At 63.8% G+C, this 42,117-nt stretch carries 39 protein-coding genes; 20 read left to right on the top strand and 19 right to left on the bottom strand.

The features are described from left to right. Positions 1-323 precede the first annotated feature (323 nt). The gene (gene tyrS / locus ISS97_RS01010; RefSeq protein ID WP_379987231.1) at positions 324-1,535 is read right to left on the bottom strand and encodes a tyrosine--tRNA ligase; all 1,212 of its coding nucleotides are present in this window, start codon (positions 1,533-1,535) and stop codon (positions 324-326) included. Between the two features lie 182 nt (positions 1,536-1,717). Between tyrS and ISS97_RS01005 the strand changes: the two genes are divergently transcribed. Together ISS97_RS01005 and ISS97_RS01000 are read left to right on the top strand one after the other, a co-directional pair. After that, positions 1,718-3,151: an OapA family protein gene (locus ISS97_RS01005; RefSeq protein WP_379987232.1), complete on the top strand. Its 1,434-nt coding sequence runs from the start codon at positions 1,718-1,720 to the stop codon at positions 3,149-3,151. A 13-nt stretch (positions 3,152-3,164) separates the two neighbouring features. Further along, complete coding sequence (locus ISS97_RS01000) at positions 3,165-4,283, top strand: anhydro-N-acetylmuramic acid kinase (RefSeq protein WP_379987233.1); 1,119 nt, start codon at positions 3,165-3,167, stop codon at positions 4,281-4,283. On the opposite strand, the gene ISS97_RS00995 is transcribed toward ISS97_RS01000, so the two are convergent. The 3 genes from ISS97_RS00995 to ISS97_RS00985 form a co-directional block, all read right to left on the bottom strand. Continuing rightward, positions 4,275-4,580 carry a hypothetical protein gene (locus ISS97_RS00995; RefSeq protein WP_379987234.1) on the bottom strand — a complete coding sequence of 102 codons (306 nt, stop codon included), beginning with the start codon at positions 4,578-4,580 and terminating at the stop codon, positions 4,275-4,277. The two genes, ISS97_RS01000 and ISS97_RS00995, sit on opposite strands and share 9 nt — an antisense overlap. 138 nt (positions 4,581-4,718) lie before the next feature. After that, positions 4,719-6,035: an AmpG family muropeptide MFS transporter gene (locus ISS97_RS00990; RefSeq protein ID WP_379987235.1), complete on the bottom strand. Its 1,317-nt coding sequence runs from the start codon at positions 6,033-6,035 to the stop codon at positions 4,719-4,721. Position 6,036: 1 nt separating this feature from the next. Continuing rightward, positions 6,037-6,807: an exodeoxyribonuclease III gene (locus ISS97_RS00985; protein ID WP_379987236.1), complete on the bottom strand. Its 771-nt coding sequence runs from the start codon at positions 6,805-6,807 to the stop codon at positions 6,037-6,039. 35 nt (positions 6,808-6,842) lie between these two features. On the opposite strand from ISS97_RS00985, the gene ISS97_RS00980 reads away from it, so the two are divergent. The 3 genes from ISS97_RS00980 to ISS97_RS00970 all read left to right on the top strand — a co-directional run bounded on the left by ISS97_RS00980 (position 6,843) and on the right by ISS97_RS00970 (position 8,756). Further along, the gene (locus ISS97_RS00980) at positions 6,843-7,337 is read left to right on the top strand and encodes a GNAT family N-acetyltransferase (RefSeq protein WP_379987237.1); all 495 of its coding nucleotides are present in this window, start codon (positions 6,843-6,845) and stop codon (positions 7,335-7,337) included. A gap of 24 nt (positions 7,338-7,361) precedes the next feature. After that, entirely contained in the window at positions 7,362-8,009 is a 648-nt protein-coding gene (gene pyrE, locus ISS97_RS00975; protein WP_379987238.1) for an orotate phosphoribosyltransferase, read from the top strand. A 105-nt stretch (positions 8,010-8,114) separates the two neighbouring features. Then, a complete protein-coding gene (locus ISS97_RS00970; RefSeq protein ID WP_379987239.1) occupies positions 8,115-8,756 on the top strand; it encodes a DUF4124 domain-containing protein in 642 nt (213 codons plus the stop codon). 57 nt (positions 8,757-8,813) lie between these two features. On the opposite strand, the gene ISS97_RS00965 is transcribed toward ISS97_RS00970, so the two are convergent. The 3 genes from ISS97_RS00965 to coaBC are packed head-to-tail and all read right to left on the bottom strand — an operon-like array spanning position 8,814 to position 12,835. Next, positions 8,814-11,135, bottom strand: a complete 2,322-nt coding sequence (locus tag ISS97_RS00965) for a phosphomannomutase/phosphoglucomutase (protein ID WP_379987240.1) — start codon at positions 11,133-11,135, stop codon at positions 8,814-8,816. A 24-nt stretch (positions 11,136-11,159) separates the two neighbouring features. Beyond that, positions 11,160-11,615, bottom strand: coding sequence for a dUTP diphosphatase (dut, locus tag ISS97_RS00960; RefSeq protein WP_379987416.1), 456 nt, complete (start codon positions 11,613-11,615; stop codon positions 11,160-11,162). A 14-nt stretch (positions 11,616-11,629) separates the two neighbouring features. Then, complete coding sequence (gene coaBC / locus ISS97_RS00955; protein WP_379987241.1) at positions 11,630-12,835, bottom strand: bifunctional phosphopantothenoylcysteine decarboxylase/phosphopantothenate--cysteine ligase CoaBC; 1,206 nt, start codon at positions 12,833-12,835, stop codon at positions 11,630-11,632. A gap of 96 nt (positions 12,836-12,931) precedes the next feature. Between coaBC and radC the strand changes: the two genes are divergently transcribed. From radC to ISS97_RS00940, 3 genes are all read left to right on the top strand, one after another. Then, complete coding sequence (gene radC, locus ISS97_RS00950; protein WP_379987242.1) at positions 12,932-13,603, top strand: RadC family protein; 672 nt, start codon at positions 12,932-12,934, stop codon at positions 13,601-13,603. A gap of 538 nt (positions 13,604-14,141) precedes the next feature. Beyond that, entirely contained in the window at positions 14,142-15,830 is a 1,689-nt protein-coding gene (gene argS, locus ISS97_RS00945) for an arginine--tRNA ligase (RefSeq protein ID WP_379987243.1), read from the top strand. After that, positions 15,831-16,559 (top strand): SPOR domain-containing protein, encoded by a 729-nt coding sequence (locus ISS97_RS00940; protein WP_379987244.1) that lies wholly within the window; start codon positions 15,831-15,833, stop codon positions 16,557-16,559. It abuts the gene before it with no gap. A 75-nt stretch (positions 16,560-16,634) separates the two neighbouring features. On the opposite strand, the gene ISS97_RS00935 is transcribed toward ISS97_RS00940, so the two are convergent. From ISS97_RS00935 to speA, 6 genes are all read right to left on the bottom strand, one after another. Next, positions 16,635-16,949, bottom strand: coding sequence for a hypothetical protein (locus ISS97_RS00935; protein WP_379987245.1), 315 nt, complete (start codon positions 16,947-16,949; stop codon positions 16,635-16,637). A 139-nt stretch (positions 16,950-17,088) separates the two neighbouring features. Then, positions 17,089-17,949 (bottom strand): NAD(P)-dependent oxidoreductase, encoded by an 861-nt coding sequence (locus tag ISS97_RS00930; protein WP_379987246.1) that lies wholly within the window; start codon positions 17,947-17,949, stop codon positions 17,089-17,091. A 149-nt stretch (positions 17,950-18,098) separates the two neighbouring features. Further along, on the bottom strand, positions 18,099-19,271 hold the full coding sequence (locus ISS97_RS00925) for a DUF3734 domain-containing protein (protein WP_379987247.1): 1,173 nt from the start codon (positions 19,269-19,271) through the stop codon (positions 18,099-18,101). 4 nt (positions 19,272-19,275) lie between these two features. Beyond that, positions 19,276-20,019, bottom strand: a complete 744-nt coding sequence (locus tag ISS97_RS00920; RefSeq protein ID WP_379987248.1) for an acetoacetate decarboxylase — start codon at positions 20,017-20,019, stop codon at positions 19,276-19,278. Between the two features lie 103 nt (positions 20,020-20,122). Next, positions 20,123-20,908, bottom strand: coding sequence for a 3-hydroxybutyrate dehydrogenase (locus tag ISS97_RS00915; RefSeq protein WP_379987249.1), 786 nt, complete (start codon positions 20,906-20,908; stop codon positions 20,123-20,125). A gap of 109 nt (positions 20,909-21,017) precedes the next feature. Continuing rightward, positions 21,018-22,907: a biosynthetic arginine decarboxylase gene (gene speA / locus ISS97_RS00910; protein WP_379987250.1), complete on the bottom strand. Its 1,890-nt coding sequence runs from the start codon at positions 22,905-22,907 to the stop codon at positions 21,018-21,020. 283 nt (positions 22,908-23,190) lie between these two features. Here speA and speE point away from each other — a divergent pair, with 283 nt between their 5' ends. After that, positions 23,191-24,042 (top strand): polyamine aminopropyltransferase, encoded by an 852-nt coding sequence (gene speE, locus ISS97_RS00905; protein WP_379987251.1) that lies wholly within the window; start codon positions 23,191-23,193, stop codon positions 24,040-24,042. A 75-nt stretch (positions 24,043-24,117) separates the two neighbouring features. Here speE and ISS97_RS00900 read toward each other — a convergent pair whose 3' ends face one another. Then, positions 24,118-24,315 carry an antitermination protein NusB gene (locus tag ISS97_RS00900; RefSeq protein WP_379987252.1) on the bottom strand — a complete coding sequence of 66 codons (198 nt, stop codon included), beginning with the start codon at positions 24,313-24,315 and terminating at the stop codon, positions 24,118-24,120. Between the two features lie 171 nt (positions 24,316-24,486). Here ISS97_RS00900 and ISS97_RS00895 point away from each other — a divergent pair, with 171 nt between their 5' ends. The 5 genes from ISS97_RS00895 to ISS97_RS00875 all read left to right on the top strand — a co-directional run bounded on the left by ISS97_RS00895 (position 24,487) and on the right by ISS97_RS00875 (position 29,270). Further along, positions 24,487-25,524: a hypothetical protein gene (locus ISS97_RS00895; RefSeq protein WP_379987253.1), complete on the top strand. Its 1,038-nt coding sequence runs from the start codon at positions 24,487-24,489 to the stop codon at positions 25,522-25,524. 72 nt (positions 25,525-25,596) lie between these two features. Next, a complete protein-coding gene (locus tag ISS97_RS00890; protein WP_379987254.1) occupies positions 25,597-26,229 on the top strand; it encodes a nucleotide-binding protein in 633 nt (210 codons plus the stop codon). 37 nt (positions 26,230-26,266) lie between these two features. Next, positions 26,267-26,749: a SixA phosphatase family protein gene (locus ISS97_RS00885; RefSeq protein WP_379987255.1), complete on the top strand. Its 483-nt coding sequence runs from the start codon at positions 26,267-26,269 to the stop codon at positions 26,747-26,749. Continuing rightward, positions 26,746-27,315, top strand: a complete 570-nt coding sequence (locus ISS97_RS00880) for a YceI family protein (RefSeq protein WP_379987256.1) — start codon at positions 26,746-26,748, stop codon at positions 27,313-27,315. Before ISS97_RS00885 ends, ISS97_RS00880 begins: the two co-directional genes overlap by 4 nt. A 77-nt stretch (positions 27,316-27,392) precedes the next feature. Further along, the gene (locus tag ISS97_RS00875; protein ID WP_379987257.1) at positions 27,393-29,270 is read left to right on the top strand and encodes a phospholipase D-like domain-containing protein; all 1,878 of its coding nucleotides are present in this window, start codon (positions 27,393-27,395) and stop codon (positions 29,268-29,270) included. A 10-nt stretch (positions 29,271-29,280) separates the two neighbouring features. On the opposite strand, the gene ISS97_RS00870 is transcribed toward ISS97_RS00875, so the two are convergent. Both ISS97_RS00870 and ISS97_RS00865 read right to left on the bottom strand, forming a co-directional pair. After that, complete coding sequence (locus tag ISS97_RS00870) at positions 29,281-29,820, bottom strand: energy transducer TonB family protein (protein WP_379987258.1); 540 nt, start codon at positions 29,818-29,820, stop codon at positions 29,281-29,283. Between the two features lie 31 nt (positions 29,821-29,851). After that, a complete protein-coding gene (locus tag ISS97_RS00865; RefSeq protein ID WP_379987259.1) occupies positions 29,852-31,138 on the bottom strand; it encodes an acetyl-CoA C-acetyltransferase in 1,287 nt (428 codons plus the stop codon). Positions 31,139-31,254: 116 nt separating this feature from the next. Here ISS97_RS00865 and ISS97_RS00860 point away from each other — a divergent pair, with 116 nt between their 5' ends. Then, positions 31,255-32,397, top strand: coding sequence for a hypothetical protein (locus ISS97_RS00860; RefSeq protein WP_379987260.1), 1,143 nt, complete (start codon positions 31,255-31,257; stop codon positions 32,395-32,397). A gap of 130 nt (positions 32,398-32,527) precedes the next feature. After that, a complete protein-coding gene (locus tag ISS97_RS00855) occupies positions 32,528-34,990 on the top strand; it encodes a sensor domain-containing protein (RefSeq protein ID WP_379987261.1) in 2,463 nt (820 codons plus the stop codon). Positions 34,991-35,090: 100 nt separating this feature from the next. On the opposite strand, the gene ISS97_RS00850 is transcribed toward ISS97_RS00855, so the two are convergent. Genes ISS97_RS00850 through ISS97_RS00840 form a run of 3 tightly spaced genes read right to left on the bottom strand, consistent with a single transcriptional unit; the run spans position 35,091 to position 37,949 of the window. Further along, positions 35,091-35,540: a GNAT family N-acetyltransferase gene (locus ISS97_RS00850; protein ID WP_379987262.1), complete on the bottom strand. Its 450-nt coding sequence runs from the start codon at positions 35,538-35,540 to the stop codon at positions 35,091-35,093. A 14-nt stretch (positions 35,541-35,554) separates the two neighbouring features. Then, positions 35,555-36,943, bottom strand: coding sequence for a nitrogen regulation protein NR(I) (gene ntrC / locus ISS97_RS00845; RefSeq protein ID WP_379987263.1), 1,389 nt, complete (start codon positions 36,941-36,943; stop codon positions 35,555-35,557). Next, positions 36,933-37,949, bottom strand: a complete 1,017-nt coding sequence (locus tag ISS97_RS00840) for a two-component system sensor histidine kinase NtrB (RefSeq protein ID WP_379987264.1) — start codon at positions 37,947-37,949, stop codon at positions 36,933-36,935. The genes ntrC and ISS97_RS00840 overlap by 11 nt, the downstream gene beginning before the upstream one ends. Positions 37,950-38,060: 111 nt before the next feature. Between ISS97_RS00840 and ISS97_RS00835 the strand changes: the two genes are divergently transcribed. The 4 genes from ISS97_RS00835 (at position 38,061) to ISS97_RS00820 (ending at position 42,079) form a co-directional block, all read left to right on the top strand. Beyond that, complete coding sequence (locus ISS97_RS00835) at positions 38,061-38,897, top strand: SAM-dependent methyltransferase (protein ID WP_379987265.1); 837 nt, start codon at positions 38,061-38,063, stop codon at positions 38,895-38,897. A 191-nt stretch (positions 38,898-39,088) separates the two neighbouring features. Next, on the top strand, positions 39,089-39,385 hold the full coding sequence (locus ISS97_RS00830) for a hypothetical protein (RefSeq protein WP_379987266.1): 297 nt from the start codon (positions 39,089-39,091) through the stop codon (positions 39,383-39,385). Positions 39,386-39,396: 11 nt separating this feature from the next. Next, positions 39,397-41,172 (top strand): tetratricopeptide repeat-containing diguanylate cyclase, encoded by a 1,776-nt coding sequence (locus ISS97_RS00825; RefSeq protein WP_379987267.1) that lies wholly within the window; start codon positions 39,397-39,399, stop codon positions 41,170-41,172. 187 nt (positions 41,173-41,359) lie between these two features. Beyond that, positions 41,360-42,079, top strand: coding sequence for a 2OG-Fe(II) oxygenase (locus tag ISS97_RS00820; protein WP_379987268.1), 720 nt, complete (start codon positions 41,360-41,362; stop codon positions 42,077-42,079). Positions 42,080-42,117 lie beyond the last annotated feature (38 nt).

The raw sequence follows: 42,117 nt of genomic DNA, 5'->3' as shown, positions 1-42,117 counted from the left end.
CCCACACAAGTCACCTGCGCACACTGTCAAAGATCAATCACTTGCGACCGTTTCTTCCGATCGCCCCGAGACGTTTCGTCCCGGGTGAGCCGCCCATTCTACATCGTCTTTCTAGTCCGTCAACACCTGCCGAAAAGTTTTTTCAGTGGTGGTTGCCGTGCGAAGAAGATGCGTCGCGGCGGGGTGGCGAATACTAGGGAGGAGGCCCCGTTTTGACAAGCGCTTTTGTGAAATTATTTTGAAATTTTTCGTAACCGCTTGTTCTTACATGAAGCACGCGCATGCAGAGAGTCGAGTTGCCGGAAACAACCCGCCACCCACACTCAAGCAAGCTTCAAAGCAACACGGGCAAAGTTGCGCTTACCCACCTGCAGCACAGCCTCAAAGCCCGCCTCGAACACACGCTGCGCGTCCTCCACGACTTCGGTGTCGATGCGCACCGCACGCTCTTTAAGTTTGCGGTTCGCCTCCGAGTTGCTCGACGTAAGCCCCGCCGCCGTAAGTAATGCGGGGAGTCGAAGACCCTCTGCGGGCACAACAATTTCGGTTAGCGGCAGCAAGTTGGTATCACCCTCGCCACGCACCACGGCATGCCAGCCGGCGATAGCCTGCTCGGCGGCGGTCACGCCGTGGAAGCGCGCAGCCAGTTCGTGCGCGAGACGCAGCTTGGCATCACGCGGATTCAGCGCACCGCTCTGGATATCGCCTTTCATCTGTTCCATCTCACTCAGCGACACTTCGAAGCTGAGCAGCTCGAACCAGCGCCACATCAGCTCATCGCCGATCTTCATGGTCTTGGTGACGATATCGATCGCCGGTTCGTTGATGCCGATGTAGTTGCCCAGCGACTTGGACATCTTGTTGACGCCATCCAGGCCTTCCAGCAGAGGCATGGTCAGCACGATTTGTGGCGGTTGGCCGTGGTGCTCCTGCAGCGCGCGCCCCATCAGCAGGTTGAATTTCTGATCGGTGCCGCCGAGCTCGACGTCGCATTTGAGCGCAACCGAGTCGTAGCCCTGCACCAGCGGATACAGGAACTCATGGATCGCGATCGGCTGTTGTGCGGCATAGCGCTTGGCGAAGTCATCGCGTTCAAGCATGCGTGCCACGGTATGTTGGGCCGCGAGCTTGATCATGTCGGCCGCGGTCATCTGGCCGAACCATTCGGAGTTGAAGCGCAGCTCGGTTTTGTCGCGATCGAGCACTTTGTAGACCTGCTCGGCGTAGGTCTCGGCATTGGCCAGCACGTCTTCGCGCGTCAATGGCTTGCGTGTGACGTTCTTGCCAGTGGGGTCACCGATCATGCCGGTGAAGTCGCCAATAAGAAAAATCACCTGGTGCCCCAGATCCTGGAACTGGCGCATCTTGTTCAACAGCACGGTATGGCCTAGATGCAGATCCGGCGCGGTCGGATCGAAACCCGCCTTGATGCGCAGCGGACGCCCGCTCTTGAGCCGCTCGACCAATTCCTCCTGCTTGATGATCTCGTCGGCGCCTCGCGCAATGGTGGCCAGGGCCTGCTCAAGCTCGTTCATGTCGTCCTCAAATCTTGATTGTCTAGACAGCCAAACCATCGACGGCCGTCACGTCGCTGCGTTAATTGTGCGTTAATCGGAAAGATCGCGCAAACCATTGATGGAAAAGGCGTTGACGCCATTTACACATGACCGTTATGGTACGCGGCATTACATAATTTGTACCGCGGGGCACGCAGGGCATGGGAGAGGAAACACTGATCGCGCGCGCGGCGCGCAAGCAGGCTATCCGCCGTAAGGCGCAGCGCCGACACTCCCATTTCTACGAGCGTTTCTCCCATTGGTCGTTCTGTAATCACACCGACGCCGAGCCGATCCGCTGGCATCGCGAACGATGGATGCTCGCGGGCACCGCGATGCTCATCACCGTACTTTCCGGCTTCATTATTCCCGCCTGGGCCAGCGCCATGCGCCCCGACCCGGCACCCGCCGCCCACACCATGCTGCCGCTGGCCCTGCCCAAGGCGCTGCCGACCACCGTCCATGCCCCGACGGTGGAAGACTGGCACATCGTGCAGGTGCAGCCCGGCCAGACGCTATCCGACATCTTCCAGGGCCAGGGTCTAAGTCTTACCGATTTACAGCGCGTGATGGATGAAGCGCGCGATGCCAAGGCGCTGCATAACATCCACCCGGGCCAGGAGTTCGACTTCCTGCTCGGCAGCGATGGCAGCCTGCGCGGCATCCGCTTCGACAAAGACGAATCCAATCGCGCCATCGTCCGCTTCGATGGCGACAAGCCCACGGTAACCGCGCAGACGCGCGAAGTGGAGCATCGCGAGCACGTAGTACACGGCAGCATCGACAGCTCGCTGTTCGCCGCCGGCTCGAAGGCGGGCATGAGCAACGCGATGGTGCTCAAGCTGGCCGAACTCTTCAAATACGATATCGACTTTGTGCAGGACCTGCGCGAAGGCGACAGCTTCACCGTGATCTACGATGACGTGTATCGCGATGGTGCGTACCTGCACGAGGGCGAGATCGTTGCCGCCGAGTTCGTGAATCAGGGTGACCGCTACACGGCCTACCGCTTCAAGAAGGATGACGGCAGCTACGGCTGGTTCAGTGAGGACGGCCGCACGATCCAGAAGTCATTCCTGCGTATTCCGGTGGACTTCACCCGCATCTCCTCGCAGTTCAGCGCGGCCCGCATGCATCCGATCCTGGGCCGCATGCGCGCACACCAGGGTGTGGACTATGCCGCTCCCACCGGCACGCCGATCCATGCAGCCGGCGACGGCGTGGTGAAGTTCAAGGGTTGGATGAATGGCTACGGCAACTTTGTGGTCATCCAACACAACAGCTCGATCAGTACGGCCTACGGACATATGTCCAAGTTCGCCAACGTGAAACTCGGCCAGCACGTGAGCCAGGGCTCCGTGATTGGCTACGTTGGCATGACGGGTCTCGCCACCGGCCCGCATCTGCACTACGAATTCCGCGTCAACAACGTCCAGCGCGATCCGCAGAAAGTGACCTTGCCCAAGCCCGAGCCCCTGCCCGGCGCCCAGCTGGCCAAGTTCAAGTCGCAAGTTGTGCAGCCGCAACTGGCCCGCCTCAAGACACTGGACGCCAACGTCAAGCTGGCCCGCGCCAGCGGTCGCAACGACGACTGAGCCTGAGTCGCACGTGGATGACGCCACCGCGCTTTATATCGGTCTGATCTCTGGCACCAGCGCCGACGGTATTGATGCCGCGCTGGTGCGCTTCGAGCAGAACCAGCCACAACTAGTGGCCGCGCTTACCCACCCGTGGCCGGCAGCGTTGCGCACTCGCATTCTCGCTGTGGCGCAGGATGAAACCCGTCTGGATCTCGATGCTTATGGTCGGCTTGATGTCGCCATCGGCCAGTGCTTTGCAGAAGCCACGCAACGGCTGTTGGAACACAGCGGCACACCGGCATCCGCCGTACGCGCAGTGGGGTCGCACGGACAAACCCTGCGACACCGCCCGCATGGCGAGCATCCCTTTACGTTGCAGGTCGGCGACCCCTCGGTGATCGCCGAGCGCTGCGGCATCGACGTGGTTGCGGATTTTCGCCGCGCCGACGTCGCCGCGGGTGGTCAAGGCGCGCCCTTACTGCCGGCAGTACACGCGATGCTGCTTTCCGCTGCGGGGAAGACCCGTGTGGTACTCAACCTTGGCGGCATTGCGAACATCACCGTGCTGGGTGCCGATGGCCGTGTCTTCGGCTTCGACACCGGTCCCGCCAACGGGCTGATGGACGCCTGGTGTCTGCGCCATCGTGGCGAAGCTTTCGATCGGGATGGCGAATTCGCGCGCAGCGGCACAGTGGATCAATCCCTGCTTGCTGCATTGCTGGCCGATCCCTACTTCGCCCTGCCCCCGCCCAAGAGTACCGGCCGCGAACACTTTCACCTGACGTGGCTGGACGCGCATCCACGTGTCGCCACGCTTGCTCCAGCCGACGTACAGGCAACGCTGCTGGAGTTTTCCGCTCGTAGCGTGGCCGAAGCTATCGAGCGCGTCGCGCCGGATGCGGTCGACGTCCTGGCCTGTGGCGGCGGCGTGCACAACGGCATGTTGATGCGGCGGCTTGCGGATTTGCTGGCCCCACGGACAGTGGAGAGCACGGCGAGCTTTGGTGTGGATCCGGACTACCTGGAAGCCACCGCCTTCGCTTGGCTGGCGCGGCAGCGCCTGTTGGGACTACCCGGCAACTTGCCGACGGTTACCGGCGCACGCGGACCACGTGTTCTGGGCGCCATCTACCCGACTTCAGCTTAAGGGTTCGTCCAAGGCCAGGTTCGCTGGCGAGAGCTGCGTCGGCTGTGCCAATGACAACGCCTGGATAGCCTCCTGGAACGCCGCCTTCTCCTTGGCATCCCACTGGCCGCTCAGCACCGTCAGCTCACCGGGATCGAGCATGGTCTCGGCAAAGATGTTGCCGCTGGCCGCCATACCCAAGCCGTGCCGCAAGGCATGCAGCACGACATCATTGATCGACCATTGCCTGTCTTTGGCCAACGACTTGATGCGCTCGGCCATCAGATTGTCGATATGGCGAATGACGATGTCTGGCACAGGCGCTACTCCGCAATCCACGCATGGCCCCCTGATGCGGGCATGGTGATCACGGCGCCGCCAACTGGCAAGTCGGCCGTTTGGCTGAATCCGCGGCGTGGTTGGCAATCCTGGCGAGTCGCCCGGACTGCATGGGGTCTAACCGGCTTCGCTCGCCTCCCGTGCCCGCTCGGCGCCCCGGTGATAAGGCCACAAATACAGGAACAACAGCGTCGCCGGCAGGATCGCCACCACGGTGATGACGAAGTACGCGCCGTAGCCCGTAGACATGGCTATACCGCCGGCAAAGAAACCCAGCAGCTTGCCCGGCAGGTTCACCATCGAACTGAGCAGTGCGTACTGCGTCGCTGTGTGCTGGCGATTCACCAACGAGGAAAGAAACGCCACCGTCGGCGGCCCCAGGATGCCCAGGGTCAGGTTCTCGCAGGAAATGACCAGGGTCAGTACCAGCAGATTCCCGGGATGCGCGATCACCAGCAGATACAGCAGATTGGTGGCACCGCAGAGCACGATGGTCACCCCCAGGGTGCGCCATGCGCCCCAGCGCGCCACCGCCGCACCGCCAATGAACACGCCGACGATGCCGATCCAGATGCCATAGATCTTGGTGATGGTGCCGATCTCGGTCTTGGAGAAACCCATGTCGCGGTAGAACGGACTCATCACGCCGCCGATGGTCGCCTGCTCGGGAATCTTGAACAGCAGGATGAACAACAGCGTCACGCCGGCAATATGCCAGCCATAGCGACGGAAGAAATCGGTGAAGGGATCCACCACCGCCTCGCGCATGGCCTCACCCCAGCCGCGCGGCCTGGCGCGAACCACATCCGGCTCGCGCGACATCAGCGTGGTGGCGATCGGCAGGCTCATGCCGATTGCCATGGCCACGTAGACCCAACTCCACGGCACATGGTCAGCCAGGATCAAGGCAAATGCGCCAGCCACGATCAGCGCGATGCGATAACCCAGCGAATAGGTCGCGACCAATGCACCCTGGGCTTCTACCGGCGCGATCTCAATGCGGTAAGCGTCCACCGCAATGTCCTGGGTAGCGCCGAAGAATGCCACCACCAGCGTCGCGCCAACGAAAGGCGCTAGCTGTGCGGGCGTCAGTACCGCCATAGCGAGTAGCCCGGCGGTCACACCCAGCTGTGCAAACAACAGCCAGCCGCGGCGCTGTCCGAGGCGTCGAAATCCAGGAAGCTTCCAATGGTCGAGCAACGGCGCCCAGACGAACTTGAACGCGTAAGTCATCCCCGCGCTCGCGATCATCGTGATGTCTTTCAGCTCGATGCCCTTTTCCTTGAGCCAGTACGCCAGCGTGCCGGCGACCAGCAGAAAAGGTAGCCCGGACGAAAAGCCGAGCAGGAACATGGTCCAGGCCGCAGGCTGCGAAAATGCTCTCCACACTGACAGCCGCGCGGGTTTGGTCGCGGCGGTCGGCTTTGCCGCCATCTCAGTCGGCATAGTCGACGATAAACGGCGCGTGGTCGGAGAAACGTTCGTCTCGATAAACCGAGCAGGCTTTCAGGCGATCGCGCAGCGAGGGTGTCACCACCTGATAGTCGATGCGCCACCCCACATTGTTCTCGCGGGCGCGGCCGCGATTGGACCACCAGGTGTATTCGACCGCATCGGGCTTCAAAGCGCGGAAGCTGTCCACCCAGCCGCGCTCCTTGAACAACAGATCCAGCCACGCGCGCTCTTCGGGAAGACAGCCGGAATTCTTCTGGTTGGAGGTCCAGTTCTTGATGTCGTTCTTGGTGTGGACAATGTTCCAGTCGCCACAGATCACATAGTCGCGCCCGCTCTCCAGCCACTGCTGGAAGATCGGCGTGATCCATTCCATCACCTTGAACTTGAACTGTTGCCGCTCGTCGCCGGACGAACCGGACGGCACGTACAGCGACACCACGCTGAGATTGCCGAAGCGCGCTTCGATGTAGCGCCCTTCATTGTCGAATTCGTCCCAGCCCAGCTCAGTCAGCACCTTGTCCGGCTCGCGCCTGGCGTAGATCGCCACGCCGCTGTAGCCCTTCTTGCTGCTGGCGTCGCGATAGAAGCAATGATGCCCATCGGGACGGAACATCGGATCGCTGAGTTGATCCTCCTGCGCCTTGGTTTCCTGCAGACAGACGACGTCGGCCTTTTGCTTGCGGAGCCATTCGAACACGCCCTTGGTCGCGGCGGAGCGGATGCCATTGGCGTTCAGGCTGATGATGCGCATGCGAGGTCCTCAGGTGATGCGCCATCATAGCAACCATGTCCGCCCCTCCTGCCATTCGCGTCGCTCCCGTCGATGCCACGCTTCGTTCCGCCGTACTCGGATTGCAGGTACAGCCCGAGCAGTACGCTTACGTCAGCCCCATCGACGTATCGCTGGCCGATGCCGAGCAATGTCCCGCCAGCACGCCCATGGCGATCCTGCTCGAAAACATGCCGGTGGGTTACTACCGTATCGAGCACAGCGCCCGCACGGTGGCGGACCGCGATTTCGACGTGCCGGCGCTAGGGCTGCGCTCGTTCTTTATCGACACCCGCTGGCAAGGCCGAGGCTTCGGTGCGGCCGCCCTCGAAGCGCTGCGCATCGACCTGGCTACGCGACACCCGGATGCACGCTTGCTGGTGCTCACCGTGAACTGCCGCAACCTCGCGGCGCTGGCGCTTTACCAGCGGACCGGCTTCGTGGATAGCGGGGCGCTGTACCATGGCGGCCGTTCCGGGCCGCAGCATCTGATGTGGCGTCCGCTTCCCTGATCACCAACGCTTGCGAGACCTGCCGTGCACGATTATCAGCGCGATTTCATTGAACTTACCCTGCAGCGCGAAGTGCTGCGTTTCGGCGAGTTCACACTCAAATCCGGCCGCCAGAGTCCGTATTTTTTCAACATGGGCCGCATCGATTCCGGCGCCGCGCTCGCACGCCTGGGGCGCGCCTATGCCGCCGCCGTGGTGAATGCAGGGCTCAAGGTCGACATGCTGTTCGGTCCCGCCTACAAGGGCATTGCGCTGGCAGCCGCCACGGCGATCGCGCTGGCCGACCACCATAACCATGACCTGCCATGGGCGTACAACCGCAAGGAAGCCAAGGACCACGGCGAAGGTGGCGTACTGGTAGGCGCTCCCCTGAAGGGTCGCGTGCTGATCGTGGACGATGTGATGACCGCCGGCACCGCCGTGCGCGAATCGCTGGCGCTGATTCACGCCCAGGGCGCCACGCCGGCCGGCGTATTGATCGCCCTGGACCGCCAGGAACGCGGGCAGGGTTCGTTGTCCGCGGCACAGGAAGTCACGGCCGAATTCGGCATTCCTGTGATCGCCATCACCAGCCTCGCCGACGTCATGACTTACGCGGGCGAGCGCCCGGAGCTGGCGAGCGAGCATGCGCGCCTGCAGACATACCGGGAACGCTACGGCGTCACGGCATGAATCCCTCGACGGGCTGCCGGGGAGAACCGCGTCACAGCGGTAACCTTGACGTCGCCGGAACCTCTACTGGTGAAGGCTATACTCCCGCGCTCAAGGGGGAAGTCCATGCGTAAAGCCGGTTTCATGGTTGCCGCCGCTATCCTGGCGGCCAGTTCGTTCACCGCAGTCGCGCAGAACAGCAATGGCATGCGCTACAAATGGCGCGATGGCCAGGGTCTGCCGCACTACAGCGACAGCCTCACCACCGATGCCATCAAATATGGCTACGACGTGGTCAATGACCGCGGCCTGGTGATCCAGCACGTCGAACGCCAGCTCAATCCCGAGGAGCGCGCCGCCGCGCGCAAGCAGGCCGACGAGCAAGCGGCACAGCAACGTGCCACCCAGGAACGTGCCCGCAACGACTCGCAGATGCTGTCGGCCTACCCCAACGAGGCCGCCTACAAAGCCTCGTTGCAGCAAGAGCTGGACAACATCGACCAGCAGATCAACACCACCCGCCTTAACCTGCACAGCCAGGAAAAGGCGCTGACGGATCTACTGACCCGTGCTGGCGACCTCGAGCGCGCCAAGCAGCCGGTGCCGAAATTCCTCAACGACAGCATCGCCAAGCAGCGCGGCATCGTCTCTGGGCAGCGTGGCGCGCTGGATCGTCAGCAAGCCACACGCGACGCTGCTGCTCAGAAGATGGAACAGCAGTTGCAGCACTATCGCGAACTGAAGGCCATCCAGGCCAAAGGCCAGTAAAAAAAGAAACGCCACGCATAGCGTGGCGTTTCTTTTTGGAACGCAGTGAGTGCCGCGTTAGAACGGCAGCTTGAGCGCCGGATCGACCGCATGCAGCTGCTCGCGGAACACCTTCTGGATGCGCTTGAGTGCGGCCTCGTTATCCGCATCGAAACGCAGCACCAGAATCGGCGTAGTGTTCGAGGGACGCACCAGCCCCCAGCCGTCCGGCCAATCTGCACGCACACCATCGATCGTGGTGAGCGCCGCGTCGCCGAAGCTCGCGGTCTGGCGGAACTTCTCCATGAACTTATAGTGCTCGCCTTCCGCCATCTCGATCTTCAGCTCAGGCGTGGAGACGCCCTTCGGGCAGGTGGCGAAAATCTCTTCGGGCGTGCGCTCTTCCGGATCGCCGGCAAGAATCTCCAGCAGGCGGGCACCGGCGTAGATGCCGTCGTCGAAGCCGTACCAGCGCTCCTTGAAGAAGAAGTGGCCGCTCATCTCGCCGGCCAGCTCGGCCCCGGTCTCGCGCATCTTGCTCTTGATCAGCGAGTGGCCAGTGCGCCACATCAGCGGGCTGCCGCCGGCATCCAGAATCTGGCCCTTGAGATGGCCGGTGCACTTCACGTCATAGATGATAGTGGCGCCCGGCTGGCGCGACAGCACATCGCGCGCGAACAGCATCAGGGTGCGATCCGGGTAGATGATTTCACCGGACTTGGTGATTACGCCGAGGCGGTCGCCGTCACCATCGAAGGCCACGCCCAGGTCCGCGCCGGTGCTCTTCACGGCGAGGATCAGGTCTTCCAGGTTGTGCGGATCCGACGGGTCCGGATGGTGGTTCGGGAAGGTGCCGTCCACATCGCAATACAGCGGAATCACCTCGCAGCCGATGCCTTCCAGCACTTGCGGCGCCACGGCACCCGGGATGCCGTTGCCGCAGTCGACCACGATCTTCATGCGGCGCTCGGCCTGCACGTCGGACGTGATGCGCTCGATGTAGTCCGGCACCACATCGATATGGCGCAGACTGCCCTTGCCACCGCGCTCCAGCGCGTTGGAGGCGATGCGCTGGTACAGATCCTGGATGGCGCCCTCAGACAGGGTTTCGCCACCGACCACGATCTTGAAGCCGTTGTAGTCGGGCGGGTTGTGGCTGCCGGTAACCGCCACGCCGCTGCCGGTGTTGAAACGGTAAGCCGCGTAATAGACCACCGGGGTGGGTACAGCACCGATGTCGATCACGTCGATGCCCGCTTCGCGCAGGCCATCAGACAAAGCGCCGGCCAGCTCCGGGCCCGACAGGCGGCCGTCGCGGCCCACCACGATCTCGTGCAGCCCCTTCTCGCGCATCACCGTGCCGATCGCCTGGCCGAGCAGCTGGGCCACCTCCCGAGTCAGACTCTTGCCGACCACGCCACGCACGTCATAGGCGCGGAAGATGGTCGGATCCACACTGACTGGTGCGGCAGGGGTCATCGCAGGCTTGGCGGGACGGACGGCCACTGGCTTGGCCGGTTCGGGGGTGTTGTCAATCACATCGGACAAAATCGGTTCCTCAAGTTCGGTCTTGCGCTGGCCAGGCAAACGATCGCGCAGCCATAAGAGGTAAGCGCCACCGCCCAATCCCAGCAGCGCCAACAAGGCTGTCAGCGGCCAGAAACGCGGCAACACGATATAGGCGCCCGGCAAAGCCGCCACTACGTTGAGTGTGCTGCCGGCCACCGGTTTGCCTTGCGCCTCGTTGGTAGCGGATGCCGCACCATTGGCTAGCAGGCGCATATCGCCACGATTATCGCCCTGACGAAGCTCCAGTCTGCCCTCTGTCGGCAGAATAGCGTCGAAACGTGCCTGCATCGGCGCAAACGGCAACTCGAACCAGACCCAGGCCGCGGGCCGCTGCGCCGCACCGACCGGCAACACTAAGGTGAGGCGACGATCGCTCCCGCTCCTGGCTATGGTCTGCGCCAGCGTGTCGCCATCGGCGGTCTGTGCAGCCATCAGCTGCGCCGCTTTGGCGTAACCGAACTCGCGATAGTTGGCATGCAGCACTTCGTCGAGACTGCCACTGAAGAATTCCAGCACCTGGACCTGCGGCAGCTTGCTGCGCAGCGAGGCCGTGGCCTGTGCGGGATCAGCCTGCAGGGCCGCCAGATCCAGTCCGGCCAGGGCATGTTCTAGCACCCCGCGCTCTTGGGCGAGCTCCGCCGCCATGGCCTGCACGGCCTGATCCTGTGCCTGGTGCACACGCGCGATGGCACTGTCTTCGTCGGCGATCAGCCACGTCTGCCAAGCACAGAACAAGCCCAGCAACACCAGTAGTGTGCCGGTAGCGAGCCAGAGCAGGCGCCGCCAGTCGATCTGCCGGCCACGCAGCCCCCTTGCGATGTCTATCGCCATACCCTGTCCCCTACAGGTGGTGATTCAGTTGACGCCAGTCGAGCCAAAACCGCCTTCGCCCCGCTGCGAAGGCGCGAATTCCGTCACTACGTTCAAACGCGCCTGCGCTACCGGCACCAGCAGCAGCTGAGCGATGCGATCGCCCACTTCAATGGTGTAGGGCTGCGTGCCGCGGTTCCAACAGGAAATCATCAGCGGGCCCTGGTAGTCGGCGTCGATCACGCCCACCAGATTGCCCATCACCAGACCATGTTTATGACCCAGTCCCGAGCGCGGCACGATCAAGGCGCACCAGCCAGGGTCGCCGATATGGATCGCGATGCCGCTGGGCACCAGGGCACTTTCGCCGGGCGCCAGGGTTAGCGGCGTTTCGACGGCCGCACGCAGATCCATGCCGGCACTGCCGATGGTCGCCGCCTGCGGCAACGGGATGCTCTGCCCCAGACGCGGGTCGAGGATCTTCAGCTCGACATCCACCACCGACGACTTGGCCGTCACTGGCGTACCGCCTTGTAGCGCTGCGCGACCTGCGCGACGAGCTGGTGCGCCAGCTCCGTCTTGCTGGCGCGCGGCAGCTCCACCGAACCACCGGCCCAGTAGAGGTTCAATGCATTGTCGGCCGCCTCGAAACCGAGGCCGTCCCCCACCTGGTTGGCGGCAATCATGTCCAATCCCTTGCGTTGCAATTTGTCCTGCGCGTAGGACGCCACATCATGCGTTTCCGCGGCGAATCCGACCAGGAAGGGGTGCACGGTTTGCGCAGAGAGACTGGCCAGGATGTCCGGATTCTCGGCCAGCTCCAGGGTCAACCCTGCGCCGCCGTGCTTCTTCAGCTTCTGAGGGGCGACCGCGGAAGGGCGATAGTCGCCCACTGCCGCGGCACCCACATAGATATCCGCCTGAGCGGCCGCCGCGAGCACTGCGACATGCATCTCAGCGGCACTGCGCACATCAATGCGATGCGCAACACCGGCCGGCGTCGCCAGGGTCACCGGACCGGCCACCAGGGTTACCGCCGCGCCGGCCTGCGCGGCGGCCTCCGCCACGGCGAAACCCATGCGACCGGAGCTGCGGTTGCCGATGAAGCGCACCGGGTCGATGTCTTCATAAGTCGGCCCCGCGCTCACGACGACCTTCAATCCGCGCAGCGCCTCGCTGCCAAAAGAAGCCACCAGCGCCTCGCGCAATTCCAGCGGTTCGAGCATGCGGCCGGAACCGATATCGCCGCAGGCCTGGTCGCCCGAAGCCGGACCAAGCAGATGCACGCCGCGGCGACGCAACGTCGCCACGTTTTCCTGCACCGCCGGGTGCGCCCACATCTGCTGGTTCATGGCCGGCGCCACATAGAGCGGTGCGGCACTGGCCAGGCACAGGGTGGTCAGCAGGTCACTGGCCATGCCATGCGCAAGGCGGGCGATCAGGTCGGCGCTAGCCGGCGCGATGATGATCCGCTCCGCCCAGCGCGCCAGCTCGATATGGCCCATCGCCATCTCGGCCTGTTCGTCCCACAGACTCACCCGCACCGCTTGGCCGGACAGTGCCTGGAACGTGGTCGCGCTGACGAAATGGGTGGCGCCCTCGGTCATGACCACGCGCACGTCGGCGCTGAGGTCGCGCAGGCGGCGGACCAGCTCGCAGGACTTATAGGCGGCGATGCCGCCCGACACGCCGAGCAGGATGCGACGGTTGGCAAGTTGCATGTAAGACGGGCCTGACAAACGGGCAGACGCGTAGCTTACCGGATTCACTTCTCTCCACCGCTGCCCCGGCGCATCGCGATCCGACACGCTGAGCGCATGAGTATTCGTGACTGGCCGGAGGGCGAACGCCCCCGCGAAAAACTTCTCCGCTGTGGCACCCATGGGCTTTCCGACGCCGAACTGATCGCCGTGTTGCTGGGCAGCGGCGTACGCGGCAAGGACGCCATTACCCTGGGGCGCGAACTGATCGGCCGTGCCGGCGGCCTGCACGCTCTGCTGGCCGACCCCGACCACACCACACAAAGCCCCGGCATCGGCCCCGCCAAACGGGCCCGCCTGGTCGCCGCACTGGAGCTGGCCCGCCGCTCGCTCGGCGAACAGCTCACTGCCGGCACCGGCCTGCGCAACCCGCGCGACAGCGGCGACTATCTGCGCGCCCGCCTGCGGCACCTGCCATACGAAGTCTTTGCCTGCCTGTATCTGGACAACCGGCACCGCGTGCTGGCCTTCGAGGAACTGTTCCGCGGCACAGTGGACGGCGCCAGCGTGCATCCACGCGAAGTGGTTCGCGCCTGCCTCAAGCACAACGCCAGCGCGGTGATCCTGGCGCATAACCATCCTTCGGGCGTGGCCGAGCCCAGTAGCGCGGATCGCGCGATCACCCGCGCGTTGCGCGATACCTTGCAACTGGTGGACGTGCGGGTGCTCGACCATCTGGTCATCGGCACGGATGAACCGGTTTCGATGGCGGCGCTGGGGATGCTCTAAGCACCTGCCCCGCCTTCACTTAGCCCATGGCTGACCTGGGCTGGGCACTTTGGCTCCAGAAAGAACAACGGCGCGGTTGGGGACCGCGCCGTTAGGCCGTTTTTGGGGAGGGTGAGAGTGACGGCATCTCGCGTACCCCGTCCGCGGGGAGGGTGCTTGGGGGTACGGGCGGCATTGTCGCGGCGCCGCATGACAGGAGCATGACGTCGCCGGGGGCGTAAGTGCTGGCCCCGGGACGGCCCAACTTATGCACACAGACGCAAAAACGGCCCTTGCCGGCCGCCTTATGTCGAAGCCCTCAGATTGTCACTCCAACCATTTGATTTGAGACAATTATTTTCATGACACTTGCATTTCCACCCGGAAAATCCCGCTACACATTCGCCGCGCCCCAGCTTTCCCCACAGACTTATCCACAGGCCGGACGCTCGCAACGCAGCAAGCGGGGAAGCCACGCCAGCGCCAGCGCTCCTGTGTGCGGAGACGGTGATGTGGCTCTGATACGATTGCTGGTTCCATCGAAGCCCGACCCATTCCCGTGAAACAACCGCTGCGCGACTTGCTGCTGCAGGCCATCCATACCCTGCAGAACGACTCCACCCTGCCCGCCGAGCTCGAAGTGCCGAACTTCGTGATCGAGCGCACGCGCAACCGCGACCACGGCGATTTCGCCAGCAACGCGGCCATGCTGCTGGCCAAGCCGGCCCGCGCCAAGCCGCGCGAACTGGCGGAAAAGTTGGTCGCCGCGCTGCCTGCCAACGATCTGGTGGCCAAAGTGGAGATCGCCGGCCCGGGCTTCATCAACTTCTTCCTGGCCCCGGGCGCCTATCACGCCGAAGTGCGCCGCATCCTGGCGGAAGGCGACACCTACGGCCGCAACACCAGCGGCAACGGTATCACCGCCGGTGTGGAGTTCGTCTCAGCCAACCCGACTGGCCCCCTGCACGTCGGCCACGGCCGTGCGGCGGCCATCGGCGACTGCCTGAGCCGCCTGCTCGACGCGAACGGCTGGGACGTGAAGCGCGAGTTCTACTACAACGACGCCGGCGTGCAGATCCAGAACCTGGCCATCTCCACCCAGGCGCGCGCCCGCGGCCTTGCCCCCGGCGATGCCGGCTGGCCGGAGGATGGTTACCGCGGCGACTACATCGCTGACGTGGCCAAGGCCTATATGGCCGGCGAATCGGTAGTGGCCGACGGTCACACGATCACAGGCGCCAAGGACGTCGACAACCTCGACGCCATCCGCCAGTTCGCCGTCGCCAGCCTGCGCCGTGAACAGGACTTGGACCTGCAGGCCTTCGGCGTCGGTTTCGACACGTATTTCCTCGAGTCCTCGCTGTACACCGACGGCAAGGTCGAGGAAACCGTGCGCGAACTGGTTGCCCATGGCCACACCTACGAGGAAGGCGGCGCGCTGTGGCTGCGCACCACCGATTTCGGTGACGACAAGGACCGCGTCATGCGCAAGTCCGACGGCACCTACACCTACTTCCTGCCCGACGTGGCCTATCACCGCAGCAAATGGCTGCGCGGCTACGTGCGCGCCATTACCGAACTTGGTTCGGACCATCACGGTTCGCTTGCCCGCGTGAAGGCGGGCCTGCAGGCGCTGGATTGCGGCATTCCCAAGGGCTGGCCGGAGTACGTGCTGCACCAGATGGTGACAGTGATGCGCGGCGGCGAAGAGGTGAAGATCTCCAAGCGCGCCGGCAGCTACGTCACCCTGCGCGACCTGATCGACGAGGTCGGCAAAGATGCAACGCGCTACTTCCTGATCTCGCGCAAGGCCGACTCGCAACTGGTGTTCGACATCGACCTGGCCCGCTCGCAGAGCAACGACAACCCGGTTTACTACATTCAATACGCTCACGCCCGCGTATGCAGCGTGCTGCGCCAGGCCGGCGAGAAAGGGTTCACCTTCGATCTGCAGAATGGCCTGGCCCAGCTGGCGCGGCTGGACAACGAGCACGAGCAGATCCTGCTGACCGAACTGTCGAAGTATCCGGAGCAGGTCGAGGCTTCCGCAGTGAACCTCGAACCGCATGTGATCGCCAACTGGCTGCGCGAACTGGCGAACGCGTTCCACACGTACTACAACTCGTACCAGTTCCTGGTGGAAGACAAGGACCTGCGCGACGCGCGCCTCGCCCTGGTGGTGGCGGCACGGCAGGTACTCAGGAATGGTCTGGATTTGCTGGGCCTCAGCGCCCCGGAGAGCATGTAAATGGCAGCACGCAAGGGCAAAGGCCGTCAGGCCGTGCGCAACAACGGCGGTGGATTCCCGGCCTGGGGCTGGGCCGTCATTGGCATCCTGGTGGGTGCCGTGCTGATGTTCGCCATGCGCGGCAAGCTGCCGATGGGTACGCGGCCCGGCGACGCCCCGCAGCCGAACCCGCAGGCTACCGCGCAGCACGGCAGCGACGCTGGCGCGGTCGAACCGGCCGCCACCGAATCCGCGCCGGCGCCAAAGAAACCGCAGTTTGATTTCTATTCGGTGCTGTCTGAGAAGGAAGTGCGCATCCCGGACGCCGTGATCAGCGCCCAGGCCCGCGCGGAACAACAGAAACAACAGCAGCTCGCGCAGCAACAGGCACAGGCCGCACAGCAGGCGCAGCAGCAGGCCGCCGCGCAGCGCGCACCCGCCAATGCACCGACGGCCGTGACCGAGAACGTCACCGCCGCGCCCGCACCCGCCGCTCCGCCGGCGGCGTCTGGCGGTGGTGGTTACCTGTTGCAGGTCGGCGCGTTCCCGAGCGCCGCGGATGCAGATACCCTGAAGGCCAAGCTGGCGCTGCAGGGTTTTGTCGCCAACGTGGCCTCGGTCAACGTCAACGGCCAGACCTACAACCGCGTGCGCCTGGGTCCGTTCAAGTCAGCCACCGAGCTGGAGTCGACTAAGCAGCGCCTGGCTTCGGCCGGCATCAATGCCATTGCATTGAAGGAAGGCAAGTAACTCTGTCTGCCGGCTGGCGCGGCAAACAAGCACACTGAAACGACAAGGGCGCCGATGGCGCCCTTGTCGTTTGGATCACGTGGTCGATTTGCCCATCTTCGATTTGATCAAACCAATGATGATCATCAGGATGGCGCCACCCACACCACCACCGCCGACTTGCGTCAGGATGGACGAGAGATCCATCCCGCCACCGGCTGCTCCTGCAGCCGCCGCTCCCGCTCCACCGCCAAGCACGGCGGACAGAATCTGTCCCCCGATGCCGCCGCCGACGATACCGGCCAGCGAATTGCCGAGCGTGCCGAGGTTGAAGTTCTTTAGCGCCGCGCCAGCGACATTGCCGCCGACTGCGCCACTGACCAATTGAACAACCAAGCTGGGTATATCCATGGGCCCCTCTCAGTGCAAAGTGGTGAACGGCTTGCGTCCTGCCGCGGCACAGCGCACTACCCCGCGCAGGCGCGCCACCTATATACCCATGCATGCCACCCGGCAAGTTTCCGCCAGGCTTGGCGCCCAAGGTCTCCGCTCAGCCCTTTCGCTTGAGGCGGATAAGCGCCGAGATATCGTCGTCGCCATAACCCTGGCTCATCAGCTCGGCGTAGTCGGCCAGCGACTTCTCGATCACTGTGCGATCCGTGCCGGCGGCCTCGGCAATGCTACGCACGATGCCCAGATCCTTATGCAGCAACGCAAGCTTGAAGCCAACACTGAACTCGTTGCGCAGCATGGTGGCGCCACGCTTCTCCAAGAACCAGCTTCCCGCCGCACCGGCGCCCAGCGTGGGCAGCAAACGTTCGGCATCCAGGCCCAGCGCCTCGCCAAGCGCAAGGCCTTCGCACACCGCCTGCGCAATACCGGCCACCAGCACCTGATTCACCGCCTTGGTCGCCTGCCCCGCACCGACTGCACCCAGATGCGTCACGCGCAGTGCATATGCTTCCAACACCGGCCGCGCCTTCTCCAATACCTGCGCATCGCCACCCACCATCACCGACAGCTTGCCGTTCTTCGCCCCCTCGACCCCGCCGGAAACCGGCGCATCCAGGAAAGCCACGCCCACCGCCGCCAACCTCGCCGCAGCCTGCTTGGCGGTATCGGGAGAAACCGTGGAATGATCGACGACGACCGCACCCGCTTTCAGATGCGGCGTCAATGTATCTACCGTCGCAAGCACATCCGCATCAGCCGTCACACATAGCGCGACGACATCGCACTGCGCCGCCAGCTCCGCCAGCGAAGGCGCCAGCACCCCCAGCTCCCGCGCCAGCGCATCCGCCTTTGACTGCGTGCGGTTGGCCACCGCATGTAATAGACCCTTGGACTTCAGATGCCCCGCCATCGGTGCGCCCATGGCACCGAGCCCGATAAATGCCGCTTTGAGAGTCATTGAAGTTTCCTTAGGGGTATAGAACGAAAGCGTCGCGATGGAACTTGCGATTTGGACGTCTATAGTAAATGAGGTCAGAGCAAAGTTGCCCTTGCTCAGGCTTTTGCCCTGACCTTCGGTCCCCCTATGCGGCGGTACGGGCCGGACGATCAGCCCCGATGAACGTCGTGGGTAACAAACGGATGCTCAGCGTCGGGCGCCTCCAGCCACTGCGGATGCGACAACGTATGCCGCATGTCGCTCAGGCCACTCTGCCAATGCGTATGCATGCTGCTCGCACTGAACTCGTAATCCTTGTAGTGCCCTTCGTACGGCTTGTCGCTATAGATCAAATGGATCAGGTTGGTCAGCGCACCCGAAGCACGCGCCTCTGCGCGGCGGTAGGCCGGATCGCTGCGCCGCTCCGGCAGCACCAGCGCCATCAAGTCATGCACCAGGCGCTGGTTCTCCTGGGTCAGGCGCATGTATTCGGTGATCAGGCGCGTGCGGCTGGAGTACTGGATTTCCTTGGCGCGCTCGGCCACGCCAGCGAGATCGCGCGGCAACTGCCCGGTGGCCCGCCACAAGTCGACCTGGAAAATCAGCGCATCGTGGCAAGGCCGCTCCGACAGCACTTTGTACAGCGGCGTGTTCGACACCATACCGCCGTCCCAATAGAACTCGCCGTCGATCTCCACCGCGGGGAAACCTGGAGGCAAAGCACCCGATGCCATGAAGTGCTCGACACGCAGCGGTCCCTGGCGATTATCGAAATAGGCGAAGTTGCCGGTGCGCACATTCACCGCGCCCACTGATACGCGCATCGAACGCTTGTCGTTGATGAGGTCGAAATCCACCAACCGCTCAAGCGTGCTACGCAGGGGTGAGGTGTCGTACCAACTGACCGTGGCGGGGCTGGCCGACCGCTGCAGAAACGGCGGCGGCAATCGCGGATAGAAAAAGCCTGACTGTCCTTCCGTCAATGCGCGCCATGCCGCCATGCCGCTGAACCCGTTCTGGAACGGCAGCGGCCATGCGCTGTAATCAAGTGCCGGCGTGGCCGGGAAAAATGGCGGCCTACAGATGGTTTCCCAGAACTCGCGCAGCCGTTCCACGCGATGCCCGATGGGATTGCCCGCGATGATCGCCGCATTGAGCGCGCCGATGGAAATACCGGCAATCCAGCTTGGCCGCAGGTCCGCCTCGGCCAGCGCCTGATACACACCGGCCTGGTAGGCACCGAGCGCACCACCGCCTTGCAGCACCAGCGCGACGGTGGGATAGGTCTCGCGCACCGCCTTCGCCATGGCCTGCACATTCGCGCCGCTCTTGTCGTTGCTCATGGCATCACACCTCGGCCAGATAGTCGTGCACCACCGTACCGAGGTCGAGCGTGAGATCGGTGATGAAATGCACCGCGGATTCGATTTTCAGCACCGGCAAATCGGCGACCGGCGCCAGCGCATGCGGATGCAGCTCCAGCGAGGCCGGCCCCGCCCACGCGCCCTTCAAGGTGACGTTGGTTGTGAAGTAACGCACCAGCTCGCAGATACGCGGCGTGCCATCCACATGCGGGATGATCTTGAGCAGGAAATTCGGCGCGGCCAGCGACGCCAGCACCGCCGCATGATCCGCATCGCGATGCTTGAAGCCCATGGTGGCCTTGGCCACGCGCACCTTGCCGTAGTCGAGCGTGCCGACGAGGGTATCGATCTCGGTTTCCAGCGCGGGACTGGCGAGTTTCTTCGGGAAACCCCACAACTCGCGCCCGCCAGCGATCGGCGGATGGTCATTGAGGTACATCGAATGCACGTAGCCGCCGTGCTCGCCGCGGAAGCTGACGGGAATCACCTGTCCCGATTCGGTGTAGTCGCCGAACCCGGTGGAGTCGGGCATGCGGATGAATTCGTACTTGACCAGCGGCTCACCGATTTCCAGCGGCTCCGGCACTACGGCGCGCAGTGCATCGGGATCGGTGCGGTAGGTGATAACCAGGAACTCGCGGTTGACGAAGCGGTATGGCCCACGCGGGAACGCGGGGCTGGTCAATGGCATGGCAAACGCGTTGGCTTTGATGTCAGCGATCTTCATCGGGCAACCCTTTGGCAGTTCCGCTCGGTGCGCGCCGTCGGCGCGCACTCCATGCAACGCATCGAAGCATGCGTCCCGCCAGAGATGGCGGGACGACAAGCGGTTACTGCATGTACCAGCCGTGGCTGACCACGAAGGATTGTCCCGTCAGCGCCGCCGAGGGGAACGCCGCCAGGAAGAGCGCGGTTTCCGCGATGTCCTCGACCGTGGTAAATACGCCGTCCACAGTGTCCTTGAGCATCACGTTCTTGATCACGTCGGCCTCGCTGATGCCCAGTTCCTTGGCCTGCTCGGGAATCTGCTTCTCGACCAGCGGCGTGCGCACAAAGCCCGGGCAGATCACGTGCGAGCGCACGTTATAAGCCGCGCCTTCCTTTGCCAACGTGCGGGCCAGGCCGAGTAGGCCGTGCTTGGCGGTGACATAGGCGGATTTGAGCTTGGACGCTTCGTGCGAGTGCACCGAACCCATGTAGATCACGGTGCCGCCCTGCTTGTCTTTGTACATGTACTTCAGCGCGGCCTTGGTGGTGAGAAAGCCGCCGTCGAGGTGGATCGCCAGCATCTTCTTCCAATCGGCAAAAGCGAACTGGTCGATCGGGTTGATGATCTGCACGCCAGCATTGGAGATCAGGATATCCAGCCGGCCGAACGCCGCCACCACCTTGTCGGTGCCGGCGTTCACCGCCGCCTCGTCGGTGACGTCCATCGCCACACCGATGGCCTTGCCACCGGCCGCATTGATCTCCGCCGCCGCCGCATCGGCCGCCTGCTGGTTGATGTCGGCGATCGCCACGGCCGCGCCGTTCTTGGCGTACAGCTCGGCAATCGCTTTGCCGATGCCGCTTGCCGCTCCGGTGATCAGTGCAACCTTTCCGTCGAGACTTGCCATAACCGCTCCTTGCTTGGGGACTGGTTTGTAGGGGCGCACCTTAGTGCGCGATAGGCATATGGAAAGGCAGTCTCGTTACCGGTCGCGCACAAGGTGCGCTCCTACGGGCTTAGCGGACGCCTTCCGACAAATAGGTATATCCGGTCAAACCTTCATTCAACGTTACAAACAATTGCTCGGCCTGTTCGCCCTGCACGCCGGCGGCGGCGATGCGTTCGCGATAGCTCTGGCGCAGCGCTTCAAGGTCGTAGCCAACGTAGTCGAGCATCAGATCAGTGGTGTCACCGCGACGGCGATGCGCAAAGACATACGAATCGCCATCCGCGCGCACGTTCACCGCGTCGGTGTCGCCGAACAGGTTGTGGATGTCGCCCAGCGTTTCCTGATACGCGCCAACCATGAAGATGCCCAGGCGATAGCTCTCGCCCTCGTTGAGCGCATGCAGCGGCAGGCTGACGTCCACGCCTTCGGCATCCACGTAGTGATCGATGCGACCGTCGGAGTCGCAGGTGAGATCGACGATCACGCCACGGCGCGTCGGGGCTTCGTTCAAGCGCGCGATCGGCGCGATCGGGAAAATCTGCTCGATGGCCCAGATATCCGGCACCGACTCGAACACCGAGAAGTTGACGAAGTATTTGTCCACCAACTTCTCGTCTAGCTCGTCCAGCGCCTGGCGATGCGAACGCTCGGCCGGCAGCAAGCGGGTGCGTACGGCATTGGCGATGGCGTAGTACATCTCGTCCAGTTGGGCGCGATCGGCGAGCGCCAACTGGCCCAGCGCGTACAAGGTCTGGCCTTCGGCAAGGTGGTGCTGGGCTTCGTGGAACAGCTCCAATGCGGGGCGCCGATCCAGCTCGTCATAGGTTTCGCGCAGGCGACGCAGTACGGCGGGTTCGTCTTCGCGCATCGACGGGATCGTGCCGGCCGGCACTTCTTCCACCTCGGTGACGTTGACCACCATCACGGCATGGTGCGCGGTCATCGCGCGGCCGGCCTCGGTGATGATGTGCGGCGCGGCCAGGCCTTCCTCGGCCACGGCTTCGGCCAGCGACTGCACGATGGTCGCGGCGTACTGCTCCATCGAGTAGTTGATCGAGTTATGGCTGCGCGAGCGCGAGCCTTCGTAGTCCACGCCCAGGCCGCCACCGACGTCGACGATCTCCAGCGGCACGCCCATCTGGCGCAGCTCGACGAAGTAACGCGTGGCTTCGCGCATGCCGGAGGCGATGTCGCGCACATTGGAAATCTGCGAGCCCATATGGAAATGCTGCAGCTTCAACGTGTGCTTGAGACCGGCCTCATCCAGACGACGGATCAGCGTGAGCACCTGGTTCGGCGACAAACCGAACTTGCCCTTGTCGCCACCGGTGTTCTGCCACTTGCCGGCGCCGATGGAGGCAAGGCGCACGCGCACGCCGAGCAACGGCTCCACGCCCAGGGCCTTGGCCTCACTGAAGACATGATCCAGCTCGGAGAGCTTCTCGATCACGATGTGCACGCGCAAACCGAGCTTGAGGCCGATCAGTGCGAGACGGACGTACTCGCGATCTTTGTAGCCATTGCAGATCACGATCGAACCCGGCCGCGCCATCGCCAGCACCGCCATCAGCTCCGGCTTGGAACCGGCCTCCAGACCAAAGCCATGTTCGCCGGCCGCCACCAGCTCGCCGGCCACGCCGCGCTGCTGGTTGACCTTGATCGGATAGACGGCCGTATAGCCGCCTGCATAGTTCCACTCATCAATCGCCTTGGCGAAAGCGCCCTGCAGGCGCGCCAGGCGATCGGCCAGGATGTCGGGGAAGCGCACGAGCAACGGCAGGCGCAAACCTTCAGCGCGGGCGCGATCGACAATCTCGGGCAGGGACAGGCTCGGACCGTTGGCGCCACGCGGGCGCATCAGGATGTGGCCATTCGCGTCCACGTCCACATAGCCGTCGCCCCAGTGCGGGACGGCGTAGGTGTGGCGGGCAGCCTCGATGTTCCAGTGCTTCGACATGGACAGGGTTTTCCTTCTACAGCGGATGTGTGACATCCGGGGGTCATGTCGTCGCAGCGGCGAGCCTTGACGAAGAACGAATCCGCCCCAGCCGGAAGCCTCGCACGCCGCGGGGCCGGAACGGACTTGCCAACCCCGCGGGCCGCAGGCGCGGCGGAGTCAGGTGCGCATTGTAATAGGGCAATGTGACGATGTGCGGCATCGGGCCCCGGCACGGTCGCGCCCGAAGCGGCTACAATTGCCGTTCTTTACCCACACTTACGCGTCGTCAGGAACATCCGCCATGTCGCAGCTCAGCTGGTTCACCGAAGCTCACCAGGCTTCCGGCTCCTCCATCGGTTACCGCGTGGAGAAGCTGCTTCATGCCGAAAAAACCCCGTTCCAGACCATCGAGATCTACCAGACCACCGATTGGGGCAACCTGATGGTGATCGACGGCTGCGTGATGCTGACCACCCGCGACAACTTCCTCTATCACGAGATGATGACCCATCCGGCGCTGTTCACCCATGCGCGCGCCAAACGCGTGGTGGTCATCGGCGGCGGCGACTGCGGCACGCTGCGTGAAGTGCTCAAGCATGAGGAAGTGGAATCCGCCGTGCAGGTGGAAATCGATGAGCGCGTCACCCGCCTCGCCGAGCAGTACTTCCCGGAACTGTGCGATTCCAACCACGACCCGCGCGCCGAGCTGCTGTTTATCGATGGCATCAAGTACATGGCAGAGGCCGAGCCGGAATCGCTGGACCTGATCATCGTGGATTCGACCGATCCGGTCGGCCCTGCCGAAGGCCTGTTCAATGCCGCCTTCTACGCAAGCTGCTTCAAGGCCCTGCGCCACGGCGGCATCCTGGTGCAGCAGAGCGAATCGCCGCTGGCCCATATCGAACTGATCAAGTCGATGCGCTCGGCGATGCGCACCGCCGGCTTCAACGCGGTCAAGACGCTGCCGTTCCCGCAGCCGTGCTACCCCACCGGCTGGTGGAGCTGCACCATGGCTCGCAAGGGTGGCGACCTGGCCGGCTTCCGCGAGCGCGGCGCGATCAGCAAGAACTTCGCTACGCGCTACTACAACGCTGAGATCCACAAGGGCGCGCTGGCACAGCCGGAATTCATGCGCGAAGCGCTGGGCGAATAATTCGCCCCAGTAGGAGCCCACCCTGTGGTCGACGGTGTTGAGACACCCGTCGCCCACAGGGTGGGCTCCTACATGTCAGAACAGGGTCGAGCGCACCTTGGGCAACACCACCAGCACCAGCGTGGCGATCGGCCCCAGCAACAGCGAGATCAAAAACCACACCAGCCCGCTGCGGTTCTTGCCCTGAGCCAGACCGGCATTGATCAATGCCAGGGTGCCCCAGCCGACAAACCAGGGTGCCCTGCCGTCGGCGATTATCGAAAGCTGATCCACGTGTTATCTCCTGTGTGGCGCAGGGGGCGGGAGCGCAGGCGCCAAGGCGGCGCCGGGAAGCGACCATGCTAACAAGCTATGGCCATCGTGCCCGCCTGACAGAACCCATGGATCAGGCAGGCTTAATGCGCAACCAGTATCCTCCCCGCTTTGTTCCGGATGGAGAACACCATGCGCGGATGGCGCTGCCTCGCCCTGGCCCTCGCCAGCGTGCTGACGATTACCCCTGCCCTCGCCGCCAAGTCGCCGGCCAAACCGGACGCCAAGGCCGGCCACGCATCCAAGCCCGCCGATACCGCACAAAACCAGGCCCTGCTTGCCTTCCAGCGTGACCTGGTCAGCGTGCTGGCGCCACGGGCGAACGCGCTGCCGCTGCTGGGCGCGGCCCTGCTTGCCCGCCCGCTGCAGAATCAGCCGAAATACAACGATTTCCATAGTCTGATCGAGCGCGCCGCGCAGACCGACGACGCCATCCCGGCCGTCAACTGGACCCGCCTCAGCGACTGCGATGCCAAGGCCGACGCCTGCCCCAACACCGAGGCGATGGCCAAACTGGTGGAACAGGCGCCGGACAACGCCGCAGTCTGGCTGCTCAAACTCGGCCTGGACGGTCGCGACGGCAAGAAGGACGCCACCCGCGAGGACCTGGCCAAGGCCGCCGCCGCCAAGCTTTATGACGACTACACCGGCATCAGCCTGAAAGCGCTGGCCACCAACGTCAGTGTGCTGCCGCCCCCGCCGTCGATCATCAACCCGTTGTCGCCCACCGGGGCCACCGGCGTGCAAGTGATGTTGGTGTTCGGCCTGGCGTCGACCCAGCCGCAACCCGGTCTGCAGGCCACCGCGCGCCTGTGCGAAAACGCCGGCGACGATCAGGCCCTGAAGGACGACTGCCTCAAACTCGCCGGCATCCTCGACTGGAGTTCCAGCCCGCTCGCCCGCTCGCTCGGCCTGCATCTGCGCGAAGTACTGGCTAGCGATCCGGCGCAGCAGGAAGCCGCCAAGAGCGCCCGCCGCAACCTGATCTGGCAGGTGCAGAACTTTGCCCAGCTGTCCGCCCGCGCGCAGGGTGATACCGCCCTCGCTCAGCACCTGCTGGCGCTGGCCCGCAGCGGCGGCACCGAGATGAGCCTCGTGCTGGCCGCATTGCGCGACTACAACATCCCGGTGGATGCGCCGGCGGACTGGCAACCGCAGAAGGCCGGATAAGCGAACCCGTCCGGTTCCCACTTTCCCCATCCCTGTGTACTCTTGGCCCCACCTTGAACACAGGGGCGGCGCATGCTGACGGTGCTGGTAGCAAGCAGCAAAGGCGGTTGCGGCAAGAGCACGCTGGTCACCCAGCTGGCTTCGCACTGGGCGCAGGACGGCAAGCACACGGCTATCGTGGATGCCGACCGGCAAGGCTCCAGCTTTCGTTGGGCGGCGCGCCGCGCCGACAACGTACCAGGCGTACTGGCGCTGGAGGGCGGGCGCAAATCCCTGGAAAAGATTCCGGCGGACACCCAGCGGGTCCTGATCGATACCCCCGCCGGCTCGCACGAACGCGAACTTGAACCGTATATCGAAAAAGCTGACGTCCTGTTGGTGCCGGCCCTGCCGTCGCCGTTCGACATGGACGCCACCCTGGACTTCCTGCATCACCTGCAGCAGATCCCCCGCGTGAAGCGCGGCAAGCTGCCGGTGGGCGTAGTCGGCAACCGGCTCAAGCCGTGGACCCGCGCCAGCCAGGATGCGATGGAGCAGCTGGCCGGCCATTCGCCGTTCCCGCTGGTCGCCCAGCTTCGCGACAGCCAGGCCTATGTGCTGCTGACCGCGCTGGGCAAAGGCATCTTCGATTACGCCTCCGAAAACGTGCGCAACCACCAGGAAGACTGGAAACAGCTCCTGCGCTGGATCAAGCGCCAACAGTGAACCACCTTGAAGCGCACCCGCCGGACGGAGTCTTTCCATGCATGAGCTGATCCTGTTGCGTCACGCCGAAGCCCAACCTGCCCAGGCAGGAGGAGACGATCAGGGCCGGCGCCTGAGCGGGCGCGGCGAACAGGAGGCGCGGGCGGCCGGCGAATGGCTGTCCAAACACGGCAAGCATCCGGTGCGGGTGCTGTGTTCGCCCTCGGCGCGTACCCGCGCCACCGCCGAACTCGCGCTGGGCTGCATGCAGAAAACCCCGGCGATCCAGCTTGCCGATGAAATCTACGACGCCACGCCCGGCGAACTGCTTGCCCTGCTCGACCAGCATGCCGACGCAGAAAAAGTCATGCTGGTCGGCCATAACCCCGGCATCGAACGATTGGTGGCCCTGCTCGTCGAGGGTCGCTCGGACGAATTCCGCGGCATGCCGCCGGCCGGCATCGCCGTGCTGCACCTGGAAGGCAAAGACGATTCGCTGGAACCGGGCCATGCCCGCCTGGACGCCTTCTGGTCGCCGTGAGGTTCCGCTTTACGGGATGGCTGCTAACTCCCTGCCTGCTCGCGACCTCCCTGCTCCATGCCGCTGACTACCGCATCGACCCGTTGCGCTCGTACGCCGATTTCGGCGTGCGATTGCTGTGGCTGAGTCAGGTCGAAGGACGCTTCGAACGCATCGACGGCGAAGTCACTCTCAGCGCGCAGCACGACATGGCGCTGGTGGACGCGCGCATCGCGGTAGACAGCATCCGCATGGATTCGGATCGCTTCCGCCGCTGGGTATTGGCACCGGAGTTTTTCGATCTCCAACACTACCCGGCCATCCATTTTGTCTCCGAGCCGGTACCACTCCGTTCCCTGCAACAAGGCGGCGAGTTGTTCGGTGCGCTGACCATGCGCGGCGTCACCCGTCCCGCGCATTTCGAGCTGCTGCCTTCGCACTGCCCGCTCGACGCACCCCAGCAATGCAAGATTGAACTGCGCGGCACCGTCCAGCGCAGCGACTTCGGCATGACCGGTCACCGCACCGCCTTGTCCGACCAAGTTTCGTTGGGCCTGCTGATCGCGATCGATTACGCCCGGCCATGAATCGCGGCTGGACCGCCGCCGTTTCAAGCATCCACCGATGCGGGACGAAATACACAAACGCTCCGTATCATCGCACCATGTCATTACGCTGTTCGTGGGTTCTCCTTCTCCTGCTTGCCACGGCCTTGTTGCCGGGCTGCACGGTGTCCAAAGCCAACATCCGCCGCGCGGATGCGGTGGTGGCCGCGCAGACCGACCGTCAGCTCAGCTGCACCGGCGACGATCATTGCGCACAGGATTCGCCCTTGATGGACGCCGCCACCAAGGCGCTGGCCGATTCCACCGAAACCCAGCCAGTCCATGTCGTCACCCTGTTGAGCGACAGCGAGGCCGCGATGGTGGCGCGGATCAACCTCATCCGCGCAGCGCGACAGTCGATCGATGTGCAGACCTACATCTGGGACCAGGACGATGCCGGCCAGCTGATTCTCGACGAACTGGTCAAGGCCGCGCGGCGCGGCGTCAAGGTGCGCGTCCTGGCCGACCAGCTGTTCTCCTTCAACGATGCCACCTGGCTGGACCGCATCGCCCGCGCGCACACCAACCTGGAAGTGCGGCTGTACAACCCCACCTTCCACGAAGCGCAAACCTCGCCGGTAGAATTCGCCGCCGGCATCGTGTGCTGCTTCTTCAAATTCAACCAGCGCATGCACAACAAGGTGCTGCTGGTGGACAACCGCATCGGCATCACCGGCGGACGCAATTACCAGGATCGCTACTTCGACTGGGACAACGATTTCGACTACGTCGACCGCGACGTGATGGTCGGCGGCCCCGCCGCGCAGGCGATGGGTGCGAGCTTCGAGCTGTTCTGGAAACACAAGCGCGCGGTACGGCTGACCCATCTTCGCGACGTCAACCGCCTGTTGTTGTCCACCCCCGCGCAACCGTGGCCGACACCGACGTATACCCATCCCGAACGCGTTGCCCGCGTACAGGAAGAGGCCGACGATGCCGAGTGGCTCGACGAAAATCTGGTGTCGGACAGCCTGCGCACTTCCCGCGTCGAATTCTTCAGCGATCTTCCGGCGAAAACGGCCCAGCCGCAGAAGCGCGACGCGCGCGAGTTCACCGCCCACGTGATGCGCATGGTCGGCTCCGCCAAACAGGAAGTGGTGCTGCAGACGCCTTACCTGGTGATGAGCAAGCGTGCCCGCCGGATTTTCGAACGCCTGCATAAGCAGGAAGCACCGCCACGCATCGTGGTCTCGACCAACTCACTCGCTTCGACCGATGCCTTCGCGGTGTATGCGCTCTCCTACAAACATCGCAAGCGCTATCTCAAGAACTACGGTTTCGAAATCTACGAGATGAAACCGCACGCCGCCGGCCCCGCCGAAGACAACGCCTTCGCCAGCGCGGATGACGGCCCGACCATCGAACATAAACCCGTCAACGCCAAGCGCATCGTCGGCACCGAAACCCGCAGCTCGCTGAGCATCCGCCGTGGCGGCAAACGCAACCGCCCCGCACCGCTGGTCAGCGCGGGACGCCGCTTCGGGCTGCATGCCAAGTCGATCGTGGTCGACGACAGCTTCGCCATGGTCGGCTCGCACAACTTCGATCCGCGTTCGGACCACTACAACACCGAAGCCGGCGTGATCGTCTATGACGCCGACTTCGCCCAGCAGCTGCGCGACGCCATCATGCGCGAGACCCAGCCGGAGAACGCCTGGGTCGTCGCCCCGCGCCAGCGCTCCATCCCGCTGCTGTCCGATCTCAATGCGGCCATCGGCGATATCTCTGCCTCACTGCCGCTATTCGACTTCTGGCCTTACCGCTACGCCACCAGCTATGAACTCAACACCGGCTGTACGCCGATGCGGCCGAGCGACCCGAATTTCTTCAGCTGCTACACGCCCGTCGGCGATTTCCCCGACGTCGCCATCTCGTCCAAACTGGTCTATACGCGCCTGATCACCGCGTTCGGTTCCGGCGCTAACGGCATTCTCTAGACAAGCAGGATCAGGAGCCGCTCGACGCTCCGTCATTCGCATCGAAGCGCATCGGAAGCGTGCCGCTGACGCCATCGGGGTGACCGGCGGGCACAGCAAAACGCCAATGCTGCACGGTGCGCACGGCCTCATCGTCCAGTTGGGGATTGCCGCTGGATTCGCCCACGCCGGCATGAATCACCCGGCCCTGGCCGTCGACGCTAAGACTCAACAACACGCGGCCAGCGCGCGCCACGCGCCGACTGAAAAAGTCTGCGGATGCGGCGGGCATCTCAATGGGGGTAAGCGCAACGGTCGCGCTTTCCACCGGCACAGTGGCGGCCTGGGCGTTTTCGATCGGCGGCAGGTGCGCCACTCGCGGCACCGGCGGGCGCGCAGACCATGTCACGCGTCGCTTTGCCGGTTCGGTGTTGTGCACGCGCGCGGCATGCACAACACGTCGCACCGGTCCGGCCCAATTCGCCGTCTGCTCACTGAGCCAGAAGGTGCCCGCCACGCCCACTGCCAGCGCGAGCAAGCTCAGGCCGGTCGTGGTGCGCAGACGGAACATAAGGGGATTCGAGAGTCCGGACGGCCGTAGATTACGGCCGTTCGAGGATGGCGGTGACACCCATGCCGCCTGCGGTGCAGATCGAAATCAGACCGCGGCCCGAACCCTTCTGCTCCAGCATCTTGGCCAGCGTGGCGACGATGCGCGCACCGGTGGCGGCAAAGGGATGGCCCGCCGCCAGACTGGAGCCATGGATGTTGAGCTTGGCTGGATCGATGCTGCCCAGCGGCTTGTCGCGGCCCAGGCGGTTCTTGCAGTAGTCCTCGCTCTCCCACGCGCGCAGAGTGCACAGCACCTGCGCGGCAAAGGCTTCATGAATCTCGTAGAAGTCGAAATCCTGCAGCGTGAGGCCATGGCGATCCAGCATGCGCGGCACCGCAATGGTCGGCGCCATCAGCAAGCCTTCGCCATGCACGAAATCCACCGCGGCCACTTCGGCATCACGGAAATACGCCTGCACCTTCAAGCCGCGCTTGGCTGCCCACTCGTCGCTGGCCAACAGCACTGCGGCGGCACCATCGGACAGGCCGGTGGAGTTGCCCGCGGTAAGCGTGCCGTGGCCGGAGATCTTGTCGAACGCCGGCTTCAGCGTGGCGAGCTTTTCCAGGGTGGAATCCGGTCGCAGGAAGCCATCGCGCTTCAGGCCGCGGAACGGCACCACCAGATCGTCGAAGAAACCAGCCTCGTAGGCCGCGGCCAGCTTGAGATGGCTATCCAGCGCCAGCTGATCCTGCGCCTGGCGGCCGATGTGCCACTCCTTGGCCATCTTCTCGCAGTGGTCGCCCATCGACATGCCGGTACGCGGCTCGGCCACGCCCGGAAACGCCGGCTTGAGTTCCTTGAAGGAGAAGCCGCGGGTGAAGGCGGCCATCTTGTCCTGCCAGCCCTTGGCGCGGTTGATCGCCAGCAGGCGCTTGCGGAAACGCTCACCCAGCACGATCGGTACGTCGCTGGTGGTATCAGAGCCGCCGGCAATGCCCGCTTCGATCTGCCCGGTGGCGATCTTGTTGGCGATGATGATGGCGTTATCCAGGGAGGTGCCGCAGGCACGCGCCGTGGTAATGCCCGGCGTGGTCGGCGCCAGACCCGAGGAAAGCACCGCCTCGCGCGCCAGGTTCCACTCCGAGGAGTGCTTGATCACCGCACCCATCGCCACCTCGCCCAACTCCTCGCCATGCAGGCGGAAGCGTTCGACCAGGGAGCCCAGCACCTTGACCGACATGCCGAAATTGCCGACGTCGGCATACGCGGTGTTGTTGCGGCAGAACGGGATGCGTACGCCACCGATCACACCGACGCGCTTCTGGGTGTTTTCCATGTCTTTGGGGATCCAACCGGGCTTGAGCCGTCAAGGCTAACGCGCCCCGCCATGCGGCGAAACCCCGAAATGCCGAATGTTAGACTTCCGGTTCTTTACCGTTCGGGTTTGCTCACGTGGAAGCTCAATCGCTGGTCGCCCTGCCCATCGTGCTGGCACTTGAACTCTCGTCCGGCGAAACACCAGCGCGCATCACTCTGAGCCGCGACGAAGCCGCCGAACTGGCCGCCCTAATGGCGGCCGACCTGCACGGCCTGGTGCCACAGGTCGACCAGGCCCGCCTGGCTGTGGCCGGCGCGCTGTTCGATACGGTGGAATTGCTGCGCCCCGGCTTTCCGGTATGGGCCACCCTCGACGAACTGGCCCGGCGCGTACCGCGCGGCCATCTGGATAACGTGGTCGCCTTCGGCACGCATGAAGGCCACATGCCAGCCCAGCCGCTGGAACCGGAAGCCACTTATGCGGATGGCCCGATGCGCCTGCTGCCGCTCAGCCTGCTGGCGCCGGAAGCACTGGCCGCCGAGCTGTCCGAGCAACTCGAGGTGGAACTGGTCGGCCGCGGCGAAGCTGGCGCACGCACCGCTGACTGGCTGATGCGCACCCTCGGCGTGCGTCTCGAACATGTGCGCTATCTGAGCCGCAACGACCTGCTGGCGATGACCTGTGTGCAGTACGAGCACGTCAATCTAGCCGCCCTGTGGACACTGCTCGAAGCCGCGCTGCTCACGCCGTACCGCGAGGAAACCGCGTTGAGCGCCCGCGGCCTGGCCCTGCGCTATGCGGAAGGCAAGATCATCGTGCAATCGCCGGCCGACTGGCTGCGCGCCCAGTCCAGCGACCCCGCCCAGCGCGCCCACGACCTGGCCGGCATTCTGTTCGAGCTGCGCCAGTACGCAGCCCTGCTGGACGCGCACCACCTGCCCTTGAGCCTGCAGTCGGAACAGGCCAGCGCGACCGCCGCGGAACATGGCTATCTACTGGAAGTGCTCGGCACACTCGAACCCGCCTACGGCGCGCCTGCCCTGTACGCTCACGAGGCGCCCGGCCTTGGCGTGGTCGCCGTCACTCTCGCCCAGCGTGGCGAAGGCGGCCGTGCCCGCGTGCTGGCGCACGGTTATCCGTTGCATTCCAAGGCCTTGGGTCCGCTGGTGACGGCGCTGGCCGAGCGCTGCGATATCCCCGCCGAGCTGCATGCGCTGGGCCGTATCGTGCTGGATACGGACGGCCATCTGGCCGCGCCTTCGCACGCTCTTCACTAAGTCTGTCGCCAGGCTGACACAGCCATCGAAATAGCTTCGGCCGTGTACGCCTCACCCACTGCCCAGCCATCGTAAGTTAGCGCATGATGCGCCCTTAGCGTCCTATGGAAGCGACCAGGGCGGTATGACGATGCAGCAGATCGAAACCGATCACCAGCCACGGCCGGCATCGCCCGATACCGACTGGCCGGCGCACGTCATTCACGGCGCACCGGCGCTGATCACCTATATCGATTGCGACCAGCGTTTCCGCTTCGCCAATGCCGCGCACCAGAGCTGGTTTGGGGTGCGCCCCGAGCGCATCGTCGGCCGGCTCGTTGCTGAAGTGCTCGATGCAGCCAGCCTGCAAAGCGCGGGCAACTGCCTGGAGCAGGCGCTGCGCGGCGCGCCCTCCGTGTATGAAGGCGAGATGTTCAGCGGCGATGCGCGCTGCTATGTGCATGGCAGTTTCCAGCCCGACTTCGATAGCGACGGCCATGTGCGCGGTGTATTCACCGTGTTCATCGACATCACCGAGCGCCACGCACTGGAAACACGGCTGCGCGAAAGCGAGCAGCGTTTCTACGGTGCCTTCCAGCACGCGGCGATCGGCATGGGCCTGGTAGCGCCGGACGGGCGCCTGCTGCGCGTCAATGCCGCGCTATGCCACATGCTCGGCTATCGCGAGGACGAGCTGCTCACCCTCAATATCCGCGATATCACCTATCCGGATGACGTCGCCAAGAGCCATGCCATGGCGATGGAACTGATGGATGGCCATCGCGATTCCTATCAACTTGAAAAGCGCTACTTCCATCGCGACGGCCACGTGGTGCACGTGCAGCTCAGTGTGTCGCTGGTGCGCGCGCCGGACGGCACACCATTCCACGCCGTCGCGCAGATCCAGGACATCAGCCAGCGCAAGGCCTACGAAGAAGCGCTGTTCCGCGAGCGCGAACTAGCCGAGGTCACGCTGCGCTCCATCGGCGATGCAGTGATCACCACCGACCTGCAGCTCAACATCACCTCGCTCAATCCCATCGCCGAGGCCATGACCGGCTGGAGCCACAGCGAGGCGCTGGGCCAGCCGATCAGCGACGTGTTCCAACTGATCAGCGGCGAATCCCGCGCCCCCATGCATAACCCACTGCTGGATGCGATCACCCGCGACACCATCGTCGAACTCCGCGGCAACGCAATGCTTGTGCATCGCAATGGCTTCGAAACACCGGTGGAGGATTCGGCCGCCTCGATCCACGACCACGCCGGCAACGTGATCGGCGGTGTGCTGGTATTCCACGATGTCAGCGCCACCCGCGCGCTGGTGCTGAAGATGGCGCACATGGCGCAGCACGACACGCTGACCGGCCTGCCCAACCGCAGCCTGCTGCAGTCGCGGCTGGAGCAGGTCGTCACAGCGGCGAGGCGGCGGCGTGGACGCGCCGCGCTGATCTTCATCAATATCGATCACTTCAAGCAGATCAACGACACGCTCGGGCACAAGACCGGCGATCACCTGCTGCGCCTGTTCGCCAACCACTTGCGCAATCTGCTGCGCAGCGAGAATACCGTCAGCCGTACCGCCGGCGACGAGTTCATGGTGGTACTGCCCCACGTGGACAGCGCCGCCGAGGCCGGCAAGATCTGCGAACTCTTGATGCGGCGCTGGCAGGAACAGCCGCCGACGGAGCTGACCGAGTTCACCCTGAGTTTCAGCGCCGGCATCAGCCTGTATCCCGACGATGCACAAGACGTGGAAAGCATGATCCGCCACGCCGACACCGCGATGTACGAGGCGAAGATGCAGGGCCGCAACAGCTATCGTCTGTTCGCCCCCTCAATGACCGAGCGCCCTGCCGCACAGTTGCGTATCGAGCGCGACCTGCGCAAAGCGATGCGCCGCGGCGATCTGCAACTGCACTATCAACCCAAAGTCGACGCGCGCACCGGCACCGTGGTCGGCGCCGAGGCGCTGTTGCGCTGGCAGGTGGACGGTCGCGACGTCTATCGTCCCGATCAGTTCGTACCGGTCGCCGAGGAAAGCGGCCTGATCGGCCCGCTCGGCAAATGGGCATTGCAGGAAGCCTGCCGCCAGGCTGCCGAATGGCATCGCGCCGGACGCAGCGTCGCCATTGCGGTGAACGTAGCGCCGCCGCAATTCCTGCAGCCCGGCTTCCACGAAACCCTGCGCACCCTGCTGCATGAAAGCGCGCTGCCGCCCGGACTGATCGAGCTGGAACTGACCGAACGCATGGTGATGTCGGGCGGCGACCATAGCCGCGTGCTGATGCACCGGATCAAGGAGCTCGGCATCAGTCTGGCGCTGGACGATTTCGGCACGGGCTACAGCAGTCTGTCGTATCTGAAGCACTTCCCCATCGACGTGCTCAAGATCCCGCGCACCTTCGTACGCGACATCGCCACCGACACCGACAGCGCCGCCATCGCCGACGCCATCATTACGATGGCGCAAAGCATGGAGATGAGCGTGGTAGCCGAGGGCGTGGAAACCGAGGAACAGGCCGAGTATCTGCGAGAGGCCGGATGCGCGTTGCTACAGGGCTTTCTTTACGGCGCGCCAATGCCGGCAGAAGAGTTCGCGCTGCTTTTGTAGGAGCGCACCCTGTGCGCGAAACGGCCCGCGAGGGCCGCGCTCATCATCACTCCGTCAAAGGCGCGGCCCTCGCGGGCCGTTTCGCGCACAGGGTGCGCTCCTACAGCATCGCCTCGTACATGAAGTAGTGGCAGCGCTCCATCCCCAGCCCGGCATACGTGCCTTGCGCACGCTGGTTCTCCGTTTCCACATACAGGCGCAGTCCGACCGCCCTGGCCTCTTGTGCGCGCTGCATCACGGCTTCGTACATGCTGCGAAATACACCGCCACGCCGCGCTTCCGCAACGACATATACACTCTGGATCCACCAGAAGTCGCCGCAGCGCCAGTCGCTCCACTCATAGGTCACCAGCAGGCAGCCCACCGGCATGCCGTCGCGCTCGGCCACCATGTAGAACCCGCGGCGCGGTTCGTCGAACACCGCGCTCACGCCTCGCTCCAGCAGCGCCGGATCAATCCGCTTCTGCTCGGTCTCCCACGCCATCGCCACATTCCATGCCGCGATGTTGGCGATATCGCCGCGTTGCGCGGCTCGTACAAGCAAAGACATGCCTCACTCCAGGATCAGGATTTCGAAGGGCGGCGCGTGCGCGAGGCACCCAGTTTCCGAGTCAGCGTATTGCGCCCCACGCCGAGCGCTACCGCCGCGTGCTGCCGATGGCCACCATGCACGGCCAGCGCGGCCTGCAACAAGGTGTGATCCAGCGCGTCACGCGCGCGATCGTGGATATCGCCTTCACCGTCGGCCAGGGCCTGAGTGGCCCATTCGCGCAGCGCGTCGGTCCAATCACCGAGCGCGGGTGCAGCGGCTGCGCCGCCGAGATCCGCCGGAAGGATTTCCGCACCCGGTGCGATTACTGCGAGGCGACGACACAAGTTTTCCAGCTCGCGCACATTGCCGGAGAAATCGCGCTGCGCGACGGCCTTGAGCGCAGCTTTGGAGAAACGTTTCGGCGGCAGCTTCAATTCCTGCGCCGCCGCTGTGAGAAAGTGCTGCGCTAGCATTGGAATATCGCTGCGTCGCTGCCTGAGCGGCGGCAACTCGATGCGCACCACATCCAGGCGATGCTTGAGATCCGCGCGGAACTGCCCCCCGGCCACTCGCGTATCCAAATCCTGATGGGTAGCCGCCACGATGCGCACGTTGCCGCGAATCAGCTCGCGCCCGCCTACCCGGTAAAACTCGCCGCCCGCCAGCACGCGCAGCAAACGTGTCTGCAGGGCCAGCGGCATATCGCCGATCTCATCCAGAAACAGCGTGCCACCTTCCGCCTGCTCGAAGCGGCCTGCGTGACGGCGCGTAGCGCCGGTGAATGCGCCGGCTTCATGGCCGAACAATTCGCTCTCCAGCAACTCGCTGGGAATCGCCGCCGTGTTCAAGGCGACGAAAGGTCGGTCACGACGCGCGCTTTCCTCGTGCAGCGCGCGCGCCACCAGTTCCTTGCCGGTACCTGTCTCACCGGTAATCAGCACATTGAGATCGCTCGCGGCGACACGGCCGATCAGACGAAATACCTCGCGCATCGCCGCGCTTTCACCCAGCAAAGCATGCGTGGACGCCAGCGGCGCGGGGGCCGGCTCGGCGACACCCGGCGCATCCGCCAGCGCGCGCTGCACCGCGGCCACGGCCTGGTCCAGGTCGAACGGCTTGGCCAGGTAGTCCGCCGCACCGGCGCGATAAGCGGCGGCGGTGGTCGCCACATCGGTGAACGCGCTCATCACGATCACCGGGCCGATGCCCTGTGCTTTCAGTTCATTCAACAGCGCAAGGCCATCCTCGCCGGGCATCCGCACGTCGGTGAGCAGCAGCGCCGGCCGTGATTCGCGCAAGGCCTCGCGCACCGACGCCGCGTCGCCGAACTCGCGCACCGGCAGGCCGGCATCGCGTAGAGCCTCCGCCAACACGAAGCGCACGCCGCGGTCGTCATCGGCGATCCAGATCTCATGGCTCATGCGGTCGCTCCAGCGGCAGATACAACGAAAACACGGTTTCCCCTGGCCGGCTAGCGAAGCGCAGTTCGCCGCCATGCTCACGGGCGATCTCACGCGCCAGGGCCAGACCCAGGCCGCTGCCATCGGCACGACCGGAGACCAGCGGTTCGAACAAGGTGTCGCGCAGGGCGGTCGGCACACCCGGGCCATCGTCGATCACATCCACTCGCAACGCGGTGCGCAACACACGCTCACCCACGCGCAGGCCGTGCTCGACGCGCGTGCGCATGGTCAACATGCGCGCACCGGCCTCGATCGCGTTACGGGCCAGATTGAGCAGGATCTGTTGCAGGCGATCGGCGTCGCCCATCACATCCGGCAGGCTCGGGTCGTAGTCATGGCGTAACTGCGGCGCCCCGGGCTCGGCCTGTAGTAGATCGCACAGCCACTCCAGCCGCTCATGGATATTCACTGGCGCCAGATGCGGCGCGCCGTCGTGATGCAGCAGGCGATTCGCCAGCGACGCGAGCCGGTCGGCCTCGGCAATCACCAGTCCAGCCAGCGATTTCAGATCCTCGTCTCCCACGCGGCGTTGCAGGAGCTGGGCGGCGCCACGCAGACCGGCAAGCGGGTTCTTCACCTCATGCGCGAAACCGCGCAGCGTCGCCGACAGCGGCGAGGCACCCGGCGAGGCCTCGGCCAACGCATGCACTTCCAGCAGCAATTGATGCTCGTCCAGCGGCTGCAAGCTGATGTCGGCCGGTACGCCACGCCCACGCCCCGGCACCAGGGTCACCCCTCGCAATTGGATGGCCCGCTGCTCGCCCACCGCGCGCGTGACCTGCGCCAGCCAGTCCGGCTCATGCAGCAACAACCCCAGCGGCTGCCCCACCGCACTGCGCGGCCCCGTCTCCAGCCACTCCGCCAGCGCCGGATTGATCCAGACCACGCGCAACTGCGCGTCGACCAAAGCCAGCCCGGTCGACATCTGCTCCGCCCACGCGCGCCATGAGGAGATCGTGTCCATTGCACCATCATGGACACTGCATCCCGTTGGTGCAATAGAGGGTTTAGAGGGTGCAGCTACTAGTTCCTCCGGCCATGTTCTGGCTTCAGAAAATTGCCCTACTATCACGCGATGACGACATTTCCTCTTCCGCTATCGAACGACGCGCGCCGCGGCAGCATTGCCTGCGTCGGCATGGGCATGACTTTGGGCTCCCATCTCACCCCGCTGGCGCGTAGCCATATCGAGCAGGCGGATGTGATCTTTGCTGGGCTATCCGATGGCGTGGTGGAGATGTGGCTGCAACGCATGCACCACGATGTGCGCAGCCTTCAGCCCTACTACCAGGAAGGCAAGTCGCGGCTTAAGACCTATAAGCAGTGGGTCAACTTGATGATGACGGAAGTGCGCGCCGGCAAGCGTGTCTGCGGGGTGTTTTATGGGCACCCGGGTATTTTTGCGTGGTCACCGCACAAGGTTATCGAGGTCGCGCGGGCGGAGGGTTTCGCCGCGCACATGGAGCCAGGCATTTCCGCTGAAGATTGCCTCTATGCCGATCTGGGGATCGATCCGGGCCGCTACGGCTGTCAGCACTTCGAGGCTACGCAGCTGCTTTTGTACAAACGACGTATCGATCCCACCGGTTATCTGGTGCTGTGGCAGGTTGGCCTGGTCGGTGATCTTTCGATGACACGCTTCCAGACCGGGTCAGCATATCGCCAGGTGCTGGTGGATCAGCTTAGTCAGGATTATTCGCTCGACCATGAAGTGATCATCTATCGCGGAGCAACGTTGCCGATCGAGAAGCCGCGCATTCGTCGCGTTGCCTTGCGTGATCTACCTCATGTCCCACTCACCTCCGAGGAGTCGGTGGTGTTGCCACCGGCTGAATCCTTGATACCAAATCACGCTATGCAAGAGCGTTTGGCGGCACTAGATGAGCTGAGCAAGGCAGGTGCTTTGGTGTAAGGCGAGGGCTGACATGGGGTTTATCCTTAATCGCCCCAGCAACATCGCATCTTTGAAGGACAGTCCCGCCGAACGCTCTGCCGCCAGGAAGTGTCGATGAAGAAAAACACCACGCTTTATCGATTCAAGAACCGCATGCTACCGATGGGATAGGCCCGTCAAGCTGCAATGACAGGAAACAGGGGAAACACATGGCAGACACGATTGAATTGCTGGAAGCTATCGGCCGTGACGCCTCGCTGCGTCATGCATCGGCTGAAGAACTGACCAAGGCACTTGAGCAGGCACAGGCGTCCGACGGCCTCACGGCCGCGGTAGCGACCGGTGACAACAAATGGCTATTCAACGAGCTTGGACACATGCCCATGGAGCCACCTCAAGGCACGCAGGGTCCATGTCGTGAAGAAGACGAACCCGAGGAGGATGGCGAGACTGAGCAACCCAGTCAGCCGGCTCCCGATAGCGGCCAATCTTTCCCTGATCGATAAATAGAGCTCACGTGCGCCGGCTGACGCGCCACTTCTGGTCATGGCCTGCATTAATTGGCATGGCCTGGAGTGCGCTCGTGCAGCCGGCCCATGCCGTCACGGCCGTTACGAACCCGACGGCATTCCTTGAGCAGACCGAGAGTCTTCGCACGAAAGATCATCCTCAGTTCGTGCAAATGCTGGAGCAGATTCATCGAGAAACGCCGCGCCTGACTCAGCGCGAGCAATGGTATCTGCGATATCTCGACGCATGGGAAACCATGTTCAGAGGCGACTACAGCCAGTCTGAACTTCAGCTCCGCGAAGTGATTGATCACTCCGGCGACGTAACGCTGGCGGGCAAGGCGTCTGCACTGCTCTTGTATAACCTTGGCACCAATCAGCGTTATGACGAAGCCTTTGCTCTGGCCAATCGCCTGACGACCGCATTACCAAAGATCAGCGATCCTCACGTTCGCTACGCGACCCTGATGTACCTGTCGCAGATGCTGGATTTTGCCGGACAAACCGATCTCGCTATCAAGTACGCACGCATGATGGAGGACGCCATCCCTCCCGGTGAGACGTCATGCCTTCCTCTGAACCTACAGGTCGCCGCGCTTTACAACAGCAAACGACTGACATCATCCAGCCCGATAATCCAACAGGCTATTGATACTTGCGTAGTGGCCGGACAGCCCATCGCCACCAACAGCATGTGGCTGGTGCTAAGCAGCCTTTACCTGGACGAAAGTCAGCCAGATAAGGCCTTGGCACTACTTGACCGCATCGCCCCCAGCATTCGCACCAGCCGGTACCACTTTCATCTACTGTCTTCACAGGCGGAACAAGCGCAGGCCTACGCAAAACTAGGCAACGACAATGAGGCGAAGAAGGCCGCACTCGACGCCATAGCCTTGGGCCGACCGGGCGACATAAGCGAGTGGCTGAGAGTGGTCTACGAGGTGCTGTACCAGATCGAAAAGAAACATGGGAACGACGCCGCCGCGCTCGCGTACTACGAACAATATGTGATCCAGGACAAGGGTTATCTCAATGACGTCAGCGCTCGTACGCTAGCCTACGAGATGACCCAGCAGCATACCCTTGTGCAGAAGCTTGAGACGGACAGTCTGAGCAAGCAGAACAGTATTCTTCGGTTGAAGCAGGCACTGGGCACCAAGGCCGTGGAGACCAGCCGGCTCTACATCATCCTGCTGCTACTAGTCCTGGCATCCATCGTCTTCTGGCTGCTCCGCATCAAGCGCTCGCAGCTCCGCTTCAAGAAGCTGTCCAGTCAGGACGGTCTTACCGGCATCTTCAACCATCAGCACTTCATCAGCGAGGCCGACCGCGCCCTGCGCGTGCTGGAGAAGAAACACGGCGCTGCCTGCCTGATCTTCATCGACCTGGACTACTTCAAGCAGGTCAATGACACGCATGGGCACGCCGTGGGCGACGCGGTGCTCAAGCGCACTGTCGCTATCTGCGAGCAGCATCTGCGCCCCACCGATCTGTTCGGCCGCCTGGGTGGCGAGGAATTCGGCATCCTGCTGCTAGATTGCTCCCGCGACCAGGGCAAGGCCATTGCCGATCGCATCCGGATGGCTATTCAAGCGACGCCGGTCGATGCAGACAGGGGTGTCATATCGTTTTCCGCCAGCGTCGGCCTGGCCTCTACCGATACATCCGGTTACGGGTTGCAGCGGTTGTGCAGGGAAGCGGATGCTGCGCTCTATCGCGCCAAGCGTACCGGACGCAATCGCGTCATCGCCGATACCGAAGACGGCAGTCTGGTGGAAGCCTGAAACACCGCAAAGCGACTCAGCTTCACGCAAACAACCCCGCCATCGTGTTCCGCCGAAAAATTGCACCTCTCTTTTCCGGAGTTCCAGAGACCACGGCGTGAGCTATCGTCATCGCGCACTCCCCCGAATGGTTCGATGAAAGACGATGCATACCAGTTCGACATCCCATCTCCGCCAAGGAACGCGCGTGAGGGCAGGCACACCGACGGATCAGCTTGTCGCCATGCAGGATTGGGGCGACGTCGAACAGTCGCTCGACTCCAACGGGAGTGCTGTATTGCCAGGCCTGCTCAGCGCCACACAATGCGCACAACTGGCCGCGCTATACCCGTGTGATGAGATCTACCGCGCGCGCATCGTGATGGCCCGCCACGGCTTCGGGCGCGGCGAGTACAAATACTTCGCCTATCCGCTGCCACCTCTGCTCGACGAACTGCGCTATACGCTGTATCCGCGGCTGGCACCTATCGCCAATCGCTGGAACCGGCAACTGGGTATCGATGTGCAGTATCCGGACGACTTGGATGCCTTCCTGAGCCGGTGCCATCAGGCCGGGCAGACACGACCTACACCGTTGATGCTCGAGTATGGTGAGGGCGACTACAACTGCCTGCATCAGGATCTGTACGGCGATCACGTCTTCCCGTTGCAGGTGGCGATCCTTCTCTCCGAGCCTGACAAGGACTTCAGCGGTGGTGAGTTTGTGATGACTGAACACGCTTCTGCGGGTCAGCGCGCCGATGTGGTCTCGCTGCGCCAGGGTGATGCGGTGGTATTCACCGTGAACCAGCGGCCAACCACTGGCAAGCGTGGCGGCATGCGCAAAGTCGCCATGCGCCATGGCGTCAGCCGCATCCGCAGCGGTCATCGCCACACGGTGGGGCTGATCTTTCACGACTCGCGCTGACGCATCGGCGGATTCGATAGCAAGACCCGGAGTTTTTG

The sequence above is a fragment of the Dyella koreensis genome (assembly GCF_044904565.1).
GTDB classification, from domain to species: domain Bacteria; phylum Pseudomonadota; class Gammaproteobacteria; order Xanthomonadales; family Rhodanobacteraceae; genus Dyella_D; species Dyella_D koreensis.
Note: the sequence above shows the minus strand (reverse complement) of the source record. Positions and strands in the feature narration are given on the sequence as shown.

What these genes read in the sequence shown, in the direction of transcription:
- tyrS (WP_379987231.1), bottom strand. Translation starts at nt 1,535, where the DNA reads ATGAACGAGCTTGAGCAGGCCCTGGCCACCATTGCGCGAGGCGCCGAC.
- ISS97_RS01005 (WP_379987232.1), top strand. Translation starts at nt 1,718, where the DNA reads ATGGGAGAGGAAACACTGATCGCGCGCGCGGCGCGCAAGCAGGCTATC.
- ISS97_RS00990 (WP_379987235.1), bottom strand. Translation starts at nt 6,035, where the DNA reads ATGGCGGCAAAGCCGACCGCCGCGACCAAACCCGCGCGGCTGTCAGTG.
- ISS97_RS00985 (WP_379987236.1), bottom strand. Translation starts at nt 6,807, where the DNA reads ATGCGCATCATCAGCCTGAACGCCAATGGCATCCGCTCCGCCGCGACC.
- ISS97_RS00980 (WP_379987237.1), top strand. Translation starts at nt 6,843, where the DNA reads ATGTCCGCCCCTCCTGCCATTCGCGTCGCTCCCGTCGATGCCACGCTT.
- ISS97_RS00970 (WP_379987239.1), top strand. Translation starts at nt 8,115, where the DNA reads ATGCGTAAAGCCGGTTTCATGGTTGCCGCCGCTATCCTGGCGGCCAGT.
- ISS97_RS00965 (WP_379987240.1), bottom strand. Translation starts at nt 11,135, where the DNA reads ATGGCGATAGACATCGCAAGGGGGCTGCGTGGCCGGCAGATCGACTGG.
- coaBC (WP_379987241.1), bottom strand. Translation starts at nt 12,835, where the DNA reads ATGCAACTTGCCAACCGTCGCATCCTGCTCGGCGTGTCGGGCGGCATC.
- radC (WP_379987242.1), top strand. Translation starts at nt 12,932, where the DNA reads ATGAGTATTCGTGACTGGCCGGAGGGCGAACGCCCCCGCGAAAAACTT.
- ISS97_RS00940 (WP_379987244.1), top strand. Translation starts at nt 15,831, where the DNA reads ATGGCAGCACGCAAGGGCAAAGGCCGTCAGGCCGTGCGCAACAACGGC.
- ISS97_RS00935 (WP_379987245.1), bottom strand. Translation starts at nt 16,949, where the DNA reads ATGGATATACCCAGCTTGGTTGTTCAATTGGTCAGTGGCGCAGTCGGC.
- ISS97_RS00930 (WP_379987246.1), bottom strand. Translation starts at nt 17,949, where the DNA reads ATGACTCTCAAAGCGGCATTTATCGGGCTCGGTGCCATGGGCGCACCG.
- ISS97_RS00925 (WP_379987247.1), bottom strand. Translation starts at nt 19,271, where the DNA reads ATGAGCAACGACAAGAGCGGCGCGAATGTGCAGGCCATGGCGAAGGCG.
- ISS97_RS00920 (WP_379987248.1), bottom strand. Translation starts at nt 20,019, where the DNA reads ATGAAGATCGCTGACATCAAAGCCAACGCGTTTGCCATGCCATTGACC.
- ISS97_RS00915 (WP_379987249.1), bottom strand. Translation starts at nt 20,908, where the DNA reads ATGGCAAGTCTCGACGGAAAGGTTGCACTGATCACCGGAGCGGCAAGC.
- speA (WP_379987250.1), bottom strand. Translation starts at nt 22,907, where the DNA reads ATGTCGAAGCACTGGAACATCGAGGCTGCCCGCCACACCTACGCCGTC.
- speE (WP_379987251.1), top strand. Translation starts at nt 23,191, where the DNA reads ATGTCGCAGCTCAGCTGGTTCACCGAAGCTCACCAGGCTTCCGGCTCC.
- ISS97_RS00895 (WP_379987253.1), top strand. Translation starts at nt 24,487, where the DNA reads ATGCGCGGATGGCGCTGCCTCGCCCTGGCCCTCGCCAGCGTGCTGACG.
- ISS97_RS00890 (WP_379987254.1), top strand. Translation starts at nt 25,597, where the DNA reads ATGCTGACGGTGCTGGTAGCAAGCAGCAAAGGCGGTTGCGGCAAGAGC.
- ISS97_RS00885 (WP_379987255.1), top strand. Translation starts at nt 26,267, where the DNA reads ATGCATGAGCTGATCCTGTTGCGTCACGCCGAAGCCCAACCTGCCCAG.
- ISS97_RS00875 (WP_379987257.1), top strand. Translation starts at nt 27,393, where the DNA reads ATGTCATTACGCTGTTCGTGGGTTCTCCTTCTCCTGCTTGCCACGGCC.
- ISS97_RS00870 (WP_379987258.1), bottom strand. Translation starts at nt 29,820, where the DNA reads ATGTTCCGTCTGCGCACCACGACCGGCCTGAGCTTGCTCGCGCTGGCA.
- ISS97_RS00865 (WP_379987259.1), bottom strand. Translation starts at nt 31,138, where the DNA reads ATGGAAAACACCCAGAAGCGCGTCGGTGTGATCGGTGGCGTACGCATC.
- ISS97_RS00855 (WP_379987261.1), top strand. Translation starts at nt 32,528, where the DNA reads ATGCAGCAGATCGAAACCGATCACCAGCCACGGCCGGCATCGCCCGAT.
- ISS97_RS00850 (WP_379987262.1), bottom strand. Translation starts at nt 35,540, where the DNA reads ATGTCTTTGCTTGTACGAGCCGCGCAACGCGGCGATATCGCCAACATC.
- ntrC (WP_379987263.1), bottom strand. Translation starts at nt 36,943, where the DNA reads ATGAGCCATGAGATCTGGATCGCCGATGACGACCGCGGCGTGCGCTTC.
- ISS97_RS00840 (WP_379987264.1), bottom strand. Translation starts at nt 37,949, where the DNA reads ATGGACACGATCTCCTCATGGCGCGCGTGGGCGGAGCAGATGTCGACC.
- ISS97_RS00835 (WP_379987265.1), top strand. Translation starts at nt 38,061, where the DNA reads ATGACGACATTTCCTCTTCCGCTATCGAACGACGCGCGCCGCGGCAGC.
- ISS97_RS00830 (WP_379987266.1), top strand. Translation starts at nt 39,089, where the DNA reads ATGGCAGACACGATTGAATTGCTGGAAGCTATCGGCCGTGACGCCTCG.